The 54,536-nt window shown below is 57.8% G+C and carries 60 protein-coding genes (2 of these 60 only partly in view); 10 read left to right on the top strand and 50 right to left on the bottom strand.

Features of this window, described 5'->3' with window-relative positions; all coding sequences use genetic code 11:
* Both ACTQ4R_RS01170 and ACTQ4R_RS01165 read right to left on the bottom strand, forming a co-directional pair.
* Positions 1-79: the start of a pyruvate kinase gene (locus ACTQ4R_RS01170; protein WP_441625042.1), read on the bottom strand. Its footprint begins 914 nt before the window's first position; 79 of the gene's 993 nt are visible here — the first part of the coding sequence; its start codon is at positions 77-79; the stop codon falls past the left edge of the window.
* 13 nt (positions 80-92) lie between these two features.
* On the bottom strand, positions 93-863 hold the full coding sequence (locus ACTQ4R_RS01165) for a type III pantothenate kinase (RefSeq protein WP_441625040.1): 771 nt from the start codon (positions 861-863) through the stop codon (positions 93-95).
* A gap of 138 nt (positions 864-1,001) precedes the next feature.
* Here ACTQ4R_RS01165 and ACTQ4R_RS01160 point away from each other — a divergent pair, with 138 nt between their 5' ends.
* On the top strand, positions 1,002-1,658 hold the full coding sequence (locus ACTQ4R_RS01160) for a DNA-3-methyladenine glycosylase family protein (protein WP_441625038.1): 657 nt from the start codon (positions 1,002-1,004) through the stop codon (positions 1,656-1,658).
* A complete protein-coding gene (locus ACTQ4R_RS01155; RefSeq protein WP_441625036.1) occupies positions 1,655-2,182 on the top strand; it encodes a methylated-DNA--[protein]-cysteine S-methyltransferase in 528 nt (175 codons plus the stop codon). The genes ACTQ4R_RS01160 and ACTQ4R_RS01155 overlap by 4 nt, the downstream gene beginning before the upstream one ends.
* A gap of 56 nt (positions 2,183-2,238) precedes the next feature.
* Here ACTQ4R_RS01155 and spoIVA read toward each other — a convergent pair whose 3' ends face one another.
* Positions 2,239-3,714, bottom strand: coding sequence for a stage IV sporulation protein A (gene spoIVA / locus ACTQ4R_RS01150; protein WP_441625034.1), 1,476 nt, complete (start codon positions 3,712-3,714; stop codon positions 2,239-2,241).
* Between the two features lie 223 nt (positions 3,715-3,937).
* Between spoIVA and ACTQ4R_RS01145 the strand changes: the two genes are divergently transcribed.
* The 3 genes from ACTQ4R_RS01145 (at position 3,938) to ACTQ4R_RS01135 (ending at position 6,283) form a co-directional block, all read left to right on the top strand.
* Positions 3,938-4,762, top strand: coding sequence for a transporter substrate-binding domain-containing protein (locus ACTQ4R_RS01145; protein ID WP_441625032.1), 825 nt, complete (start codon positions 3,938-3,940; stop codon positions 4,760-4,762).
* Between the two features lie 87 nt (positions 4,763-4,849).
* Complete coding sequence (locus tag ACTQ4R_RS01140) at positions 4,850-5,503, top strand: amino acid ABC transporter permease (RefSeq protein WP_441625030.1); 654 nt, start codon at positions 4,850-4,852, stop codon at positions 5,501-5,503.
* 12 nt (positions 5,504-5,515) lie between these two features.
* Positions 5,516-6,283 (top strand): amino acid ABC transporter ATP-binding protein, encoded by a 768-nt coding sequence (locus ACTQ4R_RS01135; RefSeq protein WP_441625028.1) that lies wholly within the window; start codon positions 5,516-5,518, stop codon positions 6,281-6,283.
* 53 nt (positions 6,284-6,336) lie between these two features.
* On the opposite strand, the gene ACTQ4R_RS01130 is transcribed toward ACTQ4R_RS01135, so the two are convergent.
* The 40 genes from ACTQ4R_RS01130 to ACTQ4R_RS00935 all read right to left on the bottom strand — a co-directional run bounded on the left by ACTQ4R_RS01130 (position 6,337) and on the right by ACTQ4R_RS00935 (position 42,561).
* The gene (locus ACTQ4R_RS01130; RefSeq protein ID WP_441625026.1) at positions 6,337-7,875 is read right to left on the bottom strand and encodes a DUF3794 and LysM peptidoglycan-binding domain-containing protein; all 1,539 of its coding nucleotides are present in this window, start codon (positions 7,873-7,875) and stop codon (positions 6,337-6,339) included.
* Positions 7,876-8,035: 160 nt separating this feature from the next.
* Positions 8,036-8,188, bottom strand: coding sequence for a hypothetical protein (locus tag ACTQ4R_RS01125; protein ID WP_441625024.1), 153 nt, complete (start codon positions 8,186-8,188; stop codon positions 8,036-8,038).
* A 97-nt stretch (positions 8,189-8,285) separates the two neighbouring features.
* Positions 8,286-9,173, bottom strand: a complete 888-nt coding sequence (rsgA, locus tag ACTQ4R_RS01120) for a ribosome small subunit-dependent GTPase A (RefSeq protein ID WP_441625023.1) — start codon at positions 9,171-9,173, stop codon at positions 8,286-8,288.
* 1 nt (position 9,174) lies between these two features.
* Positions 9,175-11,160 (bottom strand): Stk1 family PASTA domain-containing Ser/Thr kinase, encoded by a 1,986-nt coding sequence (gene pknB / locus ACTQ4R_RS01115; RefSeq protein ID WP_441625021.1) that lies wholly within the window; start codon positions 11,158-11,160, stop codon positions 9,175-9,177.
* 18 nt (positions 11,161-11,178) lie between these two features.
* A complete protein-coding gene (locus ACTQ4R_RS01110; protein ID WP_441625019.1) occupies positions 11,179-11,919 on the bottom strand; it encodes a Stp1/IreP family PP2C-type Ser/Thr phosphatase in 741 nt (246 codons plus the stop codon).
* A complete protein-coding gene (gene rlmN / locus ACTQ4R_RS01105) occupies positions 11,916-12,959 on the bottom strand; it encodes a 23S rRNA (adenine(2503)-C(2))-methyltransferase RlmN (protein ID WP_441625017.1) in 1,044 nt (347 codons plus the stop codon). Before rlmN ends, ACTQ4R_RS01110 begins: the two co-directional genes overlap by 4 nt.
* Positions 12,960-12,972: 13 nt before the next feature.
* Positions 12,973-14,298 (bottom strand): 16S rRNA (cytosine(967)-C(5))-methyltransferase RsmB, encoded by a 1,326-nt coding sequence (gene rsmB / locus ACTQ4R_RS01100; RefSeq protein WP_441625015.1) that lies wholly within the window; start codon positions 14,296-14,298, stop codon positions 12,973-12,975.
* Complete coding sequence (locus tag ACTQ4R_RS01095) at positions 14,295-15,029, bottom strand: zinc metallopeptidase (protein WP_441625013.1); 735 nt, start codon at positions 15,027-15,029, stop codon at positions 14,295-14,297. The genes rsmB and ACTQ4R_RS01095 overlap by 4 nt, the downstream gene beginning before the upstream one ends.
* Positions 15,030-15,051: 22 nt before the next feature.
* Positions 15,052-15,972, bottom strand: a complete 921-nt coding sequence (gene fmt / locus ACTQ4R_RS01090) for a methionyl-tRNA formyltransferase (protein WP_441625011.1) — start codon at positions 15,970-15,972, stop codon at positions 15,052-15,054.
* A gap of 4 nt (positions 15,973-15,976) precedes the next feature.
* On the bottom strand, positions 15,977-16,486 hold the full coding sequence (gene def / locus ACTQ4R_RS01085) for a peptide deformylase (protein ID WP_441625009.1): 510 nt from the start codon (positions 16,484-16,486) through the stop codon (positions 15,977-15,979).
* 21 nt (positions 16,487-16,507) lie between these two features.
* Positions 16,508-18,958 carry a replication restart helicase PriA gene (gene priA / locus ACTQ4R_RS01080; RefSeq protein WP_441625007.1) on the bottom strand — a complete coding sequence of 817 codons (2,451 nt, stop codon included), beginning with the start codon at positions 18,956-18,958 and terminating at the stop codon, positions 16,508-16,510.
* A 31-nt stretch (positions 18,959-18,989) separates the two neighbouring features.
* A complete protein-coding gene (gene rpoZ, locus ACTQ4R_RS01075) occupies positions 18,990-19,205 on the bottom strand; it encodes a DNA-directed RNA polymerase subunit omega (RefSeq protein ID WP_441625005.1) in 216 nt (71 codons plus the stop codon).
* A 67-nt stretch (positions 19,206-19,272) separates the two neighbouring features.
* A complete protein-coding gene (gene gmk / locus ACTQ4R_RS01070) occupies positions 19,273-19,869 on the bottom strand; it encodes a guanylate kinase (protein WP_441625003.1) in 597 nt (198 codons plus the stop codon).
* Between the two features lie 5 nt (positions 19,870-19,874).
* Entirely contained in the window at positions 19,875-20,129 is a 255-nt protein-coding gene (locus tag ACTQ4R_RS01065; protein ID WP_441625001.1) for a DUF370 domain-containing protein, read from the bottom strand.
* A gap of 10 nt (positions 20,130-20,139) precedes the next feature.
* Positions 20,140-21,021, bottom strand: a complete 882-nt coding sequence (locus ACTQ4R_RS01060; RefSeq protein WP_441624999.1) for a YicC/YloC family endoribonuclease — start codon at positions 21,019-21,021, stop codon at positions 20,140-20,142.
* A 27-nt stretch (positions 21,022-21,048) separates the two neighbouring features.
* A complete protein-coding gene (locus ACTQ4R_RS01055) occupies positions 21,049-21,687 on the bottom strand; it encodes a J domain-containing protein (protein WP_441624997.1) in 639 nt (212 codons plus the stop codon).
* A 9-nt stretch (positions 21,688-21,696) separates the two neighbouring features.
* Complete coding sequence (locus tag ACTQ4R_RS01050) at positions 21,697-22,587, bottom strand: DUF5685 family protein (protein ID WP_441624995.1); 891 nt, start codon at positions 22,585-22,587, stop codon at positions 21,697-21,699.
* A complete protein-coding gene (locus ACTQ4R_RS01045) occupies positions 22,587-22,997 on the bottom strand; it encodes a SoxR reducing system RseC family protein (RefSeq protein WP_441624993.1) in 411 nt (136 codons plus the stop codon). Before ACTQ4R_RS01045 ends, ACTQ4R_RS01050 begins: the two co-directional genes overlap by 1 nt.
* 18 nt (positions 22,998-23,015) lie before the next feature.
* Entirely contained in the window at positions 23,016-24,323 is a 1,308-nt protein-coding gene (locus ACTQ4R_RS01040) for a CdaR family protein (RefSeq protein WP_441624991.1), read from the bottom strand.
* Entirely contained in the window at positions 24,313-25,206 is an 894-nt protein-coding gene (gene cdaA, locus ACTQ4R_RS01035; protein WP_441624989.1) for a diadenylate cyclase CdaA, read from the bottom strand. The genes ACTQ4R_RS01040 and cdaA overlap by 11 nt, the downstream gene beginning before the upstream one ends.
* Before the next feature lie 104 nt (positions 25,207-25,310).
* Positions 25,311-26,435: an aminotransferase class V-fold PLP-dependent enzyme gene (locus tag ACTQ4R_RS01030; protein ID WP_441624988.1), complete on the bottom strand. Its 1,125-nt coding sequence runs from the start codon at positions 26,433-26,435 to the stop codon at positions 25,311-25,313.
* Positions 26,432-26,683, bottom strand: a complete 252-nt coding sequence (locus ACTQ4R_RS01025) for a DUF3343 domain-containing protein (protein ID WP_441624986.1) — start codon at positions 26,681-26,683, stop codon at positions 26,432-26,434. The genes ACTQ4R_RS01030 and ACTQ4R_RS01025 overlap by 4 nt, the downstream gene beginning before the upstream one ends.
* A gap of 83 nt (positions 26,684-26,766) precedes the next feature.
* The gene (ispF, locus tag ACTQ4R_RS01020) at positions 26,767-27,258 is read right to left on the bottom strand and encodes a 2-C-methyl-D-erythritol 2,4-cyclodiphosphate synthase (RefSeq protein ID WP_441624984.1); all 492 of its coding nucleotides are present in this window, start codon (positions 27,256-27,258) and stop codon (positions 26,767-26,769) included.
* Positions 27,255-27,905, bottom strand: a complete 651-nt coding sequence (gene ispD, locus ACTQ4R_RS01015) for a 2-C-methyl-D-erythritol 4-phosphate cytidylyltransferase (RefSeq protein ID WP_441624982.1) — start codon at positions 27,903-27,905, stop codon at positions 27,255-27,257. Before ispD ends, ispF begins: the two co-directional genes overlap by 4 nt.
* 112 nt (positions 27,906-28,017) lie before the next feature.
* Positions 28,018-28,512: a CarD family transcriptional regulator gene (locus ACTQ4R_RS01010; RefSeq protein ID WP_441624980.1), complete on the bottom strand. Its 495-nt coding sequence runs from the start codon at positions 28,510-28,512 to the stop codon at positions 28,018-28,020.
* A gap of 198 nt (positions 28,513-28,710) precedes the next feature.
* Positions 28,711-30,057, bottom strand: a complete 1,347-nt coding sequence (locus ACTQ4R_RS01005; RefSeq protein ID WP_441624978.1) for a butyryl-CoA:acetate CoA-transferase — start codon at positions 30,055-30,057, stop codon at positions 28,711-28,713.
* Positions 30,058-30,214: 157 nt separating this feature from the next.
* Positions 30,215-32,176 carry a bifunctional 4-hydroxy-3-methylbut-2-enyl diphosphate reductase/30S ribosomal protein S1 gene (locus ACTQ4R_RS01000; protein ID WP_441624976.1) on the bottom strand — a complete coding sequence of 654 codons (1,962 nt, stop codon included), beginning with the start codon at positions 32,174-32,176 and terminating at the stop codon, positions 30,215-30,217.
* Positions 32,173-32,784 carry a lysophospholipid acyltransferase family protein gene (locus tag ACTQ4R_RS00995; RefSeq protein ID WP_441624974.1) on the bottom strand — a complete coding sequence of 204 codons (612 nt, stop codon included), beginning with the start codon at positions 32,782-32,784 and terminating at the stop codon, positions 32,173-32,175. Before ACTQ4R_RS00995 ends, ACTQ4R_RS01000 begins: the two co-directional genes overlap by 4 nt.
* 20 nt (positions 32,785-32,804) lie before the next feature.
* The gene (cmk, locus tag ACTQ4R_RS00990) at positions 32,805-33,482 is read right to left on the bottom strand and encodes a (d)CMP kinase (RefSeq protein WP_441624972.1); all 678 of its coding nucleotides are present in this window, start codon (positions 33,480-33,482) and stop codon (positions 32,805-32,807) included.
* Positions 33,479-34,735: an NAD(P)/FAD-dependent oxidoreductase gene (locus ACTQ4R_RS00985; RefSeq protein WP_441624970.1), complete on the bottom strand. Its 1,257-nt coding sequence runs from the start codon at positions 34,733-34,735 to the stop codon at positions 33,479-33,481. The genes cmk and ACTQ4R_RS00985 overlap by 4 nt, the downstream gene beginning before the upstream one ends.
* Positions 34,728-35,594: a MurR/RpiR family transcriptional regulator gene (locus ACTQ4R_RS00980; RefSeq protein WP_441624968.1), complete on the bottom strand. Its 867-nt coding sequence runs from the start codon at positions 35,592-35,594 to the stop codon at positions 34,728-34,730. The genes ACTQ4R_RS00985 and ACTQ4R_RS00980 overlap by 8 nt, the downstream gene beginning before the upstream one ends.
* A 164-nt stretch (positions 35,595-35,758) precedes the next feature.
* The gene (locus ACTQ4R_RS00975; RefSeq protein ID WP_441624966.1) at positions 35,759-36,466 is read right to left on the bottom strand and encodes a pseudouridine synthase; all 708 of its coding nucleotides are present in this window, start codon (positions 36,464-36,466) and stop codon (positions 35,759-35,761) included.
* A gap of 13 nt (positions 36,467-36,479) precedes the next feature.
* A complete protein-coding gene (locus ACTQ4R_RS00970; RefSeq protein WP_441624964.1) occupies positions 36,480-37,532 on the bottom strand; it encodes a D-alanyl-D-alanine carboxypeptidase family protein in 1,053 nt (350 codons plus the stop codon).
* An 87-nt stretch (positions 37,533-37,619) separates the two neighbouring features.
* Entirely contained in the window at positions 37,620-38,021 is a 402-nt protein-coding gene (gene ytfJ / locus ACTQ4R_RS00965) for a GerW family sporulation protein (protein ID WP_441624962.1), read from the bottom strand.
* A gap of 18 nt (positions 38,022-38,039) precedes the next feature.
* Positions 38,040-38,711, bottom strand: a complete 672-nt coding sequence (locus ACTQ4R_RS00960) for a DUF2953 domain-containing protein (protein WP_441624960.1) — start codon at positions 38,709-38,711, stop codon at positions 38,040-38,042.
* A 36-nt stretch (positions 38,712-38,747) separates the two neighbouring features.
* A complete protein-coding gene (gene scpB / locus ACTQ4R_RS00955; RefSeq protein ID WP_441624958.1) occupies positions 38,748-39,377 on the bottom strand; it encodes an SMC-Scp complex subunit ScpB in 630 nt (209 codons plus the stop codon).
* 27 nt (positions 39,378-39,404) lie between these two features.
* The gene (locus ACTQ4R_RS00950; protein WP_441624956.1) at positions 39,405-40,190 is read right to left on the bottom strand and encodes a segregation and condensation protein A; all 786 of its coding nucleotides are present in this window, start codon (positions 40,188-40,190) and stop codon (positions 39,405-39,407) included.
* A 167-nt stretch (positions 40,191-40,357) separates the two neighbouring features.
* Positions 40,358-41,272: a translation elongation factor Ts gene (gene tsf / locus ACTQ4R_RS00945; RefSeq protein WP_441624954.1), complete on the bottom strand. Its 915-nt coding sequence runs from the start codon at positions 41,270-41,272 to the stop codon at positions 40,358-40,360.
* 57 nt (positions 41,273-41,329) lie between these two features.
* Positions 41,330-42,067, bottom strand: a complete 738-nt coding sequence (gene rpsB, locus ACTQ4R_RS00940) for a 30S ribosomal protein S2 (protein WP_441624952.1) — start codon at positions 42,065-42,067, stop codon at positions 41,330-41,332.
* Between the two features lie 209 nt (positions 42,068-42,276).
* On the bottom strand, positions 42,277-42,561 hold the full coding sequence (locus tag ACTQ4R_RS00935) for a YlmC/YmxH family sporulation protein (RefSeq protein ID WP_441624950.1): 285 nt from the start codon (positions 42,559-42,561) through the stop codon (positions 42,277-42,279).
* Between the two features lie 146 nt (positions 42,562-42,707).
* On the opposite strand from ACTQ4R_RS00935, the gene sigG reads away from it, so the two are divergent.
* On the top strand, positions 42,708-43,478 hold the full coding sequence (gene sigG / locus ACTQ4R_RS00930; protein WP_441624948.1) for an RNA polymerase sporulation sigma factor SigG: 771 nt from the start codon (positions 42,708-42,710) through the stop codon (positions 43,476-43,478).
* Positions 43,479-43,575: 97 nt separating this feature from the next.
* Positions 43,576-44,025: an AraC family transcriptional regulator gene (locus tag ACTQ4R_RS00925; protein ID WP_441624946.1), complete on the top strand. Its 450-nt coding sequence runs from the start codon at positions 43,576-43,578 to the stop codon at positions 44,023-44,025.
* 6 nt (positions 44,026-44,031) lie between these two features.
* Here ACTQ4R_RS00925 and ACTQ4R_RS00920 read toward each other — a convergent pair whose 3' ends face one another.
* On the bottom strand, positions 44,032-45,594 hold the full coding sequence (locus ACTQ4R_RS00920) for a carbohydrate-binding domain-containing protein (RefSeq protein WP_441624944.1): 1,563 nt from the start codon (positions 45,592-45,594) through the stop codon (positions 44,032-44,034).
* A 139-nt stretch (positions 45,595-45,733) separates the two neighbouring features.
* Between ACTQ4R_RS00920 and ACTQ4R_RS00915 the strand changes: the two genes are divergently transcribed.
* Positions 45,734-46,144 carry a PaaI family thioesterase gene (locus tag ACTQ4R_RS00915; protein ID WP_441624942.1) on the top strand — a complete coding sequence of 137 codons (411 nt, stop codon included), beginning with the start codon at positions 45,734-45,736 and terminating at the stop codon, positions 46,142-46,144.
* Between the two features lie 38 nt (positions 46,145-46,182).
* Here ACTQ4R_RS00915 and ACTQ4R_RS00910 read toward each other — a convergent pair whose 3' ends face one another.
* The 6 genes from ACTQ4R_RS00910 to ACTQ4R_RS00885 all read right to left on the bottom strand — a co-directional run bounded on the left by ACTQ4R_RS00910 (position 46,183) and on the right by ACTQ4R_RS00885 (position 52,471).
* Positions 46,183-47,913 (bottom strand): glutamine--tRNA ligase/YqeY domain fusion protein, encoded by a 1,731-nt coding sequence (locus tag ACTQ4R_RS00910; RefSeq protein ID WP_441624940.1) that lies wholly within the window; start codon positions 47,911-47,913, stop codon positions 46,183-46,185.
* Between the two features lie 87 nt (positions 47,914-48,000).
* Positions 48,001-48,249 (bottom strand): DUF6514 family protein, encoded by a 249-nt coding sequence (locus ACTQ4R_RS00905; protein ID WP_441624938.1) that lies wholly within the window; start codon positions 48,247-48,249, stop codon positions 48,001-48,003.
* Positions 48,250-48,354: 105 nt separating this feature from the next.
* Positions 48,355-48,951, bottom strand: coding sequence for a toprim domain-containing protein (locus tag ACTQ4R_RS00900; protein WP_441624936.1), 597 nt, complete (start codon positions 48,949-48,951; stop codon positions 48,355-48,357).
* Positions 48,948-50,003, bottom strand: coding sequence for a DNA polymerase III subunit delta (holA, locus tag ACTQ4R_RS00895; RefSeq protein WP_441624934.1), 1,056 nt, complete (start codon positions 50,001-50,003; stop codon positions 48,948-48,950). Before holA ends, ACTQ4R_RS00900 begins: the two co-directional genes overlap by 4 nt.
* Before the next feature lie 12 nt (positions 50,004-50,015).
* On the bottom strand, positions 50,016-52,253 hold the full coding sequence (locus tag ACTQ4R_RS00890; protein ID WP_441624932.1) for a DNA internalization-related competence protein ComEC/Rec2: 2,238 nt from the start codon (positions 52,251-52,253) through the stop codon (positions 50,016-50,018).
* The gene (locus ACTQ4R_RS00885; protein ID WP_441624930.1) at positions 52,250-52,471 is read right to left on the bottom strand and encodes a helix-turn-helix domain-containing protein; all 222 of its coding nucleotides are present in this window, start codon (positions 52,469-52,471) and stop codon (positions 52,250-52,252) included. Before ACTQ4R_RS00885 ends, ACTQ4R_RS00890 begins: the two co-directional genes overlap by 4 nt.
* Positions 52,472-52,653: 182 nt before the next feature.
* Here ACTQ4R_RS00885 and ACTQ4R_RS00880 point away from each other — a divergent pair, with 182 nt between their 5' ends.
* Together ACTQ4R_RS00880 and ACTQ4R_RS00875 are read left to right on the top strand one after the other, a co-directional pair.
* The gene (locus tag ACTQ4R_RS00880; RefSeq protein ID WP_441624928.1) at positions 52,654-54,036 is read left to right on the top strand and encodes an S-layer homology domain-containing protein; all 1,383 of its coding nucleotides are present in this window, start codon (positions 52,654-52,656) and stop codon (positions 54,034-54,036) included.
* Between the two features lie 269 nt (positions 54,037-54,305).
* Positions 54,306-54,536, top strand: partial view of a sodium:solute symporter family protein gene (locus ACTQ4R_RS00875; protein WP_441624926.1) — the 5' portion only. 1,194 nt of this gene lie beyond the right edge of the window; the window shows 231 of its 1,425 coding nt (coding positions 1-231); its start codon is at positions 54,306-54,308; the stop codon falls past the right edge of the window.

Genomic DNA, 54,536 nt, shown 5'->3' with positions numbered 1-54,536 from the left:
TCATGCCGGCGCGAAACATGGCCTCCAGAGTCTCTTGGGAGCCACAGGCGGGACCGAATGTCCCGTAGATATGTGTCATGTCAGCTTCTCCGTCATTTGTTTTTTTGATAAATGGTCCAAAGGCCCTCCATCAGCAGGTATTTGTCGTAAATGATCTTGTTTCGACAGTACCGGACGATGACCGGAGCGTTGCCTCCGGTGGCCACCACACTGACCTCCTTGCCTGGGAATTGCTCCCGGATGCGGTCAATGACACCATCCAGCATGCCAGCGGTGCCGTACACGATGCCGGAGCGCATACATTCCTCCGTGTTTTTGCCGATCAAAGCCTTGGGGTGCTGCAGGGAGATGGCGGGCAGCTGGGCGGCACGGCGGGAAAGCGCCTCCAGGGAAACGTTGACGCCGGGCAGCAGCAATCCGCCCTCATAATTGCGGCCCTCGGAGATGACGCCGATGGTAGTGGCAGTGCCCATGTCAATGGTGATGATGGGAGCGGGAAACTTCTCCAGTGCGGCCACGGCATCCGCCACGATGTCCGCGCCTACTTGAGTTTGGACCGCCAGACGGATGTTCAGACCTGTCCGCACGCCGGGCCCCACTACCATGGGCGGCTTGCCCAACAGCCGGGTTAGGGCTTTTTCCATCATGAAATTCAAAGGCGGCACCACGCTGCACAAAATAGCGCCGGTGACATCTGTATAATTGAAATGGTACAAAGCAAACAGATTCATGAGATCAATGCTGATCTGGTCCGCTGTTTTTCGGCTGTCCGTATCCAGGGATGCCAAAAAACGCAAGCTTTTATTTTTGTCAAACAGGCCCACGGAGGTATTGGAGTTGCCAACATCGATGGCAAGCAGCATAGGGTCTCCTCCCCTTTCCTCTTTCGTATATTCCGTACTTATGGTATCACGACTTCGCGCCTCTTGCAACGGCCAATTGACATCGTACATTTGTTCCGGTATAATTAAACCATAGAATATTAAAGTGAAGGTACAAATATGGAATTTGCCTATGGAGAGCGGGAACTGACCTACCTGCGGTCCAGGGATACAAAACTGGCCGCCGCTATTGACCGCATCGGACACGTGAGCCGTGAGGTGGACACGGATTTGTTTTCCTCAGTCATCCACCACATCATCGGCCAGCAGGTATCCACCGCTGCGCAACGGACGGTATGGCGCCGTTTTTTGGAGCTGGTGGGAGATGTGACGGCGGAGCGTGTCTGTGCCAGGACGCGGGAAGAACTGCAGGCGCTGGGAATGACCTGGCGGAAGGCGGACTACATTTTGGATTTTGCCGGCAGGGTCCGGGACGGCAGCTTTGATGTGGAGGCACTGAGCAGCCTGCCGGATGAGGCGGTGCGGGTACAGCTCTCTTCCCTGCGGGGGATCGGTCCCTGGACAGCGGAGATGCTGATGATCTTCTGTATGCAGCGTCCGGATGTAGTCAGCTACGGGGATCTTGCAATTCTGAGGGGCATGCGGATGCTGTACCGGAGAAAAACCATCGACCGCAAGACATTTGACCGTTACCGCAAGCGGTACAGCCCTTATGGCACTACGGCCAGTTTGTACCTGTGGGCTATTGCCGGCGGTGCCCTGCCGGAGTTGACGGACCCGGCAGCCCCAAAGAAGAAAGGAGCGAAAAAGCTATGACTTATCTCATGCACATGAAGTCTCCGGTGGGTCCTCTGCATTTGGCCTCTGACGGTCAAGCTATCACGGGTCTTTGGTTGGAAGGACAAAAGTATTTTGCCGCCACGCTGGAAAAGGATGTGAGGGAAGAAAACCTTCCGGTATTCGATCAAGCGAAAGCCTGGCTGAATGCGTATTTTTCGCATCAAGCGCTGCCCGGCCTTCCGCCTCTGGCGCCCAAGGGAAGCGCGTTTCGCCAAGAGGTGTGGAAGCGCTTGCTGGAGATTCCATACGGCCAAATCACGACTTATGGTGAGATCACAAAAGATTTGAAAGCAGCGGGTATCTCCGCTGCTGCCCAGGCAGTGGGCGGTGCCGTGGGCCACAATCCCATTTCTATCCTCATTCCCTGCCACCGGGTGGTAGGCAGCAGCGGCAGTCTCACGGGGTATGCGGGCGGCGTGGCAAAAAAACAGTTTCTGCTGGAACTGGAGGGTGTGGATATGACGAAGCTCTTTGTTCCGAAGCACGGAACTGCATTGTAAAATGAATTCACTTTACAGAAGCAGGGACACTGACATAAAGCCAGTGTCCCTGCTTTTCATAGAATGATGCAGATGAGACCGCCGCTGCCTTCGTTGATGATGCGGGTCAAGGTCTCTTGGAGCTTTTTTCGGGCATCCTCGGGCATTCGCTTCAGCTTAGTCTGCAGGTCCTCATTGACCAACTCATGGAAACTGCGTCCGAAAATGTTGGATTGCCAGATCTTACTGGTGTCCCCTTCAAATTCCTGCAGCAGATAATTCACCATATCTTCGGACTGCTTTTCATTTCCCACAATGGGAGAAACAGCCGTCTCAATGTCTGCCCGGATCATATGTATACTTGGGGCGCTTGCTTTCAAGCGGACGCCATAGCGTCCTCCCTGCTTCATGATCTCCGGCTCTTCCAGCTTCAGCTCATCGATGCCCGGCACTACGATGCCATAGCCGGTCTCCCGCACATCCTTCAGCGCTTGGGCCACCTTGTCGTACTCTGTTTTTACCGCCGCAAGTCTGGTCAGAAGGCTCATGAGGTCTCCATCATCCGTTATCTCAAAGCCGGACTGTTCCGACAGCGTCCGGTAAAACAGTTCACGCGGCAACAGAAGCGCTGCGGCGGCCACTCCGGTTCCCAGGTCGATGGAGGTGATCTTTGCCTCACTGATGTCGGGACAGCTGCCAAGGGCGGAAATGACCCCCTCTACCTCCCGGATATGGCGCAGGTGTCCGGTGCCTTGACGGACCGCTTCGTACAGTTCCGTCTTAATGGGATGATCGTCCGGCAGAGCGTCTACCCAGGGCGGCAGGAACAGGTCCAGCTCCTGCATGGGAAATTCGTACAAAACCGCTTTTAAAATATCCGCCACATCCTCCTCCCCCAACTCCAGACAGTTCACCGCCACGCAGTTAACGGCATAGCGGGAGGAGATGTCCTTGGCAATTGCCATGGCCCGGTCACTTTTCGGTTCCTGAGAGTTCAACAAAACAATGAAGGGCTTTCCAAGCTCCTGCAGCTCCCGGATGACCCGTTCCTCCGCCTCCAGATAGTCCTCCCGGGGAATATCAGCCACGCTGCCGTCAGTGGTGATGACGATTCCGATGGTGGAGTGCTCTGCAATGACCTTGCGGGTTCCGATCTCCGCGGCCTCTGTCATGGGGATCTCATGGTCATACCAGGGCGTTGTGACCATGCGGGGGGCGTCGTCCTCGTATTGGCCGATGGCTCCCTTGACCATATACCCCACGCAGTCAATGAGCCGCACGGAAAAAGCGGCTCCGTCCGCCAACTGGATTTGCGCGGCTTCCTCCGGTACAAATTTGGGCTCCGCTGTCATGATAGTCCGGCCGGAACCGCTCTGGGGCAGTTCATCCCGGGCCCGCTCCCTGCGGTACACGTTTTCGATGTTGGGGATGACCTGAGTCTCCATAAACCGCTTAATAAAGGTGGATTTGCCTGTGCGTACCGGCCCCACCACCCCGATGTAAATATCCCCGGAGGTGCGGGTGGCGATATTTTGATAGATACTGGTATTCATAGCATCCCGTCCTTTTTCCACTCCATATGATGGTATATGTCTATGTTCCGGCCAGAGAAAGTATGAACAGCCCGTCTTGCTTTGTGCAAATACGATAAAATTGCCTGCGAAAATTCGCCTGTATTCGGCTCTTTGACCTCTTTACACGAACAATTTAGCGTGGTAAACTACTACTGTATTAAACGAGCGGGACACCGCTCCGAAGTTTTTGGAGGATTCGGATATGAAAAAGATGCTTGCGCTGCTGCTGGCAGCTATGATGGTCCTGTCCCTGGCTGCCTGCGGTGGTAAGAAGGAAGAAGCCGCCGCCCCTGCCGAGACCCCTGCGGAAGAGCCTGCCGCTGACGAGGCTCTCGTCTACGCTGTGGAGGCCGGCTCCGCCGGTGAGGCTGCCGCTGAGGAAAACGGTTTTCAGTACAATTCCGTCGCTTCCCAGGCTGATGCCTTGATGGAAGTGGCCGCCGGCACTTCCGACGCTGCCATCATCGACCTGCTGATGGCCGGCGCCATGATCGGTGAGGGCACCAGCTATCCCAACTTGATTCACACGGATGAGTTGACCACCGAGGAGTACGGCGTTGGCTGCCGCAAAGGCTCTGACCTGGCCGCCTACATCAACGGTGTGTTTGCCGAGACCTATGCCAACGGCACCATGCAGGAGATTGCAACTACTTACGGTGTTCAGGAATCCTTGGTGGAGCAGAGCTCCGATGTCATTGACGCCCCTGCCGGCGGCGATGTGGCATACATCCAGGATAAGGGTACCTTGGTTGTCGGCATCACCGACTTTGCCCCCATGGATTACAAGGATGACGCCGGCAACTGGATCGGCTTTGACGCAGACATGGCCAAGATCGTAGCGGAAAAGTTGGGCGTGGAGATCGAATTCGTTGAGATCGACTGGGACAACAAGATCATGGAGCTGGATTCCAAGTACATCGATGTGGTCTGGAACGGCATGACCCTCACCAATGAAGTCACCAGCGCCATGGAGTGCACGGTCCCCTACTGCAACAATGCCCAGGTGGTCGTTGTTCCCGCGAAATAAGAACACGAATTTCATATCAAAGGCAGAGAGCAGAGGCTCTCTGCCTTTGAGCGGCTAAAGAGAATTATGATTTGACGAGGTTTCGCCATGTTTTGGAACATAACGTTGACCCTGCTTTCAGGTCTTTGTACTACCATTGAGATTTTTCTTCTGACCCTCCTCTTTTCCCTGCCGCTGGGCCTGGTCATTGCTTTCGGATCCATGAGCCGGCTGAAGCCCCTGCACTGGCTGTGCAATACGGTCGTGTGGATCATCCGGGGCACGCCTCTGATGCTCCAGCTGATCGCCTTTATGTACATTCCCGGCATCGTCGGCCATAACATCTGGCCCAGCGGTGATGCCGGACGGATGATGGCCACGGTGGTGGCTTTCTCCATCAACTATGCATGCTACTTCTCTGTTATCTACAGGGGCGGCATCCAGGGTGTACCCGTGGGCCAGCGGGAGGCCGGTGAAGTGCTGGGCATGACCAAGCGCCAGATCTTTTTTAAGGTTACCCTTTTGCAGATGATCAAGCGCATCGTGCCCCCCATGTCCAATGAGATCATTACGCTGGTAAAAGACACCTCTCTGGCGCGGGTCATTGCTGTCTATGAGCTGACCTTTACCGGCTATTCCTACATGAAGAGCAGCGGTTTAGTATGGCCGTTGTTTTATACAGGCGTGTTCTATCTTCTGTTTGTTGGCATTTTGACGATCCTGTTCAACTACATTGAGCGGCGGCTGGATTATTTCCGATAAGGGGGTGCTGATATGTCTGTTTTGAAAGTCGACCACATCGAAAAACATTTCGGCACGACAAAGGTGCTCAACGACATCAGCTTTTCTCTGGAAAAGGGACAAGCCCTGTCCATTATCGGCTCTTCCGGCAGCGGGAAAACCACATTGCTGCGGTGCTTAAATTTCCTGGAGACTCCGGACAGCGGCACGATCTCTGTCAACGACAATATCATCTTCGACGCCGCGGACCCTGCTACCCAGCAGGAAAAAGAGATTCGCTCCAAGCGACTTCACTTCGGCCTGGTGTTTCAGAACTTTAACCTGTTTCCCCAGTACACGGCCCTGCAAAACGTCACTCTGGCCCGGGAGCTGCTGGCAAAGGAACGGGGCGGTGAGAGCAAGGCGGATATTGAGGCTGCAGGTCGGGAGCTGTTGGCTCAGATGGGTCTTGCTGACCGGGCAAGCCACTATCCTCATCAGCTCTCCGGCGGCCAGCAGCAGCGGGTAGCCATTGCCAGAGCACTGGCCTTGCAGCCGGATATTCTCTGCTTTGATGAACCGACCTCTGCCCTGGACCCGGAGCTCACTGGCGAGGTGCTGCGGGTCATCCGCAATCTGGCGGAGAAAAAGACTACCATGATCATCGTTACCCACGAAATGGCCTTTGCCAGAGATGTGGCAGACCAAGTCATTTTCATGGACGGAGGCTTTATTGTGGAGCAAGGCGATCCCCGTGAGGTCATCGACCATCCCAAAGAGGAACGTACCCGGCAGTTCCTCTCCCGCTACACGGAAAACTAAATGCAAAAAAGCACACCGGAACCAGCTGGCTCCGGTGTACTTTTTTACAGAAATCAAGCCCGCTTTCTGGGAATGAGCAGCAGTTGGTCATGCGGAAGCTCCTCCTCTGATTCCAGCTGGTTGGCAGCAAGGATAGCAGAGATGGTGGTGTTATGACGTTTGGCGAGATCCCAAGGGCTCTCCTGCTTGCCCAGGCACCGCAATACCAGTGACGGTGTGCCGGTTAGGTCCCGGGGCTTCTCCGTGTCCACCCGGGCGGCGGTGATGCAGACCTTCTTTACTTGAGATGCCGCTTCTACACGGAAATCCACAGGGAAACGAACCTCAATGCCTCTGTCTCCAAGACTTCCTTGAATCTCTTCCGGACAGATGGCCCGAGCGGTTACCTGGCAATCCGAAGGCAGTTCTATCTGGCAGGCGATCTCAACGCCCCGTTCCGCCACCAAAGGCACGCCGCCCTCGTCCAGATACAGCGCCCGGACAGTGGCCACTGTCCGCAGAGCAGTAGCGTTTCCCTCCCGGCTGACAGAGACCGCGCCGCAGTCTGCCTGCAATGCCAGGATGCTCTCAGCCACGACACCAATCTCCAATACCTCCCGCACGGTCTGCCGGCGGTTCAAGGTCTCACAAAAGCTGGTAAGGACCATAGGCGCCGCCTCATAGGTCAGCTCATAGGCGGTGGAGTACAGGTCCCGCAACAGCGTTAAGTCCTGTTCCTGCCGCAGCAAAGCTGTCGCGTGAAGATATAACGTGACCGCTACTTGACGACCTTCCGGGTCTCCCCCGTCGATCTGAAGATCCGCTCCGGTCAGCTGCAGCCGCAGCGAAGCGGCAGCGCCCTCAGCGGCGCCGTCAACCTCCATGATCTGAGAGAAAGGCAGTTCTCCGGAGGTGGCGCGGCATGTGCCGTCTTGGGTCCGGTACAGCAAGGAAACGGTGAACACGCCTTTGAAAATCAGCTTGCTGCCTACCAGCTTTGTTTCTGTCACTGCGGAGACCACACGGCTGGACAAAATCTCCACAGCGCCTTCCCGGCCGGGTGAGATGTCCAGCTCCTCAGAAAAGGTGAAGTCCTTCTCCACGATATGCGTGAGAAGCGTTACATGCTGCCGCTCTTGGCGCTTCTCCACCCGCAGCTCCGGTGCCGCCTCCAGGTCCGGGCATACAGTGAGGGAGACCCGGCGGTAGCCGGTCAGCCGTACCACCAGCTTACAGTGCGTGAATACCTTTCTGGGATTCAGCATCCGAGTCTCCAATGTCTCCGGCTCTACTTCCGCCATTAGGCATACACAATCCGGCAGGGCCCGGCTGTCACTTTCTGCGGTGAAGGGCATGGCGAATTCCAGAGTGCGGATGCCGCTGTCACCGTCTGGGGTGTACAGCACGGTCACCCGCACAGTACCGGAGACATCACCCTTTCCGTCCCGTAGTTCCCGGCTGTGAAGGTATACCTTCCCTTCTGTTTCAATGATGCGGGCGATGTCCGGGCAATAGTCCGGCACGATGGTTTCCGCCGTTTCCTCCTGGGTCAGCGTCACATCTCCGCCTACCTCATATGTATCGAAGCAGGCTTTTTTTAAGTCCAGATCCATATCGGTCTCATCCTTTCCAGGCGTTCATACGATGGTATTCTGCTTTACTGTATGACCGCCGGAGAAGGCTTATGCATGGATGCCGAACAGCTTTCGTAAGATTCCCCGCAAGGCTCGGGGCGATTTCCAGACCACGATATTCATGCGCACCGCTCCTTTCCTACCGCCGGCAGCAGGCACAGCCACAGGCGATCAGCAAAAATGCCACTAAAAACAACAATGCCCCCACCGGAAAAATGGCGGCAATCAAAATACCTGCACCTAATGCCACGGCGCAAATGCCTAAAATGCAGTTGCCGCCTCCCCGAAACATGTGTTCCGCCTCCTCCCTGTTCCAGTATAGCGGACCTGGCTGTCCCAGGTGTCAAAAAAGCCCCGACGAACCACAGGCGTCGGGGCTTTCGCAGCAGTTATTTCTTTTTTTCCTGCCAGTCCTGCAAAGGCTTCAGCTCCTCATACAGTCTTAGATAACTGGCATGGCGGCTGGGCTGTATCTTTCCAGCACGCAAAGCCTCCAGTACGGCGCAGCCTTTTTCCTTGGTGTGGCTGCATCCCACAAAGCGGCAAGCACCCAGATACGGGACAAATTCCCGGAAAGTCTCCGGAAGACGGTGCTTTAGCTCCAGATTCAGCTCATCTGTTTCAAAGGAGGAAAAGCCCGGGGAATCCACGATATCTCCGCCGCAGGAGAGGTGATACAGCTCCACATGGCGGGTGGTGTGGCGGCCGCGGCCAAGGGCGTCGCTGACCTCTCCCACCTGCAAATGAAATTCTGGGTCCAACGCATTTAAAATACTGGATTTTCCAACGCCAGAGTTACCTGTAAAGGCAGATAGCTTGTCAGCAATCAAGGGCTTTAATTCCTCCAGGCCCTCCCCTGTTTCCGCACTGACGCGGAGCGTTGGAAAACCGGCGGCGGTATAGATACCGTATAGGTCATCCGCAGGGTCCAGGTCACACTTGTTCAGCAGCACGATGACATCGCAGCTTTTTAAGGCGGCGATAGCATCCACACGGTCAATGAGAAATGGGTCTGTTCTCGGCACGGCAGCAGAGGCAATGATCACCAACTGGTCAATGTTGGCCACGGCTGGCCGGGCGAAGGCGTTGCGCCGGGGACGAATGGCCTCCACAAAGCCTTCACCGCCGCCCAGCTCGCGGACCTCCACCCAGTCGCCCACCAGAGGCGAAACGCCATCCTTGCGGAATTTACCCCGTGCCCGACAGGTGAGGGTCGCTGTTCCAGTATCCACGTAATAGAAGCCGCTGAGGGCTTTTTTGATACGTCCTTCTGCCATATCAGTCAAACTGGACGTCCTGGGCCTGTTCGGGGTCTGCTTCGCCGTCAATATAGACCTCCACGTGCTGGACACCGTAGCCGATAAGAGAGACAGAAATGGAGGATTGACTGCAAGAAACGCTCTGGTTGAACTGCTCCTCACCGTCCACCGTCACCCAGACGCTGACAGACTCCCGGCCGTCCTGGGGCAGCAGCACAGTGATGATCCGGGACTGGCTGGGTGCCTGCCCGGTGCTGACCTTGAATTGAATGGTATCCCCTTCTGTGGCCTCAGTGGTTCCCTCAATGCTCTGCCAGAGGATCGTGCCCTCCGGCTTTTCGCTGTCCACCAGTTCAATATCACTGTCGGTACAGGTGAGCTTCCAGACCTCTTTCAATTGCTCTCGCACCTTATCAATGGGCTGTCCCACAAAATCCGGAACCGGGAAGCTTTGCAGCTCCGGTCCCTTGCTGACGTAGACCTTGATGGTGTCTCCGTCTTTCAAGGTGGCACCAGCCGCAGGCTCTGTACGAATCACAAAACCCTCCGTCACGTCGGAAAATTCTTGATAACTGACGTCAGCGTCAATATTCAGCTCCAGGTCCAGCTGCCGGCCCAGGGCTTGAAGGCGGAGCTTGGCTTCCTGTAGCTCTGTATTGGTCACGTCGATCATTTCGCCGGTGTTTTCACCCAGACTTATCACGACCTCAATGACCAGATTTTCGCCTTTTCGGGTCTCGCCGGCATCCGGCGTTTGGCGAATGATCTCATTTTTGGGATAATCGTTGCTGAATTCCTCACCGATCTTGGTGATCTTGAAGATATTCTGCACCTCCGGCATGGCGTTGGCTTCTTCCAGGGTCCTGCCTACCACATTGGGTACTCTATACTCTGTGGGAGCCTGGGGGCCAAAGGAGCCAAAGATGTTTTTGAACAGCAGTGCCGCCAACAGCAGAGCCGCCACTGTCACCGCCACGATGATGACAGTACGCTTGCTGCCGGAACGGGATGGCTCCTCGTCTTCCGCATACTCCCGGCGATATTCCCGCTCCCGGCTGGCGGTGCGGTGGGCCTGCTCGGCCTCCAGAGCCGCGTGAACGCTGCCGGTGCGCAGAGGACGGGTGGGTTCATCCGCCTCATCTGGGCGGAGATCTTCCAATTCAAAGTCCAGGCTGACGCCGGGATTCTTGCGGAAAGCCTCCAAATCGGCGATCATGGCGTCTGCAGAGGCATACCGCTTGTCCAAATCGGCGGTCATGGCTTTCATGCAGATGAGCTCCAGCTGCTCCGGAATGTCCTTATTGATCTCCCGGGGAGCCAGGGGAATGGAGCTGAGGTGCTGGATGGCCACAGACACCGCAGAGTCACCCTCAAAGGGCAGACGGCCGGTGAGCATCTCATACAGCACCACACCGGCGGAGTATACGTCGCTGCGGGCGTCCGTGCGGTCTCCCCGCGCCTGCTCCGGCGAAATGTAATGCACGGAGCCCAGGGCCTCTTGTGTGAGGGTCTGGGCGGAATTTTCAAGGCAGGCGATACCAAAATCAGCGACCTTCACGCTGCCGTCCCGCAGGACCATGACATTCTGCGGCTTAATGTCCCGGTGGACAATGCCGCGGCTGTGGGCGTGGCTGAGGCCGCGCATGATCTGGGTGATGAAATGCAGGGATTCCCGCCAATTCAGCTGTCCCCGCTTTTCCATGTACTGCTTCAACGTAATGCCGTCGATGAGCTCCATGACGATATACTCCGTATCGCCGCCCCGGGACACATCGTAAACAGAGACGATGTTGGGGTGGGAGAGCTGGGCGACTGCCTGGGATTCGGCGTTGAAGCGGCGACGGAACTCCTCGTTCTGCGCCAAATCATTTTTCAATATCTTCACCGCTACCAGCCGGTTCAGCAGGTGGCATTTTGCCTTATATACGTTAGCCATACCGCCGGTGCCGATCTTTTCCAGGATCTCATAGCGGTTATCCAGCATTTTTCCAATGAACTGGTCCATAATGACGCTCCCCTCCTTTCATCGTTGTTTCATGAGCACGGCGGTAACATTGTCCGACGCGCCGTGGCTCTTGGAAATGGTCAACAGCCGGTCCAGACAGGTGTTCAAATCATCGCCGTGGATGACCTCAAACAGCATCTCCTGGTCCGTTACGGTGTCTACCAAACCGTCGGAGCACAGGAGCAGGAACTCTCCCGGCCCCAAGGGGCATATGTATTCATCGCTGAGGGCCGACATGTCGGGCCCCAGCGCACGGGTAATGAGATTGCGGTTGGGGTGGTGGCGGGCCTCCTCTGCGGTGATGTCGCCTCGGTCCACCATCCTCTCCACTAAAGAGTGGTCCTTGGTGATCCGGGCAATGCCATCGGCGGTGATGCGGTAAGCCCGGCTGTCTCCCACGTTGGAAATGACAGCACCTCCGTCATAGCTGACGGCAGACACCAAAGTAGTACCCATGCCGCGGCAGTCCACGGAGGCCTCGGCCGCGTCCCGAATGGCCCGGTTGGCCAGGGTGACCGCATAGGAGGAGGCTTCCCGCAGCTGCTCCGGTGTCATGTCCTGCCGCAGGACCTTTTGCATTTCGAGCATAAAGGTATCCACGGCAATACGGCTGGCAAGCCTTCCGCCTGCGGCGCCGCCCATACCGTCACAGACTACGCAGAGCGTGTGACCGCTTTCCTCATGCTGGCAGACGGCAAAGGCATCTTGATTTTCCTTACGAACCAGGCCTACATCCGTCATGCTCCAAACTTCCATCATTGGGCGCTCTCCCCTTTCTTTGCTTCCTCCATGGCCTTTCGGCGCAGCTGGCCGCAGGAGGCGTCAATGTCGCCGCCCAGGCTTCTCCGCACCGTGGCGGTAATGCCGTGGGATTCCAGGCGCCGCTGAAAAGCGGCCACCCGCTTGGAGGGCTTGAAAGGGCTCTCCACCACGTCGTTCAGCGGAATGAGGTTCACGTGGCCGGGCATTCCCTTCAGCCGCTTGGCAATCAAATCTGCCTGCCAGTCATTGTCGTTGATGCCGTCGATCATAGCGTACTCAAAGGAAATACGCCGTCCTGTCCTGCGGAAATAGTCATGGCAGGCGGCAAACAGATCATCTACATGGTAGGCCCGGTTTACCGGCATGATACGGCTGCGGGTCTCATCGTCCGGCGCATGGAGAGAAACAGACAGCGTCAGCTGCAGATTACTCTCCGCCAGGCGGCGAATACCGGGAATGACGCCGCAGGTGGACAGGGAGATATGCCGCATACCGATGTTCATGCCGTCCGGATGGTTTACCAACTCCAGAAACTTCAACACCGTGTCCAAATTATCCATGGGTTCACCAATACCCATAAGGACGATATTGGAGATCTCCATTCCGGAATCCAGCTGCGTGAACAGCACTTGGTCCAGCATTTCAGCAGGTGTTAAGTCCCGCACCTTGCCGGCTATGGTAGACGCACAGAACGCGCAGCCCATACGGCAGCCCACCTGGGAAGAGATGCAGACTGTGTTTCCGTGGTGATAGCGCATCAGAACAGACTCGATACAGTTTCCGTCTGAGAGCTCCCACAGGTATTTCATGGTGCCATCTTGATGGGATACCTGCTTTCGGGCCACCTTGGGCACTGTTAGGATGCATTCCGCAGCCAGTTGGTCCCGCAGGGCTTTGGGGAGATTCGTCATCTCCTCAAAGGACCGGGCTCCCTTGTGGAGCCATGTGAACACCTGCTTGCCACGAAACGCCGGCTGGCCCATGGCTTTCATCACGTCTGTCATTTCCTGCAGGGACAGGGATTTTAAATCGATCATAGGAAAGAACCTTTCAAGGGTGCCGCTTCATGCGGCAGATATAAAAGCCGTCCGTTCCATGGCGCTGCGGCCAGAAGGTCAGCTGCCCCTCTACCTTCCCGATGGGGGCGGGAAGCGAGGCGGTTTCTCGGGCAAAATCCGAATGCTCGGCTAAAAACGCATCTGTGATCTGCTCGTTCTCCTCCGGCAGAATGGTACAGGTGGAGTACAGCAGGATGCCGCCTGGCTTCACATAGCGGGCAGCATTTTCCAGAATAGCACTCTGAATCACCGGCAGGGCAAAGAGATCATCGGCCTTCTTATAGCGCACATCCGGTTTTTTTCGAATGATACCGAGACCGGAACAGGGGGCATCCACCAGAACGGTATCAAATGCCTCCTGCCACTCGGGACGGAAGTTTCTTCCATCGGCTGCAGCAGTCTCCACACATGTGACACCCAGCCGCTCAGCCCCCTGGCGAATGCGGACCAGCTTGTTTTCGTGGAGGTCGCAAGCCGTCACACTGCCCTGGTTTTCCATGGCAAAGGAGGCGGAAAAAGACTTTCCGCCGGGAGCGGCGCACACATCCAGTACCCGCTGTCCCGGTGCGATGCCTGCTGCCAGGGAGACCAGACGGGCCGCCGGGTCCTGAACCAGGAAGCGGCCTTCCCGAAAAGCAGGCAGAGCTGTTAGATCGCCGGTGCCGGAGAGCTCCAGACAGCCGGGGACCCAAGCGTGGGGCCGTGCGGTGACACCAGCCTCTCTCAGCTCTGTCAGCAAAGTCTCCGCCGAGGTTTTCAGCGGGTTTACCTGCACGGTCAAAGGTGCCACGGAATTGTTGGCGGCCAGAAATGCCTCTGTCTCATCCCGGCCAAGGGCAGGCAGCAGACGCTTTACCAGCCACCGGGGATGGCTGTACCGGATAGACAGATACCGGATCTCATCCCGGTCCGGAATAGGCGGAAGATCATTTTTATTCTGGGCAAGCTTTCGAAGCACAGCGTTTACCAGGCCTGCCGCCTGTCCCCGCTTGAAGTGCTTCGCCAACTCCACAGACTCACTGACGGCGGCGCGGTCCGGTACTTTATCCAAGTACAGGATCTGATAGGCGCCCAGCCGGAGAATATCCAGCAGCGGCGGCTGCAGGTGGTCGGGCCGCTGGCAACAGAACGCACCGATATAGTGGTCCAGCAGCAGTTGGTTTTGCAGAACACCGTAGACCAGGCGGCTGCAAAGGGCTGCGTCAAGGCCGGCAATGCCGTCTCGGCGCAGCTGAGCCTGCAGAGCGGCGTCCGCCCAGGCGCCGTTGGTACGGCAGCTGATGAGGACCCGCAGGGCGGTTTCACGGGCAGAGCTCATTCCCGGCCACCTCCCCGGCGCCCGTTTCCGCCCCGGCCCAGGAAAATGAGCACGAAGCGCAGAAGCTGCAACGCGGACATGAGCAAAGCGGCCACATAAGTCAATGCCGCCGCCCACAGCACCCGGCCGGCCCCGGTGATTTCATCACCCTCCAAGAGATATTGCGACCGGATGGTCTCCATGGCCCTGGCGGAAGCGTTAAACTCCACAGGAAGCGTCACCAGCTGGAACAGCGTGGTAAAGGAAAAGAGCACAATGCCCACGAAAAACAGCGTCTGGCTGTACAGCAGCATGCCCACCATCAGCAGCAAAAAGGAGAGCTTGGAGCCCAACTGCGTGGCGGGAATGATGGCCTGCCGCAGCCGGATGGGGCCGTAGCCCTCCGCGTACTGGACGGCATGTCCCGCCTCATGGCAGGCGACGCCTACCGCCGCCACGGTGGGAGCGTTATATACGTTCTCGGAGAGGTAAATGGTATTGTCCCTGGGGTCGTAATGATCTGTTAGATTTCCCCGGACGCAACGGATACCCACATCATAAACACCGTGCGCCCGCAGCACTGCCTCCGCCGCCTGGGCGCCGGTGATGTGCCTGCGGTTATAGACGCCGCTGTACCGCCGAAAGTTCCCGCTGACCTGGAACTGGGCCCACAGGCTCAGCAGCAGAATGGGAATGAGAAGAATGCAATAAATATTGTTGGCGAGAAAATCGCCATAGCTGTAATAAGGCATAAAAGACCTCTTGCTTTAAAATTCAAAGGGTGATGGGATGTCCCAGCAGATAAGCGGAAGCGGCCATGCGCTTTCCACCTTGGGCCTGGAGCTCTGTGATCCGCAGGATTTTCCCGTCACCGCAGGCAATGTCGATGCCGGTCTTTCCCGCCGCAACAATGGTGCCGGCCTGGGCGGAGGTGCTCTCTCCAGTCTCCCGCACTTGATAGAGTTTCATCTGCTCACCGGAGATGATGTCCGTGGTGGCGCAGGGCCAGGGAATCAAGCCCCGCACCTGGCAGGAGATGGCATGGGCGGAACGGGACCAATCGATGGGAGACATATCCCGGGACAGCATGGAGGCATATGTCATTTGGTTTCCGTCTTGCGGCACACGGGAAGCAGTCCCGTTTTCCAGGGCTGTGACAGTTTCGGAAAGAGCCGCCGCCCCGAGCTCCGCCAATCGTATGGTCAACGACAGAGCGTCCTCTTCGGAACCGATGGGTGTGATTTTTTGCAAGATCACATCACCGGCATCCAGTTCCTTCGCCATATACATGATGGAAACGCCGGTCTCCGTCTCTCCATTCAGAATCGCCCAGTTGATGGGAGCCGCGCCCCGGTACTTGGGCAGCAGAGATGAGTGGACATTGATGGAGCCGTATTTTGGGAAATTCAGAATCTCCTCCGGCAAAATCTTGCCGTAGGCCGCCACCACGATGAGCTCCGGTGCCAAGGCTTCCACGATTCCCATGGCTTCGCCGTCCCGCATTTTCAGAGGCTGGTATACCTCCAGATTCTGCGACAGGGCATATTCCTTCACTGGGGAAAAGGCCATTTTGTGTCCCCGGTTCTTGGGCTTATCCGGCTGAGTGAACACGCCGCAGATAGTGTGTCCGTCCTCCACCAGGCGCTTCAAAGAGGCCACGGCAAAATCGGGTGTGCCCATAAACAGAATGCGCATGGGCTTACTCCCCTTCCTTTTCTGCCTCTTCCTGCTCCAGGTATGCGCGAAGCTCCTCGTCGGACAGGAAGTGGTCAATATGCTCGGTATACAGATGGCCGTCCAAATGCTCGATCTCGTGGCAGAAGCAGCGGGCAGTCATATCCTCTCCCTCCACTTCGAACCAGTTGCCGTCCCGGTCCTGTGCCCGGACCCGCACATAGTTAGGCCGGGTGACGATGCCCCATTTGCCGGGGACACTGAGGCAGCCCTCCAGTCCCGTCTGCTCACCGCTCTTGGCGATGATCTCCGGGTTCACCAGCTCGATATATTCCTCGGAATCCATGTCGATGACGATGCAGGCCCGGCGCAGAACACCCACCTGAGGGGCGGCAAGGCCGGCACCGTTGGCATCCGCCAGGGTCTCCAGCATATCGTCCAGCAGCTCGTGGAGCCGTCCGTTGAACTCTGTCACAGGGCGGCAGACCTTACTTAGGCAGGGATCACCCTGCTCTACAATTTTACGCAGTGCCATACGCTTGCTCCTTCCGACTGCTCAGTCCATAGGATTGCAGTCCACAAAAATATTCGATCCGCGGTTGGCGCGGTCATTTGCAAATTCTTTCAGCAGCCAGCTGATGCGGTCCCGGGTGGATTTGTCATTTTTTCCCACCAGCAGCAGCCGGTAGCGGAAGCGGTTATTCAGCTTCAAAACCGGCGCCGGCGCGGGGCCCAGGACCTCTTCCTCCGAAAAGGCCTGGCGAAGCCTCTCCCGGAACCCGGCAGAGGAGCGGAGGACGCTCCCCTCATCCGCGCCGGAGACAGTAAATACAAACAGGTCCGCAAAGGGCGGGCATCGGCGCAGGCGCCGCAGCCGGATTTCCCCTTGGTAAAAGCTATCGTAATCCTGTGAGGCGGCGCAGCGAATCACATCGTTGCCGGGCGTGTAAGTCTGGATGATCGCCCTGCCCTGCTTACCGCCTCGTCCGGCCCGGCCCACGACCTGGGTCAGCAGGCTGAACGTCCGCTCCGCGGCCCGGTAATTGTCCACATACAAGGAAAGGTCGGCAGAGAGAACGCCCACCAGTGTCACATTTTCAAAATCCAGCCCCTTGGCGACCATCTGGGTGCCAAGCAGAATGGGGACGCGATCCTTTTCAAAGCGGGAGAGAATGGCCTCGTGGCCGCCGGAGGCGGTATCCGCGTCCATCCGGAGGATGCCGGCTCCCGGGAACAGTTCACGCAGTTCCTCCTCTACTTTCTGGGTGCCGGTGCCAATGTGCTTCATGATCCCGCCGCATGCGGGGCAGACTTCCGGCGCCCGCTCTGAATGGCCGCAGTAATGACACATGAGCCGTCCGTTGGCGGAGTGGTAGGTCAAAGCCACACTGCACCGGGGACATTCCGGAACATAGCCGCACTCTCCGCACAGCAGCATGCGGCTGCTGCCCCGACGGTTCAAAAACAGGATGCTCTGCTCTCCGCGGCGAAGATTTTCCTCCAGCTCCTGCCGTAAAGGTTCACTGATAAGGCCGGGATTACCAGCCAGAATTTCCTGGCGCAAATCGGCGATGCGCACCTGGGGCATGGCATGGGTATTGTACCTTTGCCGCAGGCGGAAAAGATGGTATGTGCCTGTCTCCGCCGCCCAGGCGCTTTCCACGGTGGGAGTGGCGGACCCCAGCAGCAGCACGGCTTTCTCACGGGCGCACAGATATTTAGCAACATCCCGGGTATGGTATCTGGGAGGATTTTCTGATTGATAGCTCCCCTCCTGCTCCTCGTCCAAGATGATAAGACCCAGGTTTTTTAAGGGGGAAAATACGGCTGAGCGAGTTCCCAGCACCACCTGCACCTCTCCCCGGCGGATGCGCTTCCACTGGTCATAGCGCTCCGTCATGCGAAGAGAGCTGTGAAGCATACAAACTTTACTGCCAAAGTAAGAAGAGAATTTCCGCATCATCTGCGGTGTTAAAATGATCTCCGGCACCAGCACCATGGCGGTCCTGCCCTGGTCCAGCGTTTCCTGGACCAGACGCAGATACACCTGGGTCTTTCCGCTGCCGGTAACACCGTGGAGCAGCGCGGCCTCCGGCTTCCCGGCGTTCATGAGAGCCAGGATACCGTCATAAGCCGCCTGCTGTTCGTCGTTCAGCAGGATAGGAGGCCCAGGCTCAGTTTCTGATGCAACGATTTGAGGCACCCGCAGCTCCTCCGCTTCGGAAAAGGTCAGAATTCCAGCCTTTTCCATAGCCTTCAGCGTTCGGGCGGAGGCTCCGGTGAAATAGCACACGTCGGCGGAAGAAGCCTCCCCTGTGGCAGCCAGCAGCCGTACCACTTCATAGCGGGTGGGGGCGGTGCGGCGCCGGGTCTCTGTCAGAGCAAAGGCTTCCTCAGCATTGACGGCCAGGGATACCATGCGCCGGGTCTTGTCGCCGATCTTCCGCTTGGCGGCGGTCTCGCATGTGACAACCCCGGCTTTTTCCATGGAACGCAGAGTATTTTCCGCCTCAATTCCACAGGCATCCCGAAGGGTCTCCAGGTCGGCGATGCCGCCGCAGGCAGCCAGCACATCCAATATTGCTCCGGCGCGGCGGATAGATTGGCAAAGTGTGGCGGCCGTATCCCGGTCCATACCCTCCGCCAGGTGCCAAACTTCCCGCAGCCGATACCACAGGCCGGCAGGAAGAATGGTCTTTACCGCCTCGAACATGGTACAGAAGTACCGTTGCCGCATCCATAAAGCCAAGGAGATACCGTCGCTGTCCAGCACGGGGGAACTGTCCAGCACAGAGCCCAGAGGCTTTAGCCCCTGCGTCTTTTCGCCCTCTCCCCTTGCCAGAATAATGCCCTCGCTGGTCCGGTTTCCCCTGCCAAAGGGAACGGTAACACGGACACCTGGCACCGCGGCATCAAGCAGATGCTCCGGCACCAGATAGTCATAGGGCTTATCAATGGAATAGGGCGCGGCGCTGACCGCGATTTTTACGATCATTGCGGTCTCCATGCCTCGCCCCTCCTTGTGTGTTGCCTTGTGGTCAGTTTTCTTCGATGGTCAAGTCCATGTGGCTGGCGTCCAGCTTTCCCTCGGCCACCTCATTGATGGCCAAAGTCACAGGCTTTTCCGTCAGAAGCTCGCCGGTCTCCTCGGCCGTCTCGGCGATCTGGCGGGCCCGGCGGGCCACCACATTTACCAGCATATAACGGTTGGGGACATAGCTGGTCAGCTTGTTCATTGCAGGATACAGCATCATAATAATCTACTTCCATTCTGCCTTATTTCGGCTGATTTTTTTGTCGGATATGCGAAGGAACGGCAAATTATTTACCGTTAAGAATTTCCATCCGCTCCCTGGGCTTGCAGTGTTCGGCGGTCATGATGGCATTCAGTTCCTCCACGGCCTCGTCCACAGTGTTGTTGATGACGAAATAATCGTAGGTGTGAGCTGTCTGAAACTCCACCTTGGCCCGCAGCAGGCGCTTTTGAATCTTGTCCGGACTGTCGGTGCCCCGCTCAGTGAGGCGGCGTTCCAATTCCGCCCAGCTGGGAGGAGCGATAAAAATGCGGACAGTGTCCGGCCGTTTGCTGGTAACTTGAATTGCCCCCTGGACCTCAATATCCAGGATCACATCCTCTCCCCGCTCCATGGCCTCATCCACAAACCGCTTTGGAGTGCCGTAGAAATTACCCACGAATTCCGCGTACTCCAAAAACTCTTCGTTGGCGATCCATTGACGGAAGGTATCTACATTCAAAAAGTGGTAGTGGACGCCGTCCACCTCGCCGGGACGGGGGTCTCGGGTGGTGGCAGAAACGGAGAAATACACATTTTTCCGCTTCGCCATCAAGGCGTGGAGCACGGTGCTCTTTCCGACCCCAGAGGGACCGGAAATAATAAAACACTTGCCTTTTGTCATCTGCTTTACTCTCTCTCCTCTGCTTGCTCGCTTTGCGCTTTGGCGCCGAATTTCTCCGGCGGCAGCGCGGACAGGATCACATGGTCACTGTCCATAATGAAAATAGACGCGGTCTTGCGGCCATAGGTGGCATCGATCAGCATGCCCCTCTCCCGGCTCTCCTGGACCATACGTTTGATGGGGGCGGAATCAGGGCTGACAATCGCCACCAGCCGTTCTTGAGAAACAAGGCTCCCAAAGCCAATGTTGATGAGCTTCATACAACATCCCTCATTCGATGTTCTGGACCTGTTCCCGCATCTTCTCCACTTCGGCTTTTAAATTGACCACTACCTGGGCAATGGCAACGTCGTTGCACTTGGACCCGATGGTATTGGATTCCCGGTTGACCTCTTGGATGAGAAAGTCCATTTTTCGCCCCATGGGCTCATCGGATTCCAGCATAGTCCGCAGCTGGGCCACATGGCTCCGCAGGCGGACAGTCTCCTCATCCACGGCCACTTTGTCGGCATAGATAGCGGCCTCCGTCAAGATGCGCTGGGCGTCAATAGTGGTGCTTTGCAGCACCTCCTGCATACGGGCTGTGAGCTTTGCCCGGTATTCCGCTACGGTCTCGGGAGACCTGGCCTCTACCTGGCCTGTATAAGTCTCAATGGCGGTGAGGCGGTTTCCAATGTCCTCCGCCAGCTTGGCACCCTCCACAGCCCGCATGGTATGATAAGCTGCCAGTGCCTCTTCCAGTACAGCACACAGGTCGGCAGTGACGCTTTCCAGGTCCTCGTCCGCCTTTGTAACAGTAAGCACGTCCGGGAAACGAGCCAGTGTCTCCGGTCCTGCCTGGTAATTCTCCGCGCCGCAAACACCAGCCAACTCCCGCAGCGCAGCCAGATAGCTGGCAGCCAGTTCCCGGTTGACAGTGACCTTGGCCACGTCAGCGGCGGAAGCGTCCACAGTGATGAACACATCCACCTTGCCCCGGGAAATCGCCTTTTGGACGCAGCTCTTGATGGCATCCTCAGCGAAGGCATACATCCGGGGCATTTTTACCGTGCAGTCCAGATAGCGGTTGTTGACGGAACGGACCTCAACCGTGATGTCCCGCTTATGCAGCATCTGACGGGCGCGGCCATATCCGGTCATACTTTTTATCATGTTAACTCTCCCTCTCTTGTTGACCTCTCAACAGCAGAAGAAATATCCGCCGCCGTTGCAGAGGGTATATAGGCAGCACAGGGTCAAGCAGGGATTTCCGCCGCACAGCTCTGTGCCGAAACTGCCGCCGTCGGGCCGGTAGGCTGTCCGGTTGGCATTTTCCATAAAGTCCAAGGCGGACTGGTACTCCGCATTACTCGGGTCCATTTGGCAGGCTGTTTGATAATACCGCTTGGCTTCGTCCATCCAGCCACGGCGATAACAGACAGCGCCCTTGAGGAAATTCCACTCGGCGTTGTGGTCAGCGTAGTTGGCCAGCAGCGCCTCCGCACGGCTGAGGTTGCCGGAATTGATAGCCATGCGCACCTGCTGAAGCACAGAGCTGCCGGTGGAGGACTGGCTGCTGTACTGCTGACGCTGGTAAGCAGTCCCACCGGAACCATAGCTGCCGTAAGAACTGTTTCCGCTGCCGCGGCCGCTGCGCTCCCGGGTGATTTGCTCGTAGGCGGCATTGATGTCCTTCATTTTCTCCTGGGCCAGATCGGCCAGGGGGTTGTCATGGTAATTGTCCGGATGGTACTTGCGCGCCAAGTCCCGGTATGCCTTTTTGATTTCTTCGTCGGTGGCGGACTCCGGCACACCCAGGATCTGATAAGGATCGTTCATGTGGATTCCTCAGCCTTCTTGTTTGTTTCTCTCTAAACCACGGACCCGAGGGCGAAATGTGCCGTTCAGCACTGCCTTTCCTACTTGAAAGAGTCCGTAATAAATGGTTGCTTCCAATATGGGTGCCCAGCATCCGAAGTCCCACAGCTCATAGGCGGTGGCGATCATGCGGACGGAATGGTCCAATGTCCCGGCAAATTCAGCGCGGCTCTCCGCTGTCCATTGACCGTTTTGCAGGCCGAACCGCAGGGCTATAGGATTATAGTTCCCGCTTGCGGCATCTTTTTGCAGATCATCCGCCGCATCCGCCAGATAGACCCAGCGGCCAAGATGATAAAGCATCTGCCCCAGGACCCGCCGCCGTACGGGGTCTGCCACATCGTCGGCACTGCGCTCCAACAGTACGGCGAAAGCGTCTGCCGCCCGGTCGATAGAGGGACATTGTTCGGCCTCCAGCCGGGCAAGCTGCTCCAGCTGGCACCGGACCGCTTCATCATAGGCGGGACGAGCCTTGGCTGCTTTGCGGTAAGCCGGCTCCAGGATGCATGACACGCTCCGGTATTTCAAACCGTGGAGCCAATCATGGTCCGCCACACCGTCCCGCAGCTGCCAATAGGCCAAAATCACACTCTCGTCCGCCGCCAGGGCGAAGGCATCGTCGCTTTGCAGGTATGGGCGCTTGCGAATGGGACTGACAGGGCACCGGCTCTCTCCGCTAGGCCCCTCTTCCCTTTCCGCCAACAGGATGGCAAGATAGGTGAAATCATAATTGAGAATGAAACGGGCCGGCAATCCGTAGCGTTGGCCAAGCGTATGGCACAGGCCGCAATAGGCCCGCTGGAAGCGGTCACGCTCCTGCTGGGGCAGCTGCTCCAGTGGGGGACGTACATAGCCGTACATCAGAACAGGCGGACAATGTGGAAGGTCAGTCCTCCCTGCTTTTTCAGCCGCCGGTCATAGCCAATGGCTCCCACAATGCCGACGAGAAAGCCGACCGCCGCCACGGCGTACTGGACCGCCACTTTTGAGGTGAGAAAGGCGGTGATGAAATAGCCGGCCATAAACAGAACTACCGGAATGAGGTACACCAGCAGGATAATGTGCATCATTTTGCTGGTGCTGCTTTCCACCACTACCTTCTGCCCGGGGCGGGCGTCAATGGGATTGGTGGCTTTTGCACGGACTGCCGCGCCGGTGACACCGCAGCCGGCACACTCCTCGCAGTCATGTCCGCAGGCGGATTTCCGCGGAACGGAAATCTCCGCGTGGTTTTTGTCCAAAATTCGTTCAACAGTTGCGATCTGGGTCATGGTAACACTCCTGTGTGATTATTCCGTGGGTTCTTCCTCAATCGGCTCATCCGCCGGCGGGGCACTGCCCTCGCGGATGTCCACCCGGACCTGGTAGTTGCCGGCCACACCGATGTCGCCGGTGGTGTCCACCAGGATCTTGGCAGGGACTGTATAGCTGCCCGCAGCGTTATTGAAGTCTGTGAGGTCCGCCACAACCAAAATGTCATCGGGCGTCACCCGCTCCACATCGGCGGTGGTGCCGAAAATGTGAACTGTCATCTCCAAGGTCAGCAGGTCCACGTACTTGCCTTCCGTCAGCAGGTTTTCATACTGAATGCGGCTGGTGGTGATGTCCGCCTCTGCCATATCCTTGAAGGAAAGCTGCAGCGTGGCTTGACTGGTGCCGCTGAGGTTTTCACAGCCTTCCGGTACGGGAATCACGTAATTGTACAAAGCGGCACTGTTCAGCTCCACCAAATTAAAGTCTGCCAGCACCAGGGAGTCCACGTTCCGCAGCTGCTCTGCGTCGCCGGAAATGGTGATTTTCGCCGGCGTGATCTTATAAGTCACGTTGGAGAGGCTGGCGCCGGGAGATTCCTTAAAGTTCATGACCAGGTCCACTTCCTTGGTGACATTCACCGGCAGTGTGACCTGTACCGTCTCCACGTTGGAGTGGACATTGGAGCTGTCCACGACCTGTCCCTTTTCGTCATAGTATTGATAGCTCAATTCCCGGGAAACTGTGGCCATGGCATCAGTGCCGATGTCCAGCGTTACCTTGGCATAGCTGATCCGGTCCAGCGTCTCCTTCTGGCCGCGGACCTCAAAGCTTGCGGGAGAGACCTCCAGTTCGCCGCCGGAGTACCCCGCCGCCACATTGCCCACGATCTCATAATGGACAGTTACGCTCTTACTGTACAGCTCGCCGATATTGACGGTGGCGGTATAGGGCTTGATGTCGGAATAAGAGACGATTTGGCTGAGTGTACGGATCTTAAAGCCCGGCTTGTTGGAGACTGTCTGGGAACCGGTAGTGGTGATGTTGGAAAGGTCTGCCTGGATGAGAAGGTCATCCCGGTCCACCTTGGCAAGATCCCAACGGGTGCCCTGGAGCGTTACGTCCACCGTGGTGTCCGTTCCCTCCTCCAGCAGCATCAATCCCCGGCTGGCCAGTGCGGCGTCCGCGTCCAGATACTCGATGGGGATGTCCTTGAACTCCTTGGTGACGATACGGGCTGTTCCGTCCGGATTTCCGGTTAGGTCAGCGTAGATCCAGATGCTGATGGCCACAAGAGTTGCCAAGGCGATGTAGAATGCCTTACGCTTGCTGACTTTATTCTTCATCGCCGCTGCCTCCGTTCTTTTTGGCCGACAGCAGATTTGTCAGACCGGAGAGGCTGAACTTCTGCTTGTCCGTCTCCTCACTATCCTGGGGAAGCAGCTCGTTGCGCAGCAGATTCTCCAGCGTTTCCGGTTTCAGATGGCGCTTGAGCATACCGCCAATCGCCACCGAGATGGAGCCAGTCTCTTCAGAGACAATGACCACCACAGCGTCGGAGTTCTCGCTCATACCGATGCCGGCCCGATGGCGCATGCCCAGGTCCCGGCTGAGGTTAACGTTCTTGCTGAGGGGCAGCATGCAGCCGGCGCCAAGCACCCGCCCATTCCGGACAATGACGGCGCCGTCGTGCATAGGTGCCTTCACAAAGAAGATATTCTTCAAAAGCTCACTGGAAACGGAGGCGTCCAGTACAGTGCCGCTGCGGACCATGTCGTCCAGCAAAATCTCCCGCTCAAACACGATCAAGGCGCCGGTACGGGATTGCGACATCTCTGTGCAGGCCAGGACGGTCTGCCCGATGGTCTGCTCCATGGTGTTGACATCCTCCTCGTGGGAGAAAAACGCCGTGAAGCGCTTGCTGCCCATCTGCTCCAGAATACGGCGGATCTCCGGCTGGAACAGGATGATGAGGGCCAGAACTCCCCACTCCACCATACTGCTCATGATGTAATACACACCGTGGAGCTGCAGTACGGAAGACAGCATCAAAGCCGCCAGAAATACCAGCAAACCCTTGAGAAGGCTGGCGGCTTTGGTGCTTTGCACCAGCATGAACACCTTGTACAGGACAAAGATCATGATGGCAATATCTAAAAGGTCTGTCGGCTGAATCAACAGCAGGTAGCGTCCGATCACTGCCGGCAGTTCCGCAAGTTTCACTTCCATTGAGAGTTCCTCATCCCCTTTAGGCCATGAATACCTTGATTATATAAAATATAGCTTAGGATTGCAAGGCAATCAGCAGGAAAATTCACGGTCTGTTCAGAAAATCAGACCAGAATATCCCGCATGGCCTCCAGAAAGCGTTCCACTTCTGCGGCGGTGTTCCAATGGGAAAAGCTTAGGCGCACTGTGCCGCTGTCCAGAGTGTCCGCGGTCCGGTGCGCCAGGGGCGCGCAGTGGAGCCCGGCGCGGACAGCAATGTCCCGCTGCCCCAACTGGCTGCCGATAGTCTCCGTGTCGTGACCTGCCGCGGTGAAGGAGAGTACCCCCACCTGGGATGCAAGATTCGGTCTGGCAAAAACCTGTACGCCCGGCAGCTTTCGCAGCCCCTCTGCCGCCTGCCGAGTCAGCAGCCGCTCCCGGCGGCAGATGTTCTCCGGACCTTGCTTTTTCAAAAAGCGGACGCCCGCCAGCAGCCCCGCGATGCCGGGAACATTGTGGGTGCCGGCTTCCAGCCGGTCCGGCAGAAAATCCGGCATCTCTTGAAGAAGGGACAGGCTTCCGGTCCCTCCTTCCAGAAGCGGCTTTACAGGCATCCCTGTCCGGCATAGGAGGACCCCGGTGCCTTGCGGGCCGTAGAGGCCCTTGTGTCCGGGCATGGCGATGAAGGACGCTCCCAGCGCGGACATATCCAGCCGCAGCACCCCTGCGGATTGGGAAGCGTCGATCACAAAGGGAACGCCCCGCTGCCGGCAGATCGCTGCGATGGATTCCACCGGCTGAACAAACCCAAATACATTGGACACATGGTTGCAGATCACAGCGCTGGTCCCCGGTGTGATGAGCCGGTCAAAGGCATCCAGAACCGCATCCTGCCGGAACAGCGGCCCAGCGGCCACCGCTGTCTTTGCCCCCAGGGCTGTCAAGGGCCGCGTAACGGCGTTATGCTCATAGCCGGAAATAACGACCCGTCCCCCGCGGGGAACCAGACTTTTGATGGCAATATTCAGCGCATGGGTGGCATTCAGCGTGAAGACCACCTGTTCCGGGCTTTCCAGATGAAAAAGCTCCGCCAACGCGCTGCGGCAATCAAAGGCCGTGTCCGCCGCGGCCATGGCGGCACCGTATCCGCCGCGGCCCGGAGAACTCATGGTACGCATGGCTTCCGCCACAGCCTTGGCTACCTCCGGCGGCTTTTGAAATGTGGTGGCAGCGCTGTCCAGATAGATCATAAAGGCACCTCCTGTATGCCTCCCGGTTGGGGCAGATATATTTGAACAGGGTCCAGATGCTCCCTGCGAAGAATCAGCAAAGCTGCCGACAAGTCCGGCGGGGCCAGCTCCACGGCATAGGCACAGCCGGAAGAGGTCAGGTCTCTGGGTGCCCGGAAAATCCGGCAGCGGATGCCCGCGCGGCTCAGTGCCCGCTGCATCCGCTGGGCGTAAGTGATGGAACGGGCGATGATCAAATAGTGCTCCACGAGCTCGCCTCCTCTCTGTCCATCTTATGGCCTGGGACGGAAAGGGTGCGAAAAAGGACCTGCCGCCAGGCAGGTCCTTTCGTTCAGATATTGTTCAGCTTCTCCAGAAGCACCACCGCGTGAGCCGCCATACCGGAACCATCGCCGGTAAAGCCAAGGCCTTCCTCCGTGGTGGCCTTCACGTTTACTTGCTCCGCTTCAATGCCCAGTGCCGCGGCGATATTCGCCTCCATCTGTGGCCGGTAAGGCCCAACCTTAGGTGCTTGGGCGAGCAGCACAGCATCGATGTTCACCACGGCGAAGCGCTTTTCTCCCAGCAGCCGTCCGACTTCCGCCAGCAGCTTTAAGCTGGAAATACCGGCATATTTTGGGTCTGTGTCCGGAAAGAGCTTGCCGATGTCCCCCAGGCGGGCGGCGCCGGTCAAGGCGTCCATGACCGCGTGGACCAGCACATCCGCGTCAGAGTGGCCCAGCAGCCCTTTTTCCCAAGGTATATCCACGCCTCCCAGAATAAGCTTCCGACCTTCCACCAGCCGGTGAACGTCATATCCGTGTCCGATGCGCAGATTTGTCATGTCCGCTCCTCCCGGTCCTTTAAGATCGCTTCCGCCAGCACCAGATCGGCCGGGGTGGTGATCTTTAGGTTGGTCTCCTCTCCCTCTGTCAAAAAGACCACCTTTCCCAGCCGTTCCACCGCGCCGCAGTCATCTGTGACTTCAATCCCCTGCTCCAGAACAGACTGGAGAGCGGCTTTCAAAACATCCGCCGTAAATACCTGCGGCGTCTGCACCGCCCGCAGTGCGCTCCTGTCCAGTGTCTGCGCCACCGCGCCGTCTTCCCGGACGCATTTGATGGTATCTTTCACCGGAACGGCAGGGGCTGCCGCTCCGCAACGGGTCGCGGCGGCAATGACGCTGTCAATGAGCTCCGGCGTCACCAGAGGACGGGCACCGTCCTGCACCGCCAGCAGCTCCATGCTTTTATCCGCCTCCAGCGCCGCCAGCATAACGGAATGGGCGCGGCTTTCACCGCCCCGGACCACTTTTTTGCATTTGGTGATGCCGTATGTATGGCACAGCTGGGCGATCTCTACCAATTCCTCTTCCCGGGTGGCTACGATGATTTCATCCACCCGTTCCGCCCTCTGCAAGGCATCCAGCGTCCGTATCAAGACGGGAATGCCGTCCAGCGGCAGCAAAAGCTTGTTGGTGCCGCCTCCCATACGGGTAGAACTGCCGGCTGCTGCCACCAGTGCGGCGCAGCGAGGCCGGCGTCCTTCCCGATATTTTTTTAAGAATGGAAGCATCTGCTGATTCCTCTCTCCATGTAGTTGTTTAATGGAGCGCAGGTGTTTGCCGCATGGCTTGATCCACACGGCTCTCCAGTTCCCTGTACTCTCCCTGCTCCGCCATGACGATTTCCGAAATGAGGATCTGCCGGGCATTGTGCAGCATTTTCCGCTCGCCGGTGGACAGGCCCCGCTGCTGTTCCCTGTGCATCAGCGCCTTGACCACCCGGGCTACCTCGTACAAGTTCCCGCTTTTCAGTCTTTCCATGTTTTCCCGGTAGCGTTTGTTCCAGTTAGCGGTGCTCTCCACCGTCATATCGGGAATAGCGGCCAGAAGTGCCTCCGCCTCCGGCTGTGTGATGAGCGTGCGGATACCAATGGCATCGCTGTTGCAGACAGGTATCTTCAGCAACAGTCCGCCCATGGGCATCTTGAAGACATAGTAATCCTGTGTGACGCCTGCGATCTTTTCTTGAACGATTCCATCGATGATCCCCGCACCATGCATGGGATGCACGACCAGATCCCCAATGCTGAACATGAGAGGCTTCCTTTCCCGCCTACGGTGCCGGGTCTCCGCAGCCGCTGATATTTTGACAAAAACAAATATTTACTCAAGTATGATTATAGTATGACAATTGTCAATTTTCAAGCACTTTTTCAGTTTTTTTGCGCTGAAAAGCAAAAAAAATCGGCACTGGCGGAGGTATGTGCTCCGCCAGTGCCGATATAAAATTGTTTACTTCTTGTTGGAACGGCGCCAGATGTGCATCTTCTCAGCCTCAGCGATCAGTTCCTCACGGAACTGGGGATGGGCGATGCCAATGAGTGCCTCAGCACGCTCCCAGGTGGACAGGCCCTTGACGTTCACCTTGCCGTACTCGGTGACCAGCCAGTGCAGGTTGGTACGGGTGGCGGTGATGATAGTGCCCTCCGCCATGGTGGGACGGATACGGGACTTCAGCTGGCCGGTCTTCTTGTCCATGTAGGAGGAAGAGCAGCAGATGAAGCTCTTGCCGCCCTTGGCCAGATAAGCACCCATGACGAAGTCCTGCTGGCCGCCGGCGCCGGAGATATGGCGGGTGCCGGAGGACTCGGAAGAGACCTGACCGTACAGGTCGATGTCCACAGCGCCGTTGATGGAGATGAAGTTGTCGATCTGAGAAACGCGGGCAATATCATTGGCGTAGCTGACAGGCACAGCCATGCACTCGGGGTTGTGATCCAGGAACTCATAGAGCTTCTTGGTACCGGCAGCGAACGCGTAGGTCTGACGGCCCTTATCGAAGGGCTTGCAGGCGCCGGTGATACGGCCGGCCTTGGCCATGTCCACGAACGCGTCCACGTACATCTCCGTATGCACGCCCAGGTCCTTCAAGTCGGACTCAGCGATCATCTTGCCGATGGCGCTGGGCATGGAGCCGATCCCCAACTGCAGGCAAGCGCCGTTGGGGATCTCGGGCACCACCAGATTGGCCACGGCCATATCCACCTCAGAAGCAACAGACGGACCGCCCATCTCGTCGATCTCGGGGTTGTCACCTTCTACGATCATGTCCACATCGTCGATGTGGATATAGTTGTCGAAGCCGCCAAAGCACACCGGCATGTTCTTGTTGACTTCCACGATCACGACCTTGGCAGTCTCGCACACGGCCTTCAGATGGGTGCCGTTGGGACCGAAGTTGAACCAACCATGCTCATCCATGGGAGCGACCTGCAGCATGGCAACATCCGTCTGCTGGATGCAGTTGCGGTAATAGCTGGGCAGCTCGGAATAACGGATGGGAGCGTAGAAAGCAAAGCCCTCATTGATGGCCTTGCGCTCGATGCCGGACATATGCCAGGAGTTCCAGGTAAAATGCTCTGCCACGTTGGGCACGTCGAAGATGGCGGGACGGCTGGTTAGGATGCCGCCGTGGATCTTCACGTCGGTCAGTTCCTCGCTGCGCTTGGCCAGGGCCTTGTCCAGTGCCTTGGGGGTGCCAACGCACCAGGCATAGTCGACCCAATCGCCGGATTTGACGACTTTGACAGCTTCGTCAGCCGTCTTGAGCTTCTGCTGATATTCCACTTCGTAGCTCATGTGATTTCCTCCTATTTCATTTCCCGTGGTCAGTATTTCCGTAGTTTGTCAAGATTATAACATACCGCTTCTCCCATTGCAATGGCAAACGTGAAAAAAATCACAAAATTTCAAAAAAAGGAGCAGGCTCTATGAGCCTGCTCCTTTGCAACTGAAGTTACTCAGCGTCCTCAGCGGCCTCCGCCTCAGCAGTGGGGGTCAGCAGAGCACGGATGGACAGGGAGATCTTCTTCTTCTCCTCGTCCACAGCGGTGATCTTGGCGTCGACGATCTGGCCCTCAGACAGGACGTCCTCAGGCTTGTCGATGCGGCGGTCAGCGATCTGGGAGATGTGGATCAGACCATCCACACCGGGAACGACCTCGGCGAAAGCGCCGAAAGTCATCAGCTTGACGATGCGGACAGAGGCCACGTCGCCCACGCTGTACTTGTTCATGAACACATCCCAGGGATTCAGAGTGCGGTCCTTGACGCCCAGGGAGATCTTGTGCTTCTCAGCGTCGAAGGAGATGACGTACACATCCAGGGTGTCGCCCACCTTGCAGACCTCAGAGGGGGTCTTGATACGGCTCCAGCTCAGCTCGGAGATATGTACCATGCCGTCCACGCCGCCGATATCCACAAACACGCCGTAGGAAGTCATGGACTTCACAGTGCCGGTGTAGTGCTTGCCGACCTCGATGGTGGACCACACAGCCTCCTGCGCGGCCTTGCGGGCCTCCTCGGTGACGGAACGGATGGAACCGACCACACGGCGACGGGCACGGTTGACCTCGGTGATGCGCAGCTGGACCTTCTGCTTGATCATGGAGCTGAGGTCAGCGCCGCGGGGCTGGCCGCTCTGGGAAGCGGGAACGAACACCCGCACGCCCTTGACGGAAACCACGATGCCGCCCTTGTTCTCCTCAGTGACAGTGCCCTCCAGGACGGTCTTGTCCTCGACGGCCTGCTCAATGTTTTCCCAGACCTTCACGGCGTCCAGACGCTTCTTGCTCAGCTCGGCATAGCCCTCCACGTCGTTGACGCGGACAATGTAGGTCTCGATCTCATCGCCCACGTGGACGATATCCTCAGCCTTGGCGGTGGGGTCATCGGTCAGTTCGCTCAGCTTGATATAAGCGGCCTGCTTGGCACCCACATCCACCTGGACCTCGGTGGGAGTGATGGCCGTGACGATGCCGGTTACCTTCTCTCCTGTATTTAAAGTTTTGAAAGACTGATTCAGTAATTCCTCGAAGGACTCATCCATGCCCTCGGCCGCTTTGATTTCTTCGCTCATGCTTGCATATACCTCCTTAATGATGCCCGCAGGTGTGGAGGCGCCGGCCGTCAGTCCCGCCGCCCCGCAATCCTTGAAAACCTCCGCAGAGAGCTCGTCCGCGCTTTCAATCTGGAGCACGCGGGAACACCTCTTTTGGCAGATCTCCGTCAGATGCTTGGTATTGGCACTTTTACGGTCACCCACCACCACCATCACGTCCACCTTGCCGGCAATTGCAGCCGCCTCCGTTTGACGCTTATGCGTAGCATTGCATATTGTATCAAATATTTTTACGTTTGTACACTCTTTTTTTAGAATTTCCCAAGAACTTTCGAAAAGTTTTCGGATGCAGGTGGTCTGCGCGACCACTGTAACAGGGATTTGCCGGTGGGAGGTATCTTTTTCCAGCCACATCTTTACTGCCTCCGGACCGTCAAACACCAGGGCGTGGCGGCACCAGCTGGCCACCCCCACCACCTCCGGATGGTGAGGCTCGCCGATGATGATGGGCTGGCGTCCATCCTGCTCCGCCTGGGCCACCAGCTTTTGGATGCGGCAGACATTGGGACAGGTCGCATTGACGCAGCGCACGCCCCGTGCCTCCAGATCATCCAGTACATTTTTCACTTCGCCGTGGGAGCGGATGACCACCGTGTCCCCTTTTCCCAAGGAGCCGGGGTCCTCTGTTTTACGGATGCCCCGCCGGGCCAGATCCTCCACCACATGGGAATTATGGATGAGGTCTCCCAGCATCCAGCAGCCGCCTGTCTCCTCCGCTGTTTTCTGGGCCAACTCCACGGCCCGCTTCACGCCGTAGCAAAAACCGGCACTCTCCGCTAAAAATACCTTTCCACTCACAGCGGCATTCCTCCGACAGCTTGACCACCCAGGGCATAGGCCTGTGCCAGAATATCGTCCGCGATCTTCTGCATCTCCTCGGAGGTGCCATGGCGCCCGGTATAAACCGGCTCGTAGGGGTCGCCGAAGATAATGCGGGTCCGGTGGAACAGCTTCTTCTCACCGTCCATGAACACAGGGACCAGCTTGGCGCCTGTTCGGACACCGATCATGGCAACACCGCTCTTGGCATGGGCCGGCAGGCCGTCTTTATATCCCACGCCGTTGCGGACCACCGTTCCCTCCGGAAAAATCAGCAGGTTGTCACCGGATTTCAAGACTTGAATGGCGGTCTTGACGGCTTGAATATCGTTGTTGCCCCGGCTGACGGGGAACGCTCCCAGCTTTCGGATGATCCAGCTCAGGATGGGGTTTTTAAACAGCTCTTCCTTCGCCATGGCGTGGAGGCGGTAATTTACCGGCAGTTTGAGGCCAAGTAGCACAGGGTCCCAATTGCTGGAGTGGTTTGGGCACAGCAGGACACCGCTCCTTGGCAGCTTCTCCATCCCCTCCACCGTGACCGGATGGAGAAAGCGGACGATGAAGCCCAGCACATAGTATACAAACACAAAAAATCTATTTGTCGGTTTCATAATGAAGTCCTTTTCCGAATGATGTTCAGAAGAGCCGCCTTGCTCTCCTGGAAGTCAAGGTCCGTGGTATCCAGCAGCACGGCGTCCTCCGCCTGGCGCAGAGGCGCCACGTCCCGGTGGATGTCGTTCCAGTCCCGTTCTTCGATCTCCCGCAGGACCTTTTCAAAAGGCTCCGGCGTTCCCCGCTCCTCCAGCTCCGCGCAGCGGCGCTGTGCCCGGGCTTGGGCGGAAGCGGTCAGATAGACCTTCACGTCCGCGTCCGGCAGCACCACGGTCCCAATATCCCGTCCGTCCATAATGACGCTGTGGGTCCGGGCCAGCTGGCGCTGCATATCCAGCAAAAAGGCGCGCACCTCCCTGTGGGCGGACACAGCGGAGGCGCACAGAGAGACTTCCGGCAGGCGAATCTCCTTTGTCACGTCCCGGTCATTCAGCAGCATGTGCTGCAGGCCGTCCTCGCCGTAGGTAAGTTCCACCCGGATGTCCGGCAGGCACGCGGCCACCGCGGCGCTGTCCTTCGGATCGATGCCGTGCGTCAAAGTATAGTAGCCGATGGTGCGGTAAATGGCGCCTGTATCCACATACAAATAGCCAAGCTCCGCGGCGATGGCCCGAGCCAAGGTACTTTTGCCGGCGCCGGAAGGGCCATCGATGGCAATGCTGATGGTTTTCATAGGGTATCCTCTCCTGTTGCTTCTTCTTTGGCGGCAGCTTCCCCTGCCGCCCGGCCGGTAGCCCAGGCGATCTGCAGGTTGAATCCGCCGGTATAGGCGTCCACATCAATGATCTCGCCAGCAAAGTATAATCCCTTTACAAGCTTTGATTCCATTGTGGTTGGATTGATTTCTGACACCTTGACGCCGCCGGAGGTAATAATGGCGTCCGTCACAGGGCACAGCCCTGCCACTTCCACGCTCCAGTGCTTGAATAGATGGACCAGCTCCCTGCGCTGCTCCCGGGTGACAGTGTTGACCTTGCAGTGCGGGTCGATGCCGGAGGCCTTTACCATTTCCTGGATCATCTTCTGGGGCAGAAGGTCGTTCAGAGCGTTGCAGAAATCGTGGTTGCAGTACTTCTCAAAATCCGACAGAAGGCGCTTATCCAGCGTTTGCTCATCCAGCGCCGGCTTTAAGTCGATCTCCAGCCGGTACGTCTTTTTGTCGAAGTGCCGCATGTGGGCGGAGGCGGACAGGACCAACGGTCCACTGAGCCCAAAATGGGTGAACAAAAGCTCGCCGAAGTCCGAGTAAATGCGCTTGTTGTTTTCAAATACGGTCAGCTGCACGTTCCGCAGGCTCAGCCCTTGAAGAGCCGCGCAGGTATTTCCCTTTTCCCGCAGGGGCACCAGAGAACCCTGGAGGGGCGTGACGGTATGCCCCGCCGCGGCGGCCATGCGGTGTCCCTCGCCAGTGGAGCCGGTGGCGGGATAACTAACGCCGCCGGTGGCCAAAATAACGGCCTGAGCCGGGTAGTTCCCCTTCTCTCCGGAAACGCCCCGTATGACGCCATCGGATATGTCCAAAGAAACCGCCCGGTCCCGGACCATACGGACCTTCAGCGCCCGCAGCCGCCGTTCCAGGGCGCCGCTGATGTCAAAAGAACGGTCAGAGACCGGAAACACACGGTTTCCCCGCTCCGTTTTCAGCGGCACACCCAGACCCTCGAAAAAAGCCATGGCGTCCCGTCCGTCAAACCGGGAAAACACACTGTACAGGAATTTTCCGTTTTTCGGCACATTGGCCAACAGGGTCTGCAGGTCCGCGTTGTTGGTGACGTTGCACCGGCCCTTTCCGGTGATATTCAGCTTTTTGCCAAGCCGTTCATTGGGCTCCAGCAGTGTGACCGAGGCTCCCCGCTCTGCCGCCGTGATGGCGGCCATCATGCCGGCGGCACCGCCGCCTACCACTGTGATCGTCCGTTTATTCATCATCCATTTTTCCAAACACGCCGTAGGCGTTCCAGATGTCCTCCAATTCCGCGAAAGTCCGGGTCGCGTCAGTGCCCATGCGGGCGCCCACGGCGATAAGCAGCGCGTTGATGAGAGACAAGGGCGCCACCATGGAGTCCACAAAGGACAGCATCTCACAGGGAGCCAGCAGCGCCGCGTCCGCCATCTGGTACACAGGGGACAGCTCATTATCCGTAACAGCGATGATGCTGGCACCCCGGTCCCGGGCAAATTTCACCGTGTTCATGGTAACACTGGAATAACGGGGGAAGCTGATGGCGATGATGACGTCCTCCGGTCCAATGCGGAACAGCTGCTCAAAGATCTCACCGGCGGCGTTGGACTGTACCAGCGTGACATTTTCAATGAGCTGGTGCATGTAAAAGTTCAGATAGCCGGCAACAAAGGAGGAGGAACGGACACCCAAAATGTAGATGTGGCGGGCACTCATGATCTTGTCCACCACCCGGTCAAACTCCCGGCGGTCCGCCTCGCCTACCATGACCCGAAGCTTTTCCATGTCGGACTGTACCACGGCGGAAAGCACATCCTGCCCGGAGAACATGTCGCCGGCAGCCTGGATGCGCTGCGTGGAGGTCAGCCGGCTGCGGATCATCTCCTGCAAGGCCCGCTGCATGCTGGGATAACCGTCGTAACCCAGCTCTGATGCAAAGCGCACCACGGTGGATTCACTGACGCCCACCAGCTTGCCCAGCTTACTGGCAGTCATAAACGCGGCCTTGTCGTAATTCTGCAGGATATATCCGGCGATGCGCTTTTGGCCCTTGGAAAAGCCGGACATGTTGCTTTCGATGGTATGTAAAATACTCTTTGCCACGGATATTCCCTCCAATACACCGCCGCTTTTTTGACGGCGGGGTCTTTCATTCTCCTGCCGTATTGTACCACAAACCTTGACGGATTCAAACGTTTTTTGCAGGATTTTTCTGGCATCTTGCAAAAGGCGGAAAAATAGCCGCTTTGCGCGGCTATTGCTGGTATTTATGGAGTTTTTAGGGCGTTGATCTCCGCTTCCGTCAGATAGCGCCACTTACCCACTGGCAGGTCTCCCAGCGCCAGGGTGTGTTCCTTTACCCGGCGCAGCCGCTTCACCTTTAAATCGCACCGGGCGCACATTCGCCGGATCTGGCGGTTTTTTCCCTCATGGATGGTGATGGCGTACTCCGCCGTCTCCGCGCCCTGCCGCAGTACCCGTACCTGGGCGGGTTGGATAGGCTCTCCACGCAGGTCCCGGATAGCGGCCAGCTTTTCCGCCGCCCCGGCCACCGGACCGTACACAGACACATGATATGTCTTGGACACTTCATGGCTGGGATGCAGCAGGCGCTGAGTCAAGGCGCCGTCGTTGGTCATGAGCAGCAGCCCCTCGGAATCCAAATCCAGCCGCCCAACAGGATACACCCGGACGCCGGCGTCCGCCACCAGCTCTGCCACGGTGGGCCGCCCCTGCTCGTCAGAGAGGGTGGTCACATAGCCCCGGGGCTTATTCAGCATGAGATAGACCGGCCGGGGATTGCTTGTCAACGGCCGGCCATCCACCCGGATGTCGTCCCGGTCCGGGTCTGCCCGCTGTCCCAACTGGGCAAGCTGATCGTTGATGGTAACGCGTCCGGCCAGAATATATGCTTCCGACGCACGGCGGGAGCATATTCCTGCCGCCGACAGGATTTTTTGCAGTCGTTCTTCCATATGTCGTGGTTCCTTATTCCGGCAAACCGATTTTTAATACGGCCATGGCTGGCTCGACGTGGGGCATCACATCACTGCCGCACAGAAGGGCCACCCGGCCAAGCTCTCTGCCGTCCAGAGCGAATACCGCCTCTCCCACCTGCTGGCCTGCGGAAAGAGGTGCGCGCAGCGAAGCATCCAGACGAATGGAGGTGGTGACCTCCTCCCCCGCGCCCACAGGCCAGGAAAAGCTGTCCGCCGCCACCAGAGCAACGGAGGAGACCGCACCACCGGCCACGGCAGCCCGGTCCATAGTCTGTCCCAGCTTTGCGAAATACCGGGCGGGATAAGCGGAAAAGCCGTATTCATACAGCGCCTGGTGGTCCGCCCAGTCGTTGCCGTCCTGGAGGGTCACCGCCGCCAGACGCTGTCCGTTTTGCTCAGCACAGCTGACCAACGTGCGGCCGGCGGCCTTGGTAAAGCCCGTTTTGAGCCCGGTACAGCCATCCATATACCGCAGGAGCTTATTGTGATTGGTCATGGTCCGTCCGCCGATGGTAATACTTTTGGTGGAGGCGATGCGCATAAGTGTTTCATTGCCGGCGGCGGCGCAGGCAAGACGCGCCATATCCCGGGCGGTGGAATAATGATCCTCGTCATCCAGGCCGTTCGGATTTGCGAACGAGGAATTTTCCATGCCCAGCTCCTTGGCCCGCCGGTTCATCATGGAAACAAATTTTTCCTGGCTGCCGCCTACATGTTCGGCAATGGCCACGGCAGCATCGTTTCCGGAGCACAGCATGAGCCCGTACAGAAGCGTTTCCAGCGTCAGCTGTTCCCCCTCCTGCAGGTACATGGCGGACCCCTCTGTCAGCGCGGCTTGACGGCTGACAGTAACAGTGTCCGAGAGGTTTCCCTCCTCTATGGCCACAAGTGCTGTCAAAATTTTGGTGGTGCTGGCGATCAGCATCCGGGCATCGGCATTCTGTTCGTACAGCACACGTCCGCTGTCCACATCCACCAGGATCGCGGATGAGGCAGAAGTGCTGATTGCCAATGACCGGCAAGGGAAAATGCTGAACAGCAAGAGAGCGGCTAAAGCTGCCGAAAGCCGCTTGATGCGCGTACGCAAGGACCATCACCTCGAAATCGGAATGATGGTAGTATACCCCACTCAGCAGGGTTCCTTGTCCTCTTTCTTGTCAAAACGTTTTTCCATTTTATCCAAAATATCCGGCACCTTCTCCACGATGCGTTCCATCGTGGAAGTGGGAGGTACCGCCACCGGCAGCACCCGGGTAGAACCATCCTTGATGACCAGGAAGGCCACAGGATCGATCTTTACGCCGGCAGCGCTGCCGCCGCCAAAGCCCTCTTTCACAGAGGTCTTGCCGTAATCTCCGCCGCCGCTGCCAAAGCCAAAGCTGACCTTGGAGATGGGAATCAGCGTTACGCCGTCCGGCGTGGTGATTGGCTGGCCGATGATGGTGTTGGCGTCCACCATTTCATGGATCTTGTCCATGGTCGTGCGCATCATGTCACTGAGGGGCGTTTTCTTTTCCATCGGATTGTCCATAGTGTACCGTCCTTTCTCTTATGCGGCAGGAGCAACCTGTTCAGGCTCTTTTTCCGCCGGTTGTAGCTGCTTTTGTTTTTTCTGAAAGCGCAGGAACCATCTCAGCGCCGGGATACCCACGCCGAAGGCCACAGCCACCAGCGTACCCAGCCGGAGCGTGATGCCCACGCGGGCCTGGAGATTTGTTTCCGGCGCGTCAAAGTCGATGCCGATATGGATATGCGGGTCCGGGATGACCAGCAGCTGCTCCAGAAGCGGCATCCCTGTCCAAATAGCCATGTGCAGGTAGCCGTACAGTTCCGCCGCGGCCGCCGGGTCCTCTCCCCCGCCCAGCGTGGCGGAGACCTCCAAGGGCTTTACCCGGATGCTTCGCCGGGTGCGGCCCAGAGCCCGCTTCAAAGGCGGCAGCAAGGCGTCCAGGGCGGAGCGAATATCCGCAAATGTGATCTTGGGCAGCTTTTTCTTCTCCTTAGGAGGCTCTTTTCCGCTGCTTTCGTCTTTTGGAGGTTCCTTCTTTTTTCCTGTTTCTTTTTTCGGCTTTCCAGGCACCACGTGGATACGGAGTGGACCCACCGCTGCGTCCACGGTCACAGCTTTCCCGTTCACAGCAGCGTCAATACCCAGCCGGAGGCGAGACAGCAGAAACAGCAAGCCCCACAGGATGCCCACGGTCATTAAAAAGCAGCGCATCGTCCTCACCTCCCTGCTGTACTTAGCGGCGCATTGTTATTCCGTTTCCCGGTCCTCCGGGAAATCCGCGCTCTCCGGCGTGTCAGTGCCGGTGATCTCCATGTCCTCGGCGGGGTCTACGATCTGGCCGTTCTCATTCAAGCGCATCTGGCCTTCACCGCTTAGGTCCGGCATCTCCGGCAAGTCCTCCAGAGAAGTGAGGTGGAAGGCCCGCAAAAACTGTTTGGTGGTCCGGTACAGGTGGGGCCGGCCCGGCACCTGCAGGCGGCCGCACTCCTCAATGAGTTTGCGCTCCTGCAAAAGGCCCATGGTATAGGCGCTGTCCACGCCCCGGATCTGGTCCACGAACGCCCGTGTGGTGGGCTGGTAATAGGCAATGATGGTCAATACCTCCAGTGCGGGCTGGCTGAGCTTGGCAGGCTTTCGGATCTCAAAGGCCTTGCGAATGTAATCCGCGTAATCCGGCGCGGAGCACAGCTGCCAGCTGTCCTCAATGTGCAGCAGACGGATGCCCCGGCGCTCATAGGAATAGTAATCCATCAACTTTTGAAGCACCTGATCCGCCGTGGGCCGGTCCAGCTCCAGAGCCACGCAAATGCGGTCCACGTGCACCGGCTCGCCGGAGGCGAATAAAATACCCTCAATGGCGGACTCAATTTCTTTCATCTCTATTCTTTCCAAGGCGGCCTCTCCTTATAAACTCAGATTTTCCGGCAGTTCTCCCTCTTGACGGACGGTGCAGTCCGTTTCAGAACCGGCCAGACGAATGACACAGGCGCGGCACAGCTCCAGCACTGCCAAAAAGGTGGCCACCACCTCGCTGCGGCTGCGGTTGCCCTTGAACAGCAGGCGGAAACGGGTGATGCCGTGGTCCTTCAGCCGCTGCAGAATTTCCCGTGCCTTGCTCTCCACAGGATAGGGCTCATGCTGGACAATATTTTCAAACGCGGTCCTGGGAGGCGGCAGGGTCCGTTCCGCACGGCTCCGAATCTCCGCCATAGCCAGGATCAAGTCTCCCTTGTCCTGGTCGTACTCATAGATCTTGCCACGCTTCATGGGCTCCGGGTTCCGGGTGACAATGCTGCGGCCAAATTCTCCCATAGGCTCCAGGCGGGAAGCCAGAGATTTGACCCGCAGATAGTTTTCATTGCGGCGGCGCTCCTCCAGAGACTGGATCAAGGCATCCATTTCGCTTTGCGCTTCCTCGTCCTCAATGGAGAGCAGCATCCGCGTCTTAATATACATGAGGTGAGAAGCCATGGTGATAAACTCGCTTGCCACCTCCAGGTCCAGGCGCTGCCGGGCCTCCAGCCAGGCCAGATACTGGTCCAGAATTTGGGAGATGGAAATATCCTGGATCTCCATTTTGTTTTTACCAAGCAGAAACAAGATCAGATCCAGCGGGCCTTCAAAGTCCTGCATTTCCTCCTCGGACCGGGAGCGGACGACCTTTTCCAATTTAAATACAGGATTTTCCAACAGAGCCACCTCAAATAAGATTTAGGTCCCTTCGGGTCACAAAAACCCAATATAAAAAATTATAACAGCTTTCCCCTGTGAATACAAGAAAAACCGTGCCGAAGCGGCACGGGCAGAAAAAGAGGGCAGGCGCCCCAGGCGCCTGCCCTCTGGATATTCAGCCGGAATCAGCCCTTGACCATCTTGGCGATCTCGTCGGCGAAGTTCTCCTGCTTCTTCTCGATGCCCTCACCCTTCTCGAAACGGACAGCGTTCTTGAAGGTGACGGTGCCGCCCAGAGCCTTGGCAGCGGAAGCGATATACTTCTCCACGGTCATGCTGTTGTCCTTGACGAACTCCTGCTGCAGCAGGCAGTTCTCAGCATAGAACTTGTTCATCTTGCCCATGACGATCTTCTCGCGGACCTGCTCGGGCTTGTTGGCCATCTTGGGATCATTGGCCATCTGGACCATCATGATCTTCTTTTCCTCGTCCAGAACATCCTGGGTGACCTGGCTCTTATCCCAGAAACGGGGATTCAGAGCGGCGATCTGCATGGCGACGTCCTTGCCGATCTCGGTGGCGTCGATGCCCTCGGAGACCTCCAGGTTCACCAGCACGCCGATCTTGCCGCCGGCGTGGATGTAGGGAACGGAAACGCCCTCGGTGAAGAAAGCGAAGCGGCGGACCTTGATGTTCTCGCCGATGACCAGGACCATCTCCTGCTGCTGCTCGGTGACGGTCTTGTCGGTGTCAGCGTACTTGCAGGCCATCAGAGCGTCCAAGTCGGCGGGCTTGTTGGCGACCACGGTGGCGGCCACGCCCTTGACGAAGTCCACGAACTTCTCGTTCTTGCCCACAAAGTCGGTCTCGGCGTTGACCTCGACCACCACGCCCACGCCGTCGATGACGGCGGCGTAAGCCATACCCTCGGCGGCGATGCGGCCGGCCTTCTTGGCGGAAGCGGCCAGGCCCTTCTCGCGCAGGAACTCGATGGCCTTGTCCATATCGCCGTCAGAGGCGACCAGAGCCTTCTTGCAATCCATCATGCCCACGCCGGTCATTTCGCGCAGGTTCTTCACATCAGCTGCGGTAAAAGCCATTTTTTATTTCCTCCAATATCTTGAATGAAAGCGCTGCTGCGCTTACTGTTTTATGAATTACTCAGCGTCCTCGGCCTTCTCGGCGGCAGCCTCGGCGGTCTGCTCACCCTGCTTGCCCTCCAGCACGGCGTTGGCCATGATGGAAGAGATCAGCTTGATGGCGCGGATGGCGTCGTCGTTGCCGGGGATGACGTAATCGATCTCATCGGGATCGCAGTTGGTATCGGCGATAGCCACAACGGGGATGCCCAGCTTGTGAGCCTCGGCGATGGCGTTGCGCTCCTTGCGGGTGTCTACGATGAACAGGGCGCCGGGCAGCTTCTTCATTTCCTTCACGCCGCCCAGGTACTTCTCCAGCTTGGCGATCTCGCCCATGTGCTTCATGACTTCCTTCTTGGGCAGCATATCGAAGGTGCCGTCCTCCTGCATGGTCTTCAGCTGGTTCAGACGGTCCACACGGGTGCGCATGGTCTTGAAGTTGGTCATCATACCACCCAGCCAACGGGCGTTGACATAGTACTGGCCGCAGCGGGTAGCCTCCTCGCGGATAGCCTCCTGTGCCTGCTTCTTGGTGCCGACGAACAGCAGGGTCTGGCCGTTCTCAGACAGCTGACGGACGAAGTTATAAGCCTCTTCCAGCTTGCGGACGGTCTTCTGCAGGTCAACGATATAGATGCCGTTGCGCTCGGTGTAGATGTAGGGAGCCATCTTGGGGTTCCAGCGGCGGGTCTGGTGACCGAAGTGGACGCCCGCCTCCAGCAGGGCCTTCATGGATACGACGTTAGAATTTGCCATAGTGTTGAGTTCCTCCAAATCAATTTCGTTTTTACCTCCGGCGGCTTCATCCCCCCTGCTGACCCGCCTTTTTCGGGCTGGGCACGAACAGGAAGTCGACGCACCGTGCGGAATGCTGAAATATAATACCACAGACGATTCAGCAATGCAAGTATAATTTCCAAAAAATATGCGAATATTCACGGAAATCCCATGGATTTTTCCCGGCTTCAGAACTTCCTGCGCCTCTTGCGATCCTGTCCCGGTTCCCGCCGCTGGAAGGGCTTGTCGATGAGGATGATATCGTCTCCGATCCGCTGGATGCATTCCCAGGGAATGTAAAATTCCTCTCCCCTGCCGAACAGCCCGAAAAAGCGGCAGGGACCATTGACCACGATGGCGATCACCTGCCCCTCCGGTATCCGGATGTCCACGTCCGACACAAAGCCCAGTCGGCATCCGTCCGAGATGTTGATGACTTCCTTGCATCGTAAATCCCGCATCCTGCACTGCATGGCAATTCCCTCCTTGTCAGATAACAGCTTATGCGGCCATATGGCCGTCCCATGCCCACAAAGCGACAAAAGCTTCCAGTATAGGAAATCCAGCTGGGGGCCATACTGACCTCACCAGCTTTTTACAAGCAAGGAGGTCAGCTCTCATGCAGGGAAAAGTGGAGATCGCCGGTGTGAATACCGCCAGACTGAAGGTCTTAAAAAACGAAGAGACCATGGCGCTGCTGCGGCGGACAAAGGAGGGTGACCAGGCGGCCAGACAGGAGCTCATCGAGGGAAATCTGCGGCTGGTACTGTCGGTGATCCAGCGGTTTTCCAGCCGGGGTGAAAATGCCGACGATCTGTTTCAGGTGGGATGTGTGGGGCTGATCAAGGCCATCGACAATTTCGACATCAACCAGCCTGTGCGATTTTCCACCTACGGCGTGCCCATGATCATCGGCGAGATTCGCCGCTATCTTCGGGACAACAGCGCCATCCGGGTCTCCCGTTCCATGCGGGATACCGCTTACCGGGTCCTGCAGGTCCGGGACAGGTATTTGGCCGAGCATCAGCGGGAGCCAACCGTGGAACAGATCGCCCAGGAGCTGCAGATCCCCCGGGAAGAGGTTGTGTTCGCTATGGACGCCATCGTGGACCCGGTATCTTTGTATGAGCCGGTGTACTCTGACGGCGGCGACGCCATCTGTGTCATGGACCAGGTGCGGGACACGAAGAACACCGACGAGGACTGGACGGACCGCATCGCCTTGAAGGAGGCCATGAAGCGGCTGGACCCCCGGGAGCGGCGCATTTTGTCCCTGCGCTTCTATGAGGGCAAGACCCAGATGGAGGTATCCGCCGAGGTGGGCATCTCCCAGGCCCAGGTTTCCCGGCTGGAAAAGGGCGCCATTAATACCATCAAAAAAAATATTTAAAAGGAAAAAGACCCAAAAGGGTCTTTTTCCTTTTAAAATTGGGCCTTGTATTTCATTTTAATACATGATATCTCTTTCTCAAAGGAGATGAACAAATATGAACATAACAGTCGTGACCTTGCCGGAGACCGCCGTGGTCCGCCTGCGCTGTACCGGCCCTTATGGCGGAAACAACCGGAATATGATGGAACGTTTGAAAAGCTGGGCCAGGGAACGGGGACTTCTGGAAAACGGTGTCATCCTGGGTGTTGCTTGGGACGACCCGGTGTGTATACCGCCGGAGCAGTGCCGGTATGACGTGTGCCTGGCCACGAAGGGCTGCCTCCCCGAACCCGAAGCAGACATAGCCCCGGGGCGGATACCCGGAGGGCGCTATGCCTGCTTCCTGGGTGCTCACACTCCATCCGGCGTTCAGGCACTTTGGGAAACCAGCTTTGCCGCTCTGGCAGAGCAGGGGCTCTCCCCGGCTCCAGGCCGGCCAGTGCTGGAACGCTACCGGCCGGAGCGGCTGGACCGGGGGCTCTGCGAGCTTTGCATCCCTATTTGAGCCCGCTCATGTCTCCGCTTCCGCCGGGGCAACCTGCGTGATGAAATTGCCCCCGTCCGTGACAGCAAATGCTGTGACACGCTCACCGTCCGCCTGCATAGCGCCCGGCATCCCGCCGAAGCCCTCGGGCCGCTGAGGACGGACGCCGTCCTCCGGATGATCCTTACCGGACGGGTCAACAGCCATGCCGTCCTTGCCGGGCTGCGGGCGCTCCTGGTCGGGCGCTTCTTCCGGCGGCTGCGCTTCTCCGTTCGGCCTGGGACCGCCGCCCATACCGCCTCTTCCCATTTCTCCGTCGGAAACGATACCGGAAAGCGGGGTCTCCCCCTGCAGGAGCCGGTAATTGGCGGCGGACATGTTCGCGTCGGAGATCACCAGATAAGTGAAATCATTGGCAGGCGTATAGGTTCCGACGGGCATGCTGCCCACATCCTCCAGGGTGTAGGTCGTCCCGCCCTGCTGGCGTTCCGCAAAGGAAAACACCACGTAGTTCTGACCGCCGTCCTCAATGCGGTCATACATGTTGCCGGAGGCCACCACAGTACCGCCGTTGATATAAATGCCCATGTCAGAGTCGATGCCAGCATCTTGGCTGTCACCGCAGGCGGCGGCAATGACGGTGCCGCCGTTGATGACCAGCCATCCGTTGGAGTCGATGCCGTCGCCCTCGCCGGTGGCCCCGTCTACCTCAATGGTCATCGTACCGCCGTTGACGGTGGTGACGGACACACCGTCCTCATTGGTGTTGATGCCGTCGTTGCCGGAGAGAATATTGATGACACCGCCGTTGACGGTCAGGTGCAGCTCACTGTCCAGGCCCTCGTTTTCGGCGAAGATATTCAGTACGCCAGTTCCCTCCGCTTCCCCATCCACGTTCATGGACATTTTGGAGTAAAAGGCGCCGTCATACTTGTGGAGCTTCTTGCTGTCCACCACCTCGCTGCCGTCCTCGCTGAGCTCCACGCTGTCCGGCTTGTAGATGCGGGCCACGTAAGAGCCTGCGATATTGTTTACCGTACCGTCGGCAAGGATGACATTGGCGCCGGCAGCGGAAGTATCCACGTCTTTCACAGCGGTCTCCGCATCTGCGGAGCCGCACTCATAGACGTTGTAGAAAATCACAGCGGGCGCCACAGAGCAGGTGATGTCCACGCCGTTCAAGATCAGCGTCACCACGGCATCGGGGTCCTCCTCCGCATCCTCCCTCAGGTCCACAGCCACCTGCCCGGCGGACAGCGTGCCGCTGAGGACGTAGGTGCCCGGCTGGGAGATGTGGACTACCGTATGGGCATCCGCCTCCGCCTGGCTGTGCGCGTCCTCTTCCGCGCCCTCGCCGTAAGCGATCCCCTGTCCTTCCAGATAGAATACGATGTCGTGGGCAACATAAACCGCGTCTGTGTCATCCGAGGATGCTTTTTCCCCATCCACCGTGATGCCGTTATCGGACAATTGGATAGAGACTGTGCCCTCGGGCAGCGGTGCCTCTTCAGATGATGCCTCTGCTCCACAGGCGGTCAGCAGGCCTAGAGACAGGCACCCGGTCAAGAAAAGTACCAGGATTTGTTTCATGATGGTTTCCTCCTTCTGGATCGTTGGCCGTATCCTAGCAGAGATTTCTGAAAACTGGCTGAAAAATTTGACGGCTGTTTATTTTTCGGGTAAACTGAAAAGCAAGAGAAAACTTCCCGAAAGGAAAGGTCGGATATCGATGGATTTTCAAAAGCTGGTGGAATTTCGCAATACCCACAATCCCTATGCGAAAAAAGAAGGCATCGTGGTGGAGGAGATCCGCGCGGGCTACGCCCGGGTCACCAAAACCGTGCAGGCGGATGACATCAACCCGGCTGGGCTGGCCCATGGCGGCATCTATTTTGCCCTGGCGGACACGGCTGCCGGCGCGGCGTCCGCTTCCCACGGCTACTTTGCCGTGACGGTGAATGCCAATTATAACTATCTTCGTGCCGTCAAGCCCGGAGACACCCTTATTGCCGAGGGAACGGAGTGCAAAACCGGCAAAACCATTTGCGTGTACGACGTGCGGGTCACTGACCAAACCGGCACCCTCATCGGCACAGGCTCATTTACGTATTACTTGCTGGACAGGAAAATCGAGCCTTAAAAGATACCGGGCCGCTTGATCGGCGGCCCGGTATCTTTTTACTTTTTAAAGCTGTCCTTCAAGCTGACGCTGCGGTTGAACACCAGATGCTCCGCGGAGGAGTCACGGCTATCCAGGCAGAAGTAGCCCAGACGCATGAACTGGAAGGACGGAGCGGTCTTGCCCTGCTTTTCCGCCCTGTCGTAGCGCTCCGCCGCGGCCTTCACACCGGCTTCTACCTTGCAGCCGGTGAGGACTTCCAAGGAATTGGGGTTCAAGCAGTCGATAAAGTCCTTGTCGGCGCCGTCGGGATCGGGGTCGGTGAACAGGTAGTCGTACAGCCGTACCTCGGCGTCCACAGCGGTGGCGGCATCCACCCAGTGAATGGTGGCACCCTTCACCTTGCGGCCATCGGCGGGATCGCCGCCCCGGCTCTCGGGGTCGTATTCGCACAGGACTTCGGTGACGTTGCCGTCCTCGTCCTTTACGCAGCCGGTACAGGTGATGAGATACGCACCCTTGAGGCGGCACTCGGGACCGCCGGGGAACAGGCGTTTATACTTGGGCACCGGAGTCTCCAGGAAGTCGTCGGCCTCGATCCAGAGGTTCCGAGAGAAGCTGACCTCCCGTGTACCGGCGGCGGGGTCCAGAGGATTATTTTCCACGGTGACGGTTTCCGTCTTATCCGCGGGGTAGTTGGTGATAGTCAGCTTAATGGGCCGCAAAACACCCATGACCCGCAGAGCCGTTTCGTTGAGGTCCTCCCGCAGGCAGTGCTCCAGGAACCCATAATCCACCGTGGAATCCGCCTTGGAAACGCCGATGCGGTCACAGAAGTTCCGGATGGACTTGGCGGTGTAGCCCCGGCGGCGCAGGCCGCACAGGGTGGGCATGCGGGGATCGTCCCAGCCGGAGACCCGTCCCTCCTCCACCAGACGGCGGAGCTTGCGCTTGCTCATGACGGTATAGTTGATGCCCAGGCGGGCAAATTCGATCTGCCGGGGCTTGCTGGGCACGTCCGTATGCTCAATGACCCAGTTGTACAGCGGCCGGTGGGCCTCATACTCCAAAGAGCACAGGGAATGGGTAATGCCCTCCAGGGCATCCTGGATGGGATGGGCGAAATCGTACATGGGGAAGATGCACCACTTGGTCCCCTGGCGGTGATGCTCAATGTAGCGGATACGGTAGATGACCGGGTCCCGCATGTTGAAGTTGCCGCTGGCCATGTCGATCTTGGCCCGCAGGGTATACTTGCCCTCGGGGAACTCCCCGTTGCGCATGCGCTCAAACAGGTCCAAGCTCTCCTCAATGGGCCGGTCCCGCCAGGGGGACTTGCCAGGTACGCCGATGCTGCCCCGGTACTCACGGAACTGCTCCGGCGTCAGCTCACATACGTAGGCCAATCCTTTTTTGATGAGGCCCACAGCCAGCTCATACGTCTTTTCAAAATAGTCGGAGCCGTAGAACATCCGGTCATCCCAGTCGAAGCCCAGCCAGTGAATGTCCTCCTGGATAGCGTCCACGAATTCCGTGTCCTCTTTGGCGGGGTTCGTATCGTCAAAGCGCAGGTTGCAGATGCCGCCGAACTTCTCAGCGGTGCCGAAGTCGATGGTCAGGGCCTTGCAGTGGCCGATATGCAGATAACCGTTGGGCTCCGGGGGAAAACGGGTATGAACGGTCATGCCCTCGTACTGTCCGCCGGGGGCGATGTCCTCCTCGATGAAAGCATGGATGAAGTTCCGGCTCTCCGGGGCTTCTCCCTGTGTGGTCTTGATCTCCTCAGCCATGGGCGTCAGTCCTTCCTGTGCAAGTTTTCGAGTTTCTAGGGTAGTATACAAAATATTCTCGGAAATTGCAAGGGGACATTCCGCTTTTCAGCGCAGCAGCCAGTCCTCCACCACGTCCCGGGCGGTAACAGCCGACACATTTCCGGCCATCAGCAGCTCCAGCAGCGCCTGGATGCGTCGCTGGGAGGCAGTGACGCCCCGCAAAAGCAGGCGCTCTCCCCCGCTTTCCACCAAAACGCCGTAGTTCTCCCCGGCTTCTTCCAGCTCCTCCGCCACCAGAGAATAGCGGACCTCCGTCTGTCCGCAAGTGCCTGTTCCCGCATAAAGTATCCGCAAAGTGGATCACTCCCTTTTGTATTCACCGTTCTGACCTTCCGGCAACACAAGCGTAGCACTTCTCTTTGGCGAAATATGTCGAATTTTGTCGAATCCCCTGCAATATTACAGATCTTTATTTAAAATGGTGGTGAGCTCTTCCACACTGTACAAAAGGTTCAACGCCTCCAGCAGGCCGTTGGCGGTGAGATGCTCCGGCAGGTCCAGCTTTTTCAGAAGCGCCTGCCGCCTGGCGGCGCTGTCCTGTCCGCCGGAAAGGCCCAAAAGGACCAGGTCCGCCTTGGTGATGGGCGTTTTTCCGGTATCGGTCGGCGCCGTTTCGTCCTCAAAGGTGGCACCGGCTTTCCGCAGGACTTCCAGCAGCACATCGGGCCGCATGCCCTCCACGCCCAGCTTCCCTTCCTTCCCGGCGTGGCGCTTTCGGCGCTCCTTGCCGTAAACGTCCGGAATGTAGGCCTGCTTCACCTTGCCGGGAAGCAGGGCGCCCTTCAAATAATTGCGGATGACGAAACCAGCGCCGTCGCTGTCCGTCAGGACGATAAGGCCCTGCTTGTCCGCCAGGCGCCGCAGAAAGGCCAGCTTCTCCCGGTCATTGAACACGGAAAAGCCTCCCAGGGTGATGATGGTGGCATCCACTACCTGGGAAAGGGCGTTTTTGTCGTACCGCCCCTCCACCACGATAACTTCCCGAATTTTTCTCATTTCCGGCGTGCCCCCAGACGCACCAGCAGCAGCTTCAGCTCTCCAGCAGCGTCAATGCCCTTTTCGCTCTTCATCCGCCGGTCCAGCACCTGGCACATCTTCACCGCGTCGCCGCACCAGTCGGCGGTGGTCCGCTTGGCGGCGGAGAGCAGCAGCTTTGCCGGATAGTCGCTCTTCATGTCCCACAGCTCCATGAGCCAGTACTTATCCTTGCCGCTGTCAATGGCAAGACGGGCGGTGTAGATCCGCCGCAGCTGGCTGCCAAGGGCCGCCAGGATCATGATGGGCTCCGTCTGCATTTTCAAAAGGTCTCCCAGGATGCGGGCCGCCTCGTCGTAATCCCCCCGAAGCACCGCGTCGCTGAGCTTGAACACCTCTGCGGAGAGCACCGGGTCGGCTACTGCATCGATGTCCTTCTGGGTGATGGTCTTGCCTTTGGCGTAGGTGCCGATTTTTGTGATCTCCGGCACCAGCCCTGTCATCAGTCCGCCGCAGGTGAAAATGAGGTATTCCGCCGTCTGGCGGTCGATGTCCTTTCCCAGGGCCCGGAAGCGGCGGGCGATCCAGGTGATGAGGTCGCTGTTCTCCGCCGCCCGGAACTCCACGGCCTGTACGTGGTCCCCCAGTGCCTTGCAGAGTTTTTTTAGGGTTTTGTTAGGCTTATAGGGGATGGTGTCATATACGAACACCACGCAGCAATAGGGCGGGATGTCGTCCAAAAAGGCGATCATTTTCTCCCGCTGCTCTTCCCCTAGTTTGAAAATGTCCCAATCCGTCACCACGATGAGGGTTCTCTCCGCCATCATGGGCATGGCCTCCGCCATTTCCGAAAGGCTCTGGACCGTCAAGTCCTTCCCTTCCAGGCGGTGGTAATTGAACTCCTCGAAGCCCGCCGGCACTAAGGCCTTGCGCAGCTCCTCCAAGTAATATTCCCGCAGGTAGCTCTCCTCGCCGTAAAAAATGTAGGCGCAGCCGGGAGTGCCGGCGGCGATGTCGCTTTTTAATTGCTGAAAGGCCTCATTGGCCTTGGGCGATTTTTTCGCGTATGCCATGGTATCGTTCCCTCAATTCACTGTGAGATGGATGGTGCCCTGCTTGTCCGTGCGGAAAACAGCCGCGCCATGCTCCGAAAGGCGCCGCAGGGTCTCATCCGCCGGATGGCCGTAGCTGTTGGAGCCCACGCTGATGATGGCCGTATCCGGCGTCAAGGTCTCCAACAGTTCGTTTGATGTAGAGTATTTGGAGCCATGGTGGCCCGCCGCCAGCACTTCCGTGTCCGGCAGGTCATACCGCTCCAGAAGCAGCCGCTCCGTGGCGGCGTTCATATCGCCGGTGATAAGCATGTCAAAGTCTCCGGCGGTGCACAGCGCCGCAAGGCCCTGCTCGTTGTCCCCTGCCGTACCCAAAGGCGGATAGACGGTGAGGACAGCTTCCCCAAAAGGAAGAATGGTTTCTTCCCGGATATCCTGTACCGCTGTGCCGTGTGCCCTTGCGGCAGTCAAGATGGCGCTGCCTGCCTCCCCGGGGTCCTCTGTTTCAGGCACAAGCAGCGTCTTTACCGGAATCCGCTCCAAGAGGGCGGTGACACCGCTTACGTGGTCCCGGTCATAATGGGTCAGCACCAGATACTCCAGGTGGCTGCAGCCCATGGTCAAAAGCTGGTCCGCCGCCGTTTGGCCGGGACCGCACCAAGAGGAGCCGCCGCAGTCCACCAAAGCCCCTTTTCCGCCGGAAGCAAGGAGGATGCTTTGCCCTTGCCCCACATCCAAGGCCAGTACTTGGAGCCTGCCGCGGCTGTAATACGCTTCTTCCGCCAGGACCGAGGCACACAGCCCCACCGATGCCAAAAGGGCCGCCAGGGCGATGGTACGGCGCCGTGGACGCCAAAGGCAGGCCAGCGCGAAAAGAACATATGCAAAGGACAGCCACAGGCGCAGGTATGGCCCGGAAAAATAGACCGCGTGGCGGGGCAGGCTGGCCATGAATTCCGCCACACGAAGAATATACCAGATCAGAAGGCGGGGCGCCAGCCCTAAAAGCGCACCGAGCGGCATCCACAGGAAACTCACCAGCACCGAAGCCATTCCCCAGAGGAACGCAGCGCCGGCCGCCCACAGGCACAGAAGATTGCTGAGGGGCGCAACCAGGGACAACGTGTTGAAATCGTATGCCGAAAGGGGGATGGTGAACACAAGAGCGCCAATGGACGCCGAAAAATTTGATACAGTAAAGTGAAATAGCTTCCCATGCCTTTTCTTCCCGGACAACATCTTTTTCAAGCGTGGCGTCACCATTAGGATGCCCGCCATAGCGGCAAAGGACAGCTGCAGGCTGACAGAAGCGATGGCAAAGGGATTCTGCACCAGAATCAGCAGCAGCGCAGCGCCCAGGGCTGTGGGACCGTCGCTGTCCCGCCGGAACAGCGGCGCCGCTACGTAAAAGCTCAGCATTACGGCGGCCCGCACCACGGAGGGGCTGCACCCGGTCAAAAGCGCGTAAAACAAAAGCAATGGCAGCGTACAGCCTGCCACCAGCCGGCGGCGGTGCCGCCCTGCCAGAGCCGTTACGGCGGAGAGCAGAAACATGCAGTGCATGCCGGATACCGCCAAGATATGATAAATGCCCGCTTGGGTCATGGCAATGGATACCGGCTCCGAAAGGCCGGATTTGTCCCCGGTGAGCATGGCGGCGAGGAACGACGACGTATCTCCGGAAAAGAGCGTGCCGATCTGTTTCCTCATAGCCCGGCCCAGGCGGGCAGGCCACCAGCAGGGGCTTTCCCGGGTGCTGTCTTTGCGTTCAGCCTCTCCCCTGCCGTAGGCCAGCAGGAACACGCCCCGGGAGGTGAAGGTTGTTACATCGTCCTCCCGGATGCGGGCAGCACTTTTGAGGTACACATTCGCGGAAATAGTCTGCCCGGGCACCGCATCCAGCAGTTCTTCACCGCCGTAATAGACCAGCCGTCCCGGCAATCCCGCCGCCTTTACGGTGACCCTGCCGTTGTAATCCGATGGGACAGCATTGTCCACCACGGTCATAGTCAAGTGCTGCTCTGTTTCCGCCAAGGCCTCCATGGGCCGCTGGACTTGACGGAGGTACAGCCAGTCATAGCCGAAAGCCAGCGACAGTCCTATCCCTGCCAGTAATACCCTGCCGCGCCATTTTTCCGGCAGCAGCAAAGAACTCCAGGCCAGCACAAGAGCTGCCGCCCCACAGGCAAGCAGCCAGCCGGGCGGCAGCAGGTATTGAGCCAGGAAAATGCCTGCTGCAAAGAAATAGGAAAATACCGCGAGACGTCTCATTTGCCGCTGGGCGGCGTTGGGTCGTCGGTACGGCCCAGAAGATAATCCGTGCTGACATGGTAATAGTCAGCCAGCTTCAAAACAGCCCAAGCGGGAATCTCCCGGATGCCTTTTTCATAACGCCAATAGACATTGCGGTTCATGTTCAGATACGCAGCAATTTCGATTTGGCTTTTGTCATGGTCTTCCCGTAAATCTTCCAACCGCCGAAAATACATACTCTCACCTCAAGGAGATGCTACCAAGCGGTAGCATCTCCTTGAGGTTTTTCACCCATTTGGCTTCAATTATACAATTGGCAAAAGAAAAAAGCAATGAAACTCTTTCCTTGACGGCGACCTGCACAAGGACTACAATAACATAAACGAAGTTTTCCGTCATTTTGGAAAGGAGCTATATTATGAAGCGTTTTCTGACTGTGTTTTTCACAGCTCTGCTGCTGACGGCCGCCCTATGCGTGACCGCCTCCGCATCGGATTATGACGATGCGGCGCAGGACCTCTCCGCCATCGGCATGTTCCGGGGCACCGCCAGCGGCTTCGAACTGGACCGGGCACCCAAGCGCTCCGAGGCCGCCATCATGCTGGTGCGGCTGTACGGCGCCGAGGAAGAGGCAAAGGCTGCTTATGACGCCGGCCAGATCAGCCATCCCTTCACCGACGTCAGTGACTTTACCTCCCCTTACGTGGCCTGGCTGTACAACAAGGGCATCACCAAGGGCGCCACCGCCACCACCTTCGGCTCCGCCGGACCGTGCAGCGCTAAGATGTACTGCGCGTTTTTGCTGCGGGCCCTGGGCTATGAGGACGGTGTGGATTTCCAGTATGCCGACACATTGGAATTTGCTCAGCAGAAGGGGTTCTATGACCCCACCATGTTCGCCGGCGACTTCCTGCGGGACGACCTGGCTGCCCTTACCTACCAGGGTCTGGCTACTGACTTGAAGGACGGCAGCACCTACCTGCTGGACAGCCTGGTGAAATCCGGTGCTGTGGACGCCGAGTCCGCCAAGCCCATGACGGAGAAGATCGATGCCTATCGGGCCATGAGCGCCGCCATGAACACCGTGGACGCCAACGCTATGGATGTGGACGTGGACATGCAGATGGATATGACCATCACCGCCGAGGGTGAGACCATGCAGGTCCCCTCCACTATGCGGGGCAATTTGAAGATGATCGTGGCGGAGGACGACAGCGTCCAGATGGCCTATACCATGAAGACTGTCTCTCAAGGCGAGAGCGTGGATATGGATATATGGATGAAGGACGGCTGGGTCTACCTATCCACTGAGATGAACGGCGAAGCCATGAAGCTGAAATACTCCGTGGAGGACCAGCTGGCTGCCGTCGAGGGCCTGGGCACTGTGAACGTGGACGCCATGAGCGCCAGCGGCCTTGCCATGCTGGAGTCTGTCACCGCCAAGAAGGCCTCCGGCGGCAATACGGAATACACCATTGTTATCGGCGAGGGTGTAAACAGCCTGGTCGAAAATGTTCTGGGTATGATGGGCCAGGATGTCGGCAGTATGGATATGCGCCTTGGCAAGATGACCGCTACCTACACTGTGGACAGCAAGGGCAACATGAAGAAGGTGGATATGACCTTTACCGCTTCCGTGAAGATGGATGTCCCCATGGAGGATGGACAGTCCTATTCCATGGCTGCGGATTATGACTATGACATGACCATGACTGTGAACGCCACGGGCAAAAACGTGAAGGTCACTTTCCCGAACTTCTCCGATTTCCAGGAGATCGATCTCAGCCAGACGGCTGCGTAAATTCAAGGGTCCTTTTCAAGAGCGGCACCATTCCGGTGCCGCTCTTTTATTCCTGTCAAAACACCATTTGACATAACGCCATTTGTATGCTATAATATATACAAATTTACTCCTAATCCGCCCGGATTAATTGGATAAAATAACGAAACGTGGAAGATGTGATGCAGCCACCACACCTCCCCTCATTTCCGCCGTCCGTGAAAAACGGACGGCATTGCTTTATTTTAGGGCGGATACGGGGAATCTGACTGGGAAAGGACGATGATTTTATGATGGAAGTAACGACCCTGGACCTGCTGGTGATCGGAACATACCTTTTGGTGATGCTGGGCGTTGGTATCTGGTTCGTCCGGCGCATCAAGGGCACAGATGACTACTACGTAGCCGGCCGGACTTTAGGGCCCGTGGTGCTGGCGGCAACTGTCTGCGCCACCATCATCGGCGGCAGCGCCATGATGGGCCGGGCCGGCATCGCTTACACCACCGGCTTCAAGGCCATT

The organism is Dysosmobacter sp. Sow4_B12, assembly GCF_052116665.1.
GTDB lineage: Bacteria > Bacillota > Clostridia > Oscillospirales > Oscillospiraceae > Oscillibacter.
This window is presented reverse-complemented; position numbering and strand designations above follow the sequence as displayed.

What these genes read in the sequence shown, in the direction of transcription:
- ACTQ4R_RS01165 (WP_441625040.1), bottom strand. Translation starts at nt 863, where the DNA reads ATGCTGCTTGCCATCGATGTTGGCAACTCCAATACCTCCGTGGGCCTG.
- ACTQ4R_RS01160 (WP_441625038.1), top strand. Translation starts at nt 1,002, where the DNA reads ATGGAATTTGCCTATGGAGAGCGGGAACTGACCTACCTGCGGTCCAGG.
- ACTQ4R_RS01155 (WP_441625036.1), top strand. Translation starts at nt 1,655, where the DNA reads ATGACTTATCTCATGCACATGAAGTCTCCGGTGGGTCCTCTGCATTTG.
- spoIVA (WP_441625034.1), bottom strand. Translation starts at nt 3,714, where the DNA reads ATGAATACCAGTATCTATCAAAATATCGCCACCCGCACCTCCGGGGAT.
- ACTQ4R_RS01145 (WP_441625032.1), top strand. Translation starts at nt 3,938, where the DNA reads ATGAAAAAGATGCTTGCGCTGCTGCTGGCAGCTATGATGGTCCTGTCC.
- ACTQ4R_RS01140 (WP_441625030.1), top strand. Translation starts at nt 4,850, where the DNA reads ATGTTTTGGAACATAACGTTGACCCTGCTTTCAGGTCTTTGTACTACC.
- ACTQ4R_RS01135 (WP_441625028.1), top strand. Translation starts at nt 5,516, where the DNA reads ATGTCTGTTTTGAAAGTCGACCACATCGAAAAACATTTCGGCACGACA.
- ACTQ4R_RS01130 (WP_441625026.1), bottom strand. Translation starts at nt 7,875, where the DNA reads ATGGATCTGGACTTAAAAAAAGCCTGCTTCGATACATATGAGGTAGGC.
- ACTQ4R_RS01125 (WP_441625024.1), bottom strand. Translation starts at nt 8,188, where the DNA reads ATGTTTCGGGGAGGCGGCAACTGCATTTTAGGCATTTGCGCCGTGGCA.
- rsgA (WP_441625023.1), bottom strand. Translation starts at nt 9,173, where the DNA reads ATGGCAGAAGGACGTATCAAAAAAGCCCTCAGCGGCTTCTATTACGTG.
- pknB (WP_441625021.1), bottom strand. Translation starts at nt 11,160, where the DNA reads ATGGACCAGTTCATTGGAAAAATGCTGGATAACCGCTATGAGATCCTG.
- ACTQ4R_RS01110 (WP_441625019.1), bottom strand. Translation starts at nt 11,919, where the DNA reads ATGATGGAAGTTTGGAGCATGACGGATGTAGGCCTGGTTCGTAAGGAA.
- rlmN (WP_441625017.1), bottom strand. Translation starts at nt 12,959, where the DNA reads ATGATCGATTTAAAATCCCTGTCCCTGCAGGAAATGACAGACGTGATG.
- rsmB (WP_441625015.1), bottom strand. Translation starts at nt 14,298, where the DNA reads ATGAGCTCTGCCCGTGAAACCGCCCTGCGGGTCCTCATCAGCTGCCGT.
- ACTQ4R_RS01095 (WP_441625013.1), bottom strand. Translation starts at nt 15,029, where the DNA reads ATGCCTTATTACAGCTATGGCGATTTTCTCGCCAACAATATTTATTGC.
- fmt (WP_441625011.1), bottom strand. Translation starts at nt 15,972, where the DNA reads ATGCGCATTCTGTTTATGGGCACACCCGATTTTGCCGTGGCCTCTTTG.
- def (WP_441625009.1), bottom strand. Translation starts at nt 16,486, where the DNA reads ATGGCACTGCGTAAAATTGTAGAGCAGGGTGATCCCTGCCTAAGTAAG.
- priA (WP_441625007.1), bottom strand. Translation starts at nt 18,958, where the DNA reads ATGGAGACCGCAATGATCGTAAAAATCGCGGTCAGCGCCGCGCCCTAT.
- rpoZ (WP_441625005.1), bottom strand. Translation starts at nt 19,205, where the DNA reads ATGATGCTGTATCCTGCAATGAACAAGCTGACCAGCTATGTCCCCAAC.
- gmk (WP_441625003.1), bottom strand. Translation starts at nt 19,869, where the DNA reads ATGACAAAAGGCAAGTGTTTTATTATTTCCGGTCCCTCTGGGGTCGGA.
- ACTQ4R_RS01065 (WP_441625001.1), bottom strand. Translation starts at nt 20,129, where the DNA reads ATGAAGCTCATCAACATTGGCTTTGGGAGCCTTGTTTCTCAAGAACGG.
- ACTQ4R_RS01060 (WP_441624999.1), bottom strand. Translation starts at nt 21,021, where the DNA reads ATGATAAAAAGTATGACCGGATATGGCCGCGCCCGTCAGATGCTGCAT.
- ACTQ4R_RS01055 (WP_441624997.1), bottom strand. Translation starts at nt 21,687, where the DNA reads ATGAACGATCCTTATCAGATCCTGGGTGTGCCGGAGTCCGCCACCGAC.
- ACTQ4R_RS01050 (WP_441624995.1), bottom strand. Translation starts at nt 22,587, where the DNA reads ATGTACGGCTATGTACGTCCCCCACTGGAGCAGCTGCCCCAGCAGGAG.
- ACTQ4R_RS01045 (WP_441624993.1), bottom strand. Translation starts at nt 22,997, where the DNA reads ATGACCCAGATCGCAACTGTTGAACGAATTTTGGACAAAAACCACGCG.
- ACTQ4R_RS01040 (WP_441624991.1), bottom strand. Translation starts at nt 24,323, where the DNA reads ATGAAGAATAAAGTCAGCAAGCGTAAGGCATTCTACATCGCCTTGGCA.
- cdaA (WP_441624989.1), bottom strand. Translation starts at nt 25,206, where the DNA reads ATGGAAGTGAAACTTGCGGAACTGCCGGCAGTGATCGGACGCTACCTG.
- ACTQ4R_RS01030 (WP_441624988.1), bottom strand. Translation starts at nt 26,435, where the DNA reads ATGATCTATCTGGACAGCGCTGCCACCACATTTCAAAAGCCGCCGGAG.
- ispF (WP_441624984.1), bottom strand. Translation starts at nt 27,258, where the DNA reads ATGACAAATCTGCGCATCGGACACGGATATGACGTTCACCGGCTGGTG.
- ispD (WP_441624982.1), bottom strand. Translation starts at nt 27,905, where the DNA reads ATGGGAGGCGGCACCAACAAGCTTTTGCTGCCGCTGGACGGCATTCCC.
- ACTQ4R_RS01010 (WP_441624980.1), bottom strand. Translation starts at nt 28,512, where the DNA reads ATGTTCAGCATTGGGGATCTGGTCGTGCATCCCATGCATGGTGCGGGG.
- ACTQ4R_RS01005 (WP_441624978.1), bottom strand. Translation starts at nt 30,057, where the DNA reads ATGAGCTACGAAGTGGAATATCAGCAGAAGCTCAAGACGGCTGACGAA.
- cmk (WP_441624972.1), bottom strand. Translation starts at nt 33,482, where the DNA reads ATGAAAACCATCAGCATTGCCATCGATGGCCCTTCCGGCGCCGGCAAA.
- ACTQ4R_RS00985 (WP_441624970.1), bottom strand. Translation starts at nt 34,735, where the DNA reads ATGAATAAACGGACGATCACAGTGGTAGGCGGCGGTGCCGCCGGCATG.
- ACTQ4R_RS00975 (WP_441624966.1), bottom strand. Translation starts at nt 36,466, where the DNA reads ATGGAAGAACGACTGCAAAAAATCCTGTCGGCGGCAGGAATATGCTCC.
- ytfJ (WP_441624962.1), bottom strand. Translation starts at nt 38,021, where the DNA reads ATGGACAATCCGATGGAAAAGAAAACGCCCCTCAGTGACATGATGCGC.
- ACTQ4R_RS00960 (WP_441624960.1), bottom strand. Translation starts at nt 38,711, where the DNA reads ATGCGCTGCTTTTTAATGACCGTGGGCATCCTGTGGGGCTTGCTGTTT.
- scpB (WP_441624958.1), bottom strand. Translation starts at nt 39,377, where the DNA reads ATGAAAGAAATTGAGTCCGCCATTGAGGGTATTTTATTCGCCTCCGGC.
- tsf (WP_441624954.1), bottom strand. Translation starts at nt 41,272, where the DNA reads ATGGCTTTTACCGCAGCTGATGTGAAGAACCTGCGCGAAATGACCGGC.
- rpsB (WP_441624952.1), bottom strand. Translation starts at nt 42,067, where the DNA reads ATGGCAAATTCTAACGTCGTATCCATGAAGGCCCTGCTGGAGGCGGGC.
- ACTQ4R_RS00935 (WP_441624950.1), bottom strand. Translation starts at nt 42,561, where the DNA reads ATGCAGTGCAGGATGCGGGATTTACGATGCAAGGAAGTCATCAACATC.
- sigG (WP_441624948.1), top strand. Translation starts at nt 42,708, where the DNA reads ATGCAGGGAAAAGTGGAGATCGCCGGTGTGAATACCGCCAGACTGAAG.
- ACTQ4R_RS00925 (WP_441624946.1), top strand. Translation starts at nt 43,576, where the DNA reads ATGAACATAACAGTCGTGACCTTGCCGGAGACCGCCGTGGTCCGCCTG.
- ACTQ4R_RS00920 (WP_441624944.1), bottom strand. Translation starts at nt 45,594, where the DNA reads ATGAAACAAATCCTGGTACTTTTCTTGACCGGGTGCCTGTCTCTAGGC.
- ACTQ4R_RS00915 (WP_441624942.1), top strand. Translation starts at nt 45,734, where the DNA reads ATGGATTTTCAAAAGCTGGTGGAATTTCGCAATACCCACAATCCCTAT.
- ACTQ4R_RS00910 (WP_441624940.1), bottom strand. Translation starts at nt 47,913, where the DNA reads ATGGCTGAGGAGATCAAGACCACACAGGGAGAAGCCCCGGAGAGCCGG.
- ACTQ4R_RS00900 (WP_441624936.1), bottom strand. Translation starts at nt 48,951, where the DNA reads ATGAGAAAAATTCGGGAAGTTATCGTGGTGGAGGGGCGGTACGACAAA.
- holA (WP_441624934.1), bottom strand. Translation starts at nt 50,003, where the DNA reads ATGGCATACGCGAAAAAATCGCCCAAGGCCAATGAGGCCTTTCAGCAA.
- ACTQ4R_RS00890 (WP_441624932.1), bottom strand. Translation starts at nt 52,253, where the DNA reads ATGAGACGTCTCGCGGTATTTTCCTATTTCTTTGCAGCAGGCATTTTC.
- ACTQ4R_RS00885 (WP_441624930.1), bottom strand. Translation starts at nt 52,471, where the DNA reads ATGTATTTTCGGCGGTTGGAAGATTTACGGGAAGACCATGACAAAAGC.
- ACTQ4R_RS00880 (WP_441624928.1), top strand. Translation starts at nt 52,654, where the DNA reads ATGAAGCGTTTTCTGACTGTGTTTTTCACAGCTCTGCTGCTGACGGCC.